Source organism: Sphaerisporangium sp. NPDC088356, from assembly GCF_040685555.1.
Taxonomy (GTDB): Bacteria; Actinomycetota; Actinomycetes; order Streptosporangiales; family Streptosporangiaceae; genus Sphaerisporangium.
The window spans coordinates 57,218-114,030 of sequence record NZ_JBFBIK010000007.1 but is presented as its reverse complement, the minus strand read 5'-3'; the positions used below and the strand labels follow the sequence as shown (position 1 = coordinate 114,030).

At 69.5% G+C, this 56,813-nt stretch carries 52 protein-coding genes and 1 tRNA gene (1 of these 53 cut by a window edge); 19 read left to right on the top strand and 34 right to left on the bottom strand.

Annotated elements, in window-relative coordinates:
- The first annotated feature begins 381 nt into the window (after positions 1–381).
- Positions 382–1,041, top strand: a complete 660-nt coding sequence (leuE, locus tag AB0O34_RS05210; protein WP_363912812.1) for a leucine efflux protein LeuE — start codon at positions 382–384, stop codon at positions 1,039–1,041.
- 26 nt (positions 1,042–1,067) lie between these two features.
- Here leuE and AB0O34_RS05205 read toward each other — a convergent pair whose 3' ends face one another.
- Positions 1,068–1,406 (bottom strand): luciferase family protein, encoded by a 339-nt coding sequence (locus tag AB0O34_RS05205; protein ID WP_363912810.1) that lies wholly within the window; start codon positions 1,404–1,406, stop codon positions 1,068–1,070.
- Between the two features lie 278 nt (positions 1,407–1,684).
- On the opposite strand from AB0O34_RS05205, the gene AB0O34_RS05200 reads away from it, so the two are divergent.
- The 3 genes from AB0O34_RS05200 (at position 1,685) to AB0O34_RS05190 (ending at position 6,010) form a co-directional block, all read left to right on the top strand.
- Positions 1,685–2,341 carry a VC0807 family protein gene (locus AB0O34_RS05200; RefSeq protein WP_363912808.1) on the top strand — a complete coding sequence of 219 codons (657 nt, stop codon included), beginning with the start codon at positions 1,685–1,687 and terminating at the stop codon, positions 2,339–2,341.
- Positions 2,342–2,462: 121 nt separating this feature from the next.
- Complete coding sequence (locus AB0O34_RS05195; protein WP_363912806.1) at positions 2,463–3,167, top strand: SDR family oxidoreductase; 705 nt, start codon at positions 2,463–2,465, stop codon at positions 3,165–3,167.
- Positions 3,168–3,304: 137 nt separating this feature from the next.
- Complete coding sequence (locus AB0O34_RS05190; protein WP_363912804.1) at positions 3,305–6,010, top strand: PEP/pyruvate-binding domain-containing protein; 2,706 nt, start codon at positions 3,305–3,307, stop codon at positions 6,008–6,010.
- On the opposite strand, the gene AB0O34_RS05185 is transcribed toward AB0O34_RS05190, so the two are convergent.
- The 3 genes from AB0O34_RS05185 to AB0O34_RS05175 all read right to left on the bottom strand — a co-directional run bounded on the left by AB0O34_RS05185 (position 5,970) and on the right by AB0O34_RS05175 (position 8,814).
- Positions 5,970–7,196 carry a cation:proton antiporter gene (locus AB0O34_RS05185; RefSeq protein ID WP_363912802.1) on the bottom strand — a complete coding sequence of 409 codons (1,227 nt, stop codon included), beginning with the start codon at positions 7,194–7,196 and terminating at the stop codon, positions 5,970–5,972. The two genes, AB0O34_RS05190 and AB0O34_RS05185, sit on opposite strands and share 41 nt — an antisense overlap.
- Positions 7,197–7,431: 235 nt before the next feature.
- Complete coding sequence (locus AB0O34_RS05180; protein WP_363912800.1) at positions 7,432–7,743, bottom strand: hypothetical protein; 312 nt, start codon at positions 7,741–7,743, stop codon at positions 7,432–7,434.
- 162 nt (positions 7,744–7,905) lie between these two features.
- Positions 7,906–8,814 carry an LLM class F420-dependent oxidoreductase gene (locus AB0O34_RS05175; protein WP_363912798.1) on the bottom strand — a complete coding sequence of 303 codons (909 nt, stop codon included), beginning with the start codon at positions 8,812–8,814 and terminating at the stop codon, positions 7,906–7,908.
- Between the two features lie 161 nt (positions 8,815–8,975).
- Here AB0O34_RS05175 and AB0O34_RS05170 point away from each other — a divergent pair, with 161 nt between their 5' ends.
- Positions 8,976–11,087 carry a hypothetical protein gene (locus AB0O34_RS05170; RefSeq protein WP_363912796.1) on the top strand — a complete coding sequence of 704 codons (2,112 nt, stop codon included), beginning with the start codon at positions 8,976–8,978 and terminating at the stop codon, positions 11,085–11,087.
- Positions 11,088–11,147: 60 nt separating this feature from the next.
- On the top strand, positions 11,148–11,585 hold the full coding sequence (locus tag AB0O34_RS05165) for a hypothetical protein (protein ID WP_363912794.1): 438 nt from the start codon (positions 11,148–11,150) through the stop codon (positions 11,583–11,585).
- 26 nt (positions 11,586–11,611) lie between these two features.
- On the opposite strand, the gene AB0O34_RS05160 is transcribed toward AB0O34_RS05165, so the two are convergent.
- The 3 genes from AB0O34_RS05160 to AB0O34_RS05150 all read right to left on the bottom strand — a co-directional run bounded on the left by AB0O34_RS05160 (position 11,612) and on the right by AB0O34_RS05150 (position 14,889).
- Entirely contained in the window at positions 11,612–12,523 is a 912-nt protein-coding gene (locus AB0O34_RS05160) for a sugar phosphate isomerase/epimerase family protein (RefSeq protein ID WP_363912792.1), read from the bottom strand.
- Positions 12,520–13,668 (bottom strand): dihydrodipicolinate synthase family protein, encoded by a 1,149-nt coding sequence (locus tag AB0O34_RS05155; protein WP_363912790.1) that lies wholly within the window; start codon positions 13,666–13,668, stop codon positions 12,520–12,522. The genes AB0O34_RS05160 and AB0O34_RS05155 overlap by 4 nt, the downstream gene beginning before the upstream one ends.
- A 69-nt stretch (positions 13,669–13,737) precedes the next feature.
- Positions 13,738–14,889 carry a Gfo/Idh/MocA family oxidoreductase gene (locus AB0O34_RS05150; RefSeq protein WP_363912788.1) on the bottom strand — a complete coding sequence of 384 codons (1,152 nt, stop codon included), beginning with the start codon at positions 14,887–14,889 and terminating at the stop codon, positions 13,738–13,740.
- 308 nt (positions 14,890–15,197) lie between these two features.
- On the opposite strand from AB0O34_RS05150, the gene AB0O34_RS05145 reads away from it, so the two are divergent.
- Both AB0O34_RS05145 and AB0O34_RS05140 read left to right on the top strand, forming a co-directional pair.
- Positions 15,198–16,355, top strand: coding sequence for a LacI family DNA-binding transcriptional regulator (locus AB0O34_RS05145; RefSeq protein WP_363912786.1), 1,158 nt, complete (start codon positions 15,198–15,200; stop codon positions 16,353–16,355).
- Between the two features lie 153 nt (positions 16,356–16,508).
- A tRNA-Met gene (locus AB0O34_RS05140) sits at positions 16,509–16,582 on the top strand.
- Between the two features lie 140 nt (positions 16,583–16,722).
- Here AB0O34_RS05140 and AB0O34_RS05135 read toward each other — a convergent pair.
- The 12 genes from AB0O34_RS05135 to AB0O34_RS05080 all read right to left on the bottom strand — a co-directional run bounded on the left by AB0O34_RS05135 (position 16,723) and on the right by AB0O34_RS05080 (position 32,333).
- Positions 16,723–17,040, bottom strand: coding sequence for a hypothetical protein (locus tag AB0O34_RS05135; RefSeq protein ID WP_363912784.1), 318 nt, complete (start codon positions 17,038–17,040; stop codon positions 16,723–16,725).
- A 250-nt stretch (positions 17,041–17,290) separates the two neighbouring features.
- Entirely contained in the window at positions 17,291–18,178 is an 888-nt protein-coding gene (locus tag AB0O34_RS05130) for an alpha/beta hydrolase (RefSeq protein ID WP_363912782.1), read from the bottom strand.
- Positions 18,179–18,198: 20 nt separating this feature from the next.
- On the bottom strand, positions 18,199–20,049 hold the full coding sequence (locus AB0O34_RS05125; RefSeq protein ID WP_363912780.1) for an alpha/beta fold hydrolase: 1,851 nt from the start codon (positions 20,047–20,049) through the stop codon (positions 18,199–18,201).
- The gene (locus AB0O34_RS05120; RefSeq protein ID WP_363912778.1) at positions 20,025–21,857 is read right to left on the bottom strand and encodes an N-acetylglutaminylglutamine amidotransferase; all 1,833 of its coding nucleotides are present in this window, start codon (positions 21,855–21,857) and stop codon (positions 20,025–20,027) included. Before AB0O34_RS05120 ends, AB0O34_RS05125 begins: the two co-directional genes overlap by 25 nt.
- Entirely contained in the window at positions 21,857–24,415 is a 2,559-nt protein-coding gene (locus tag AB0O34_RS05115; RefSeq protein ID WP_363912776.1) for a carboxylate--amine ligase/circularly permuted type 2 ATP-grasp protein, read from the bottom strand. The genes AB0O34_RS05120 and AB0O34_RS05115 overlap by 1 nt, the downstream gene beginning before the upstream one ends.
- 160 nt (positions 24,416–24,575) lie before the next feature.
- Positions 24,576–25,169, bottom strand: a complete 594-nt coding sequence (locus tag AB0O34_RS05110; protein ID WP_363912774.1) for a YetF domain-containing protein — start codon at positions 25,167–25,169, stop codon at positions 24,576–24,578.
- 47 nt (positions 25,170–25,216) lie between these two features.
- A complete protein-coding gene (locus tag AB0O34_RS05105) occupies positions 25,217–26,611 on the bottom strand; it encodes an FAD-dependent oxidoreductase (RefSeq protein WP_363912772.1) in 1,395 nt (464 codons plus the stop codon).
- Positions 26,612–26,690: 79 nt separating this feature from the next.
- Entirely contained in the window at positions 26,691–27,554 is an 864-nt protein-coding gene (locus AB0O34_RS05100; protein ID WP_363912770.1) for an ABC transporter permease, read from the bottom strand.
- A complete protein-coding gene (locus tag AB0O34_RS05095; protein ID WP_363912768.1) occupies positions 27,551–28,405 on the bottom strand; it encodes an ABC transporter permease in 855 nt (284 codons plus the stop codon). The genes AB0O34_RS05100 and AB0O34_RS05095 overlap by 4 nt, the downstream gene beginning before the upstream one ends.
- A 4-nt stretch (positions 28,406–28,409) precedes the next feature.
- A complete protein-coding gene (locus AB0O34_RS05090) occupies positions 28,410–29,672 on the bottom strand; it encodes a spermidine/putrescine ABC transporter substrate-binding protein (RefSeq protein ID WP_363912766.1) in 1,263 nt (420 codons plus the stop codon).
- An 8-nt stretch (positions 29,673–29,680) separates the two neighbouring features.
- Complete coding sequence (locus tag AB0O34_RS05085) at positions 29,681–30,832, bottom strand: ABC transporter ATP-binding protein (protein WP_363912764.1); 1,152 nt, start codon at positions 30,830–30,832, stop codon at positions 29,681–29,683.
- Between the two features lie 67 nt (positions 30,833–30,899).
- Positions 30,900–32,333 (bottom strand): gamma-aminobutyraldehyde dehydrogenase, encoded by a 1,434-nt coding sequence (locus AB0O34_RS05080; protein ID WP_363912762.1) that lies wholly within the window; start codon positions 32,331–32,333, stop codon positions 30,900–30,902.
- A 265-nt stretch (positions 32,334–32,598) separates the two neighbouring features.
- Here AB0O34_RS05080 and AB0O34_RS05075 point away from each other — a divergent pair, with 265 nt between their 5' ends.
- Entirely contained in the window at positions 32,599–33,099 is a 501-nt protein-coding gene (locus AB0O34_RS05075; RefSeq protein WP_363912760.1) for an Lrp/AsnC family transcriptional regulator, read from the top strand.
- 49 nt (positions 33,100–33,148) lie between these two features.
- Here the strand turns inward: AB0O34_RS05075 and AB0O34_RS05070 are convergent, their stop codons facing one another.
- A complete protein-coding gene (locus AB0O34_RS05070) occupies positions 33,149–33,988 on the bottom strand; it encodes a DivIVA domain-containing protein (protein ID WP_363912758.1) in 840 nt (279 codons plus the stop codon).
- Positions 33,989–34,100: 112 nt separating this feature from the next.
- Between AB0O34_RS05070 and AB0O34_RS05065 the strand changes: the two genes are divergently transcribed.
- Together AB0O34_RS05065 and AB0O34_RS05060 are read left to right on the top strand one after the other, a co-directional pair.
- A complete protein-coding gene (locus AB0O34_RS05065; RefSeq protein WP_363912756.1) occupies positions 34,101–34,859 on the top strand; it encodes an ATP-binding cassette domain-containing protein in 759 nt (252 codons plus the stop codon).
- The gene (locus AB0O34_RS05060; RefSeq protein WP_363912754.1) at positions 34,856–35,539 is read left to right on the top strand and encodes a hypothetical protein; all 684 of its coding nucleotides are present in this window, start codon (positions 34,856–34,858) and stop codon (positions 35,537–35,539) included. The genes AB0O34_RS05065 and AB0O34_RS05060 overlap by 4 nt, the downstream gene beginning before the upstream one ends.
- A 24-nt stretch (positions 35,540–35,563) precedes the next feature.
- Here AB0O34_RS05060 and rnhA read toward each other — a convergent pair whose 3' ends face one another.
- Positions 35,564–36,037, bottom strand: coding sequence for a ribonuclease HI (gene rnhA, locus AB0O34_RS05055; RefSeq protein WP_363912752.1), 474 nt, complete (start codon positions 36,035–36,037; stop codon positions 35,564–35,566).
- 510 nt (positions 36,038–36,547) lie between these two features.
- Here rnhA and AB0O34_RS05050 point away from each other — a divergent pair.
- Positions 36,548–38,329 (top strand): hypothetical protein, encoded by a 1,782-nt coding sequence (locus AB0O34_RS05050; RefSeq protein WP_363912750.1) that lies wholly within the window; start codon positions 36,548–36,550, stop codon positions 38,327–38,329.
- Positions 38,330–38,341: 12 nt separating this feature from the next.
- On the opposite strand, the gene AB0O34_RS05045 is transcribed toward AB0O34_RS05050, so the two are convergent.
- The 4 genes from AB0O34_RS05045 to AB0O34_RS05030 all read right to left on the bottom strand — a co-directional run bounded on the left by AB0O34_RS05045 (position 38,342) and on the right by AB0O34_RS05030 (position 41,842).
- Positions 38,342–38,605, bottom strand: a complete 264-nt coding sequence (locus AB0O34_RS05045) for a hypothetical protein (RefSeq protein ID WP_363912748.1) — start codon at positions 38,603–38,605, stop codon at positions 38,342–38,344.
- Between the two features lie 28 nt (positions 38,606–38,633).
- Positions 38,634–38,975: a hypothetical protein gene (locus AB0O34_RS05040; protein ID WP_363912746.1), complete on the bottom strand. Its 342-nt coding sequence runs from the start codon at positions 38,973–38,975 to the stop codon at positions 38,634–38,636.
- Positions 38,976–39,295: 320 nt separating this feature from the next.
- Positions 39,296–39,790, bottom strand: coding sequence for a hypothetical protein (locus tag AB0O34_RS05035; RefSeq protein WP_363912744.1), 495 nt, complete (start codon positions 39,788–39,790; stop codon positions 39,296–39,298).
- 456 nt (positions 39,791–40,246) lie between these two features.
- Positions 40,247–41,842 (bottom strand): hypothetical protein, encoded by a 1,596-nt coding sequence (locus AB0O34_RS05030; RefSeq protein ID WP_363912743.1) that lies wholly within the window; start codon positions 41,840–41,842, stop codon positions 40,247–40,249.
- Between the two features lie 449 nt (positions 41,843–42,291).
- On the opposite strand from AB0O34_RS05030, the gene AB0O34_RS05025 reads away from it, so the two are divergent.
- The 3 genes from AB0O34_RS05025 (at position 42,292) to AB0O34_RS05015 (ending at position 43,510) form a co-directional block, all read left to right on the top strand.
- Complete coding sequence (locus tag AB0O34_RS05025) at positions 42,292–42,903, top strand: ATP-binding protein (RefSeq protein ID WP_363912741.1); 612 nt, start codon at positions 42,292–42,294, stop codon at positions 42,901–42,903.
- Positions 42,900–43,121 (top strand): hypothetical protein, encoded by a 222-nt coding sequence (locus tag AB0O34_RS05020; protein WP_363912739.1) that lies wholly within the window; start codon positions 42,900–42,902, stop codon positions 43,119–43,121. Before AB0O34_RS05025 ends, AB0O34_RS05020 begins: the two co-directional genes overlap by 4 nt.
- Positions 43,122–43,255: 134 nt before the next feature.
- Entirely contained in the window at positions 43,256–43,510 is a 255-nt protein-coding gene (locus AB0O34_RS05015) for a hypothetical protein (protein WP_363912737.1), read from the top strand.
- An 83-nt stretch (positions 43,511–43,593) separates the two neighbouring features.
- On the opposite strand, the gene rlmN is transcribed toward AB0O34_RS05015, so the two are convergent.
- On the bottom strand, positions 43,594–44,694 hold the full coding sequence (gene rlmN / locus AB0O34_RS05010) for a 23S rRNA (adenine(2503)-C(2))-methyltransferase RlmN (protein WP_363912736.1): 1,101 nt from the start codon (positions 44,692–44,694) through the stop codon (positions 43,594–43,596).
- A gap of 108 nt (positions 44,695–44,802) precedes the next feature.
- Between rlmN and AB0O34_RS05005 the strand changes: the two genes are divergently transcribed.
- Positions 44,803–45,834: a suppressor of fused domain protein gene (locus AB0O34_RS05005; protein WP_363912734.1), complete on the top strand. Its 1,032-nt coding sequence runs from the start codon at positions 44,803–44,805 to the stop codon at positions 45,832–45,834.
- Between the two features lie 15 nt (positions 45,835–45,849).
- Here the strand turns inward: AB0O34_RS05005 and AB0O34_RS05000 are convergent, their stop codons facing one another.
- The 5 genes from AB0O34_RS05000 to rpsB all read right to left on the bottom strand — a co-directional run bounded on the left by AB0O34_RS05000 (position 45,850) and on the right by rpsB (position 50,339).
- Positions 45,850–46,842, bottom strand: a complete 993-nt coding sequence (locus AB0O34_RS05000; RefSeq protein ID WP_363912732.1) for a phosphatidate cytidylyltransferase — start codon at positions 46,840–46,842, stop codon at positions 45,850–45,852.
- 167 nt (positions 46,843–47,009) lie between these two features.
- Entirely contained in the window at positions 47,010–47,567 is a 558-nt protein-coding gene (gene frr / locus AB0O34_RS04995) for a ribosome recycling factor (RefSeq protein ID WP_363912730.1), read from the bottom strand.
- Positions 47,568–47,576: 9 nt separating this feature from the next.
- The gene (gene pyrH / locus AB0O34_RS04990; protein ID WP_358547549.1) at positions 47,577–48,275 is read right to left on the bottom strand and encodes a UMP kinase; all 699 of its coding nucleotides are present in this window, start codon (positions 48,273–48,275) and stop codon (positions 47,577–47,579) included.
- A gap of 131 nt (positions 48,276–48,406) precedes the next feature.
- Positions 48,407–49,240, bottom strand: a complete 834-nt coding sequence (gene tsf, locus AB0O34_RS04985) for a translation elongation factor Ts (protein WP_363912728.1) — start codon at positions 49,238–49,240, stop codon at positions 48,407–48,409.
- 115 nt (positions 49,241–49,355) lie between these two features.
- A complete protein-coding gene (gene rpsB / locus AB0O34_RS04980; RefSeq protein ID WP_363912726.1) occupies positions 49,356–50,339 on the bottom strand; it encodes a 30S ribosomal protein S2 in 984 nt (327 codons plus the stop codon).
- Positions 50,340–50,706: 367 nt separating this feature from the next.
- Here rpsB and AB0O34_RS04975 point away from each other — a divergent pair, with 367 nt between their 5' ends.
- Entirely contained in the window at positions 50,707–51,288 is a 582-nt protein-coding gene (locus AB0O34_RS04975; protein WP_363912724.1) for an MFS transporter, read from the top strand.
- Here the strand turns inward: AB0O34_RS04975 and AB0O34_RS04970 are convergent.
- Entirely contained in the window at positions 51,241–52,260 is a 1,020-nt protein-coding gene (locus tag AB0O34_RS04970; protein ID WP_363912829.1) for a CoA transferase, read from the bottom strand. The two genes, AB0O34_RS04975 and AB0O34_RS04970, sit on opposite strands and share 48 nt — an antisense overlap.
- On the opposite strand from AB0O34_RS04970, the gene AB0O34_RS04965 reads away from it, so the two are divergent.
- Together AB0O34_RS04965 and AB0O34_RS04960 are read left to right on the top strand one after the other, a co-directional pair.
- Positions 52,174–52,680 carry a hypothetical protein gene (locus tag AB0O34_RS04965; RefSeq protein WP_363912831.1) on the top strand — a complete coding sequence of 169 codons (507 nt, stop codon included), beginning with the start codon at positions 52,174–52,176 and terminating at the stop codon, positions 52,678–52,680. The two genes, AB0O34_RS04970 and AB0O34_RS04965, sit on opposite strands and share 87 nt — an antisense overlap.
- A gap of 1,010 nt (positions 52,681–53,690) precedes the next feature.
- Positions 53,691–54,065, top strand: a complete 375-nt coding sequence (locus AB0O34_RS04960) for a M23 family metallopeptidase (protein ID WP_363912722.1) — start codon at positions 53,691–53,693, stop codon at positions 54,063–54,065.
- Positions 54,066–54,108: 43 nt separating this feature from the next.
- Here AB0O34_RS04960 and dprA read toward each other — a convergent pair whose 3' ends face one another.
- Complete coding sequence (gene dprA, locus AB0O34_RS04955; RefSeq protein ID WP_363912720.1) at positions 54,109–55,335, bottom strand: DNA-processing protein DprA; 1,227 nt, start codon at positions 55,333–55,335, stop codon at positions 54,109–54,111.
- Positions 55,332–56,813, bottom strand: partial view of a YifB family Mg chelatase-like AAA ATPase gene (locus AB0O34_RS04950; protein ID WP_363912717.1) — the 3' portion only. It continues 60 nt past the right edge of the window; 1,482 of the gene's 1,542 nt are visible here — the last part of the coding sequence; the start codon falls outside the window, past its right edge; the stop codon is at positions 55,332–55,334. Before AB0O34_RS04950 ends, dprA begins: the two co-directional genes overlap by 4 nt.

Below are 56,813 nucleotides of genomic sequence, written 5' to 3'. Positions count from 1 at the left end.
TCGGGAGGGGGGCGGGGCACGGCCGACTCCGTTGGTCATTTCTTTTAGGAAAGTTTCCTAAGAGTTGCCGCGATCGTAGCCCCGCGTCAGCGCGCCCACAAGACCCAAACTCCCGGGTTTTCCCGCAGGCAGAGACCACCTGACAGGGCGGCCCCGCTGGTCTACCCCTCTGCCTGGAGACGTATGGTCCGCGCCGCGCGAGAGCCCCGCGCATCGGCCCGCTGCCGGCGGGCCGGCAGGAGGCTGCCGGCGCGGGCGGGCGGGAGGTCGCCTCGCGGGACGGCGAGGTAGGTCTCCCGCAGTTCCACCGGGACCAGGGGGGGTAAGCGGTTCGTCCAGGTATAACGTGATGTATCCCCACGGACTATGGAGCTTGGCGGCATGTTCTTCGGCATCACGAATATCTGGGCGTACGTGATCGGGGCGTTCCTGATCATCCTTCTTCCCGGCCCGAATTCGCTGTACGTCCTGTCGGTCGGGGCGCGGCGGGGCGTGCGTACCGGTTACCGGGCGGCGACCGGGGTCTTCGTCGGCGACACGGTGCTGATGGTGCTGTCGGCGGCCGGGGTCGCGTCACTGCTCCAGTCCACGCCGCTGCTGTTCAACGTCGTGAAGTACGCCGGTGCGGGGTACCTCGCGTGGATCGGGATCGGCATGATCCGGGCCGCGCGGAAGTCCTGGCGGAGCGAGAAGGGTGAGAAGGGGGCAGAGGAGCCGGTCGAGGCCGCCGCGGACCTCTCCGACCCGTTCAGGAAGGCCCTCACGGTCAGCCTGCTCAACCCGAAGGCGATCCTTTTCTTCATCTCGTTCTTCGTGCAGTTCGTCGATCCGCACTATGGCGCCCCGGCACTGTCGTTCCTGATCCTCGGCGCCATCTGTCAGCTCTTCAGCGCGATATATCTCTCTACGTTGATTTTCGGCGGCGTCTACCTGGCGAGCCAGTTCCGCCGGCGGAGGAAGCTCTCGGCGGGTCTCACCTCGGGAGTAGGCGCGGTCTTCCTGGGCTTCGGCGCCAAACTGGCCACCACCAGCCTCGGCTGACCTTTTCCGGGAACGCGTGAGACGCGCTAGTCCTGGTTGACCTTCAGCGCCACGCTCACCAGGGACAGGAACATCTCGGCGCCGGCGCGGTCCTCGATCTGGACCCTGATCCAGCCGGAGTTGTGGCCGGGGGTCACACGGTGGGAGTCGGCCAGCACCCTGGCCCACCGGTCGATGACGGGGGCGGTGAGCAGCAGTTCGGCGGTGTGGTCGCCGGACATGCGGATGATTTCACGCCCCCGGGTGCGGAACTTTATGGCCCGGCGGGTACGACTGACGGCGAGGTCGGGCCAGCGCGTGAGCTGGACGGCGACATCGGCCACGCAGCCAGCGGACCGAGCATGCGTGCGTGTGAGCACTGCCATGACTTCATGCTCGCGGGCCGCTCGCCCGGAGGAAACCCTCTGTTCCCGAACCGTTATCCGATGTTCAACCGGTCCAGGAAGGTGCGGCATATTCGCAGCTCGGGTGGTTGATCCATTTAAACGATCTTTTTCGCCATATGTACTGTTTAATCAGACATTGGGTACGGTGGGCAACCAATGACCGCAATCCGGTGTTTCAGGCGAGTTTCGTCGTTCCGATCTCGGGGTAGTCGCGGAAGCCATAGCGTCGGTCTTCCGCCTTCCTCCCTGGGAGAAGCATGAGCGCCCCGCCCTTCACGCTCCCGAGGATCACCGCGCTGCTCAGGCAGGCCGTGCCCAAACTCCTCGAAGGCGTCGTGGCCCCGCTCGCGGTCTTCTACAGCGCCCTCGCGGTGCTCGGCCTGGACGGGGCACTGATCGCCGCCGTCACGTGGGTGTACGCCGGAGTGCTGTGGCGGGTGGTCCGCCGGAAGCCGGTGCCGGGCACGATGGTGCTGGCGGCGATCGCCATCACCGCCCGGGCGGCGCTCGGCTGGTGGACGGGCAGCGCCGTCGTCTACTTCCTCCAGCCCGAGCTCGGCACCATCTGCATCAGCATGGCCTTCCTCGCCTCGGTGCGGCTGAACCGGCCGCTGGTCCAGAAGCTCACCCTCGACTACATCCATCTGCCGACGACCGTACTGCGGCACGAGCGGGTCAGGCGGTTCTTCGCGCGGATCACGCTGCTGTGGGCTTTCGTGCTGATGGCCAACTCCACGGTCAGCATCTGGCTGCTGCTGCACCAGTCGATCGGCACGTACCTGCTGGTCCGCACCTCGGTGGTCGCCGCCATCAGCGGCGTGGCGGTCGGGTTCTCGATCTACGCGTTCCGCCGGGTGCTGCACCGCCTGCACGCCGACGCCCCCGCCCCGGTCCTGGCCATCACCGCCGGATAAGAGCCCTCGCCGCGACGGCCGGCGGCGCCTTTCCCTGACGTATTCCAGCCGACTGCGTGACATGCACGAGGATGGGGGCGTTTCTACTGCGGGAGAGGACAGACATATGGGATGCGCACTCGTGACCGGGGCGTCTCGGGGGCTCGGCGCGGTCATCGCCGAGCGGCTGGCGGCCGACGGCTGGAAGGTCGTCGTCAACTACGCCCACGACACCGCCGGGGCGACCGCCGTGGCCGAGCGGATCGGCGTCGCGGCCCACGTCTCGCGCTTCGACGTGACCGACGAGGAGTCGGTGCGGCGGGGCGTCGCCGAGATCCGCGAGAGCGCCGGTCCGATCAGCGTCGTGGTCAACAACGCGACCGGGCCCCAGCCGATGATGCCGATCGAGAAGCAGACCTGGGACGACCATCTCGACCAGCTCCGGTTCTTCGTGAAGGCGCCGCTGCTGCTCCTGCACGCCGTCCTGCCCGACCTGCGGGCCGCCGGAGGAGGGCGCGTCATCAACATCGGCAGCGAGGTGGCCGACCTGGGTAACACCGACTTCGGGCACTACGTGTCGGCCAAGGCGGCCATGCACGGGCTCACCCGTTCCTGGGCGCGCGAGCTGGGGCCGCTCGGCATCACGGTCAACACCGTCGAGCCCGGCTGGATCCCGGTGGAGCGTCACGAGGGCTCCGATGTGACCGGCTACCGCGAGGCGCTGCCGCTCCGCCACATGGGGGTGCCCGCCGACGTCGCCGAGGCCGTCGCGTTCCTGGCGTCCCCGGGCGCCGCGTTCATCACCGGCCAGCGCCTCGCCGTCAACGGCGGCAACACCATGAGCTAGGCCTTCCGGCAGGGCCCGGACGCCCTTTATTCATCACTTGTTGATTTCATCATGTGATGAGTTATCGTGGTGTTCACATCGAACGCGGAAGCCGCGCCGAGTCGGATCGGCTCCCGGCGACGCCACGGGAGGGCGCCATGCTCGAATCCCAGCGGGACCGCCACGCCGGACTCGACCCCACCGGTGACCCGCTCATCATGAAATTTCAGGACATCACGGCTGAGATGCTGCCCCTGGTCGGGGGCAAGGCGGCCAACCTGGGCGTGCTCACGCGCGCCGGGCTCCCCGTCCCCCCAGGGGTGTGCCTGACGACGGAGGCGTACCGCCGCGTCGCCGGAGACGCGGGCCTCGACGACGTGCTCGCCGCCCTCGCGCGCACCGCCCCCGGCGCGACCGCCGCCCTTGCCGAGCTCGCCGGTCGCGCCCGCGATCTCGTGCTCGCCGCTCCCGTGCCCGCTGACATCGAGCGAGCCGTGCGGCGCAGCGCCGAGGGGCCCGTGGCCGTACGGTCGTCCGCCACCGCGGAGGACCTCCCGGACGCCAGCTTCGCGGGCCAGCAGGACACCTACCTCAACGTGATCGGGCCGGACGCGGTGCTCGACGCCGTCCGCCGGTGCTGGGCCTCGCTGTGGACCGACCGCGCCGTCGCCTACCGTGCCGCCAACGGCGTCGACCACGGCGCCGTCCACCTGGCCGTCGTCATCCAGCGGATGGTGCGGGCCGAGGTCGCCGGGGTGATGTTCACCGCCAACCCGGTCACCGGCCGCCGCCACGAGATCGTGATCGACGCGGCTCCCGGGCTGGGCGAGGCCGTGGTCTCCGGCGCCGTCAACCCCGACCAGTTCGTGGTGAGCCCGTCCATGGAGATCACCGAGCGGCGCCTCGGCGACAAGCTGGTGACCGTCCTGCCGATCCCCGGCGGCGGCACGGAGCAGGTCAGGCACGACGAGCCGCTGGCGGACGCCGCGCGGGAGGCGTGCGTCACCGATCGGCAGATCATCGCGCTGGCCAGGCTGGGCGCGCGGGTCGAGGCCCACTACGGCACCCCGCAGGACACCGAGTGGGCGATCGACCGGTCCGGCACGCTCTGGCTGACCCAGGCGCGGCCGATCACCACCCTGTATCCCCTGCCCGAGGGCCAGGAAGGCCTCCGGGTGTACATCTGCCTCAGCCTGGCCCAGGGCCTGCACCGGCCGATCACCCCGATGGGCTCCTCCGCCTTCCGGGCGCTGGCCTCCTCCATCACCACGCTGTTCGGCGTGCCACCCGGCCGCCCCTCCCCCGTGGCAGAGCCAGGCATGCGGCTCTTCGCGGACATGACCGGCATCCTGCGCAGCCGCGTGGGCCGGGCCGTCTTCCCCCGGGTGCTCGACATCATGGAGGCGCGGTCGGCGGTCGTGATCCGCGGGCTGTTCGACGACCCCCGGCTGAGCGTCAACCGCCGGTCGCCCCTGCCCGCCGTCCGCCGGGTGCTGCGTATCGCCACGAGATACCGCATACCGGTGAGGGTCGTGCAGGCGCTCGTACGGCCGGAGACCTGGCACCGGCGGATCGATCAGGTCGGCGACCAGCTGCGCGCGCGGCCCGCTCCGCCCTCGGACGCGACCGCCGCGCAGCGGCTCGACCACGTCGAGCGCGTGCTGGGCTCGCAGATCTTCCCCATGCTGCCCCACGTCATCCCGGGGCCGGTGGCCGGTTTCCTGATGCTCGGCCTCGCCGCGCGCCTCCTGCGCGGCCGTACGAGGCCGGGCGAGCTGCAGACCGTGCTACGCGGCCTGCCCAACAACGTGACCACCGAGATGGACCTCGCCCTGTGGGCCGCCGCCACCCGCATCCGCGCCGACGAGGCCTCCGCCCGCGCCCTGAGCGGTACGGCCCTGCCCGAGGGCCCTCTCCCGCCGGTGCTCCAGCGGGAGCTCACCGGGTTCCTCGCCCGGTACGGCCACCGCGCTGTGGCGGAGATCGACCTCGGCATGCCCCGGTGGTCGGACGACCCCTCCCACGTGCTCGGCGTGCTCGCCAACTACCTCCGGCTGGACGATCCTGCGCTGGCACCGGACACACAGTTCGCGAAGGGGGCCCGCGAAGCGGAGGCCATGGCGGACGAGCTGGCCCGCCGGGCCGGCGGATGGCGCCGGCCGATCGTCCGCTTCGCCCTGCGGCGGACCCGGGAGCTGGCGGGCTACCGGGAGATGCCCAAGTACTTCGTGATCCTCACCCTGGCCGAGATGCGCGGGCAGCTATCGGCGGTGGGCGACGAGCTCGTGGCACGAGGGCTCCTGGAGGCCACCGACGACGTCTTCATGCTGAGCCTGGCCGAGGCCCGGGCGGCGCTCGGCGGGAGCGGCGACCCTGCCCCCGTCGCCCCCGTCGCCCCCGTCGCCCTCGTCGAGCGCCGGCGCGCCGCCTACGGGCGGGAGCTGCGGCGCGGGCACGTCCCCAGGGTCCTGCTGTCCGACGGCACCGAGCCCGAGGCCGTGGGGGCGGCGCCGCCCACGGAGGGCGCCCTCACCGGCACACCCGCCTCCCCAGGCACCGTCACCGGCACGGCACGGGTCGTGCTCGACCCGGTGGGAGCGCATCTGGAGCCCGGGGAGATCCTGGTCGCGCCGTCCACCGACCCCGGCTGGACGCCGCTGTTCCTGACGGCGGGCGGCCTGGTCATGGAGATGGGCGGCGCGAACTCCCACGGCGCGGTGGTGGCCCGCGAGTACGGCATCCCGTCCGTGGTCGGCGTCGCCCACGCCACCTCCCGGATCACCACCGGGCAGACGATCACGGTGGACGGCACTACCGGGGCCGTCACCCTCGATGAACCGTCCCAGGACCATCGCTCGCCGTGACCTCGCCGCCCCGGGAGGGGAACAGCGGGGCCGGGATCAGGCGGACCAGCCGCCCGGAGCGTCCCGCGAGCAGCGGGCCGAGGATGGCCAGCACGAACACGTAGCCCGCGATGAAGGGCGCCAGCCTGCCGTCCAGCCCCGCGGCCAGCGCCAGCGTGGCCAGGATCAGCGCGAACTCCCCTCGCGAGAGCACGGTCAGCCCGATGTTGACCGCCGCCTGCCTGTCGTAGGAGTGCAGGCGGGCCGCGATCGCCCCGGCGGCGATGTTCAGCACGAACGTCAGGACCACGGCGATGACGACGGGGATCACGACGGGCCCGAAGTCGCCGGGGGCGATCGACAGACCGAACGCGAAGAAGAACAGCGCCGCGAACGCGTCGCGCAGCGGGTGGACCAGGGTGCGGATCCGCCCGGCCGCCTTCGTGGTCGCGAGGATGAGACCGATCATGAAGGCGCCGATGGCGTCGGAGACGCCGAACTCCTCCGCGAGTCCCGCCGTGAGCACGGCGAGGCCGGTGAACATCACCACGAGCAACTCGTCGTCCTTGGTCTCCACCAGCTTGCCGACCACGCGGCCGCCCCACCGGGCCACGGCGGTCAGCGTGATGAGGAACGCGAAGGCCTTGCCGAACGCGACCGCCGCCTCGCCGATGTCGTGCGCGCCGCCCAGCACCGGCTGGAGCAGGGCGAGGTAGAGGGCGAGGAAGACGTCCTCCACGACGATGATGCCGAGGATCAGGCGGCTCTCGGGATTGCCCAGGCGCTTCAGGTCGACGAGCAGCTTGGTGACGATCGCCGACGACGAGATGCCGATGACCCCGGCCAGGATCAGCGCCTCCCTTCCTCCCCAGCCCACCGCGAACCCGAACGCCAGGCCGCCGCCGACGTTCAGCAGCAAGTAGATCCCGCCGGCCGCGAGGAGCCGCCCGCCGCCCTGGACGATGTCGTCGAGCGAGAACTCGAGTCCCAGGTAGAAGAGCAGGAAGATCAGCCCGAGCGCGGCGACGACCTTGAGGTCGGCCGGGTTGTCGACCAGGGCGAGCCCGGGGGTGTGCGGGCCGAAGATGATGCCCGCCAGCATGAAGAGCGGGATGGTCGGCAGCCCGATCTTGGCTCCGAGCCGGGCGACGATCCCCGCGGCCAGAAAGGATCCGCCGAGGGCGACGAGCTCGTCAGCCAGTGCCATGGTGTCTCCCCTCGCGGGTGAAGACGGACAGGGCGGGGACGTGTTCGTGGGTCATCGGAAACCTCCGGCGGGTCGTCGTCGTCAGGGCTTCGAGATCGTGGTCCCCCGAGAACGCGCCGTGGCGGGTCGCGCCTGGCCTGTGGAAGGCTCCGCCGCCGACGATCCGCGGGTTCATCGCACCCGTGCGGGATCGCCGCGGCTCCCCGATGCGCGGGGAGCGCGTGACAGTGACGCGTCAGGGACCCTCGGCCGGAGGTGCGCGGGGGCGGGACGGCTCGTACGTCACGGGCACGGGCACGCGGGTGCCGAGGTCGCCCGGCACGAGCCCGCGCCCCGCCGCCCGCGGGGCGAAGACGGCCGGAGGCGCGTCCGCCCACCCGATCTGCGGTGGGGCGGTCCGGTGCGCCGTACCCGGTATCACCTTGACAAGAAACGGGCCGTCAGCGGCCGTGATGTCGGCCGAGCGGCCGTGGACCTCGGCCGGCAGCGCGCTTCGGAGGCCGTAGGCGGTGACGGCGGCGATCAGGAGCGCTAACGCCGCGAACACGAGATAGGGAACCGCTCTTGGAACGGCGATCGCATCCGATCGTCTCCTCAAGCGCCCGGTCCCCTCTCATCGGCGTGTCCCAATTTTAGCATTTCACCCCAAAGCCACCATCTCCGGCGATCTTCCCCCTGCCCGAGACGGTGGCTCCGGGGCGACCCGCTCCTAGGCGACCAGGGTCTTGAGGAACTTACGGGTGCGCACGGCGTCGTCGCCGGAGATGAACGTGGCGGCGGCGAAGTCGGTCACCCCGATCTTGGCGAGCGCCTCGATCTGACCGGCCACCTCGTCCTCATCGCCCACGATCGCGACGCCGGACGGGCCCGCGGCGCCCTCGCGGTCCAGCATCGCCCGGTAGGAGGGGAGCTGGCCGTAGATGGCGAGGACCTTGTCGGCCTCGGCACGGGCGGCGTCCTTGTCGGCGGTCACGGCCACCGGGAGCGCGCACACGATGCGGGGATCCGGGCGCCCGGCGGCCCGCGCGGCCTCGGTGATCGTGGGGACGACGTGGTCGGCGACGGTCCTCGGGCCGGTCATCCAGAGCACGGTGCCGTCCGCCATCTCCCCGGCCAGGCGCAGCATCCGGGGCGCCAGCGCGGCGATCAGCACGGGGACGGTGCCCGCCCCCGGGGTGCTGAGGGCCAGGTGCGCCTTGAGGGTCTCGCCGTCGAAGTCGGCCTGCTCGCCGCGCACGAGGGGAAGCAGCACCGAGAGGAACTCCCGCATGTGCCGCGCCGGCCTGTCGAAGCTGTACCCGTACATGTTCTCGATGACGATCTGGTGGGACAGGCCGATGCCGAGTGAAAGCCGCCCCCCGGTTGCCGTGCTCGCGGTGAGGGCCTGCTGCGCGAGGACGGCGGGGTGACGCGGGTATGTCGGCACCACGGCCGTGCCGAGCTCGATGCCCGGCACCCGGCTGCCCGCGACCGCCAGCGCGGTCAGCGCGTCGAGCCCGAAGATGTTCGAGGCCCAGACCGAGGCGAAGCCGTCGTCGGCGGCCCTGGCGATGCGCTCGCCCAGCTTGGTGATCGCGTCCGGCCCCGAGGGTTCATTGAGATAAAGCCCGATGCGCATTGTCCTACCCATCTGAACCGAATGAAGTTCTAGTTTTGCTCCGGTCATCGTACGTCGTTCGTTCGGTAAAGGGAGGTACCCGTGAACCCTGGAGATTATTTTGAGGCAAGCTCATATACTGGCCGACTGGTCCCGCTGCGGTGTGGAGGCAAGCACCGATCATGACGGCGAACAAGACGATGACGGGCCGTTCCCGGGCGGGTGGTCAGGAGCGAAACGAAGCGGCCGTCTCGCTCGCGTGGCTGGAGGAGGCCCTCGGTACCGGATCGGCGGTGATCCTCGACCGGTGGACGGAGGCCCGCGACGCGATGCGGCGGTCGCGGCACCGCGTCGTCTCCGCTCCCACGGGCTCCGTGTCCGATCCGTGGCTGGCCAGGGGCGTACGCGGCACCGGCACGGGCGGTGCCGCCCCCTCCTGGAGCCCGCCGGACGGCATCGGCGAATGGCCGGAACACGACGTGGGCCTGCTGGTGAAGGCCGTTCCGTCCACCGCCTCGCGCACGCGCCCCATGTCCCGCCCGCCGGGCGTCCCCCGTGAAACGGGCGATCAGGACGCCGTCGGCCGCTTCCTCCGGATGGACGACGGAGACGTTCGGAGAGGGCACGTCCGCACCTGGCTGAGCTGCGCGGTGGGGCCTCTGCTGCGCGATGTCATGCTCACCCCGGAGGGCGAGCAGGGCGTTCTGACCGAGGACGCCGCCGCCCGCCTCGCGATTCCACGCCGGATCAAGCTCCCCGGTCCGTGGGCGGCGGCCAACGAGCTCGCGGAAAGACCCCTCGACCTGCTCTACAACCTGGAGATGTCACCCGACGGGCGGCTGTCCTTCCTCGACGTGGCCGACATCAGGGCAGGCCAGGGGGAGGCCTGGCGCGATCACTGGGCCTGGCTGAGCGCCGACGTCGGCTTCGGGGAGATGGCGGAGGCGCTACGGCTGGCGGCGCGCCTCATGCGCAGCCGTCCCGTGGTCGAGGGCCTGCTCCAGACGGCGCGCTCGGACGACCCGCAGCTCAGGATGGTCGCTCCGGCGGTCGCGCGGCGGTGGCTCCTCACCCTCAAGGCGATGGCCTGGCTGGAGGACGCCGCCCGCGAACCCTGGGCTCATGTGCGGCCGAAGGATCTCGCCTGCTTCGCCTTCAACGCGGTGAAGCCCGCCTGGCCGCGCCGCGCCGTCGGGATCAGCCACCGGTCACGCGAAGCCAAGCGCGCCCTCCGCCGCCTGGAGCTCTGGTCGTCGAGCCGGTGCGCGATCGACGCCGGGTACGTCCCCTCCTGGGAGACCAACACCGGGATGGTGTGGGCGCTGTTCGGTGCGACGCCCGCGATCGTACGGGTGAGCACCCCCGGCTACGGCGAGTCGCCGTGGTGCCTGCGGGAGGCCGAGCTGACCCGCCATCTCGTGGAGAGGGCCGACTTCCTGCCGGAGCGGTGGGTGCTGGACGTCGAACCGGCCGACCTCGGCTCCCTCGACGCGGCCTACTCGACGTGGGACCGCGCGACCAGGAGCTTCGAGGCCGCTCCCGTGGTGCCCGGGTTCCCGTCCCTGTGCCACGTGTGGACGCCTAGCCCGATGCCGGCCTGGGAGGCGGCGATGCTGCGGGCGGGCGCGGCCCTGCGGGTGATCAACACCATGCTGGCCGGTGCCGACCTCACGAACCGATTCGTCGCCGAGTTCCTGCTCGGCGACGTCGAGTTCCCCGGCCCGGCGCCGACCGCCGGCCCCGGAGGCTGGCAGGCGTACCGGACGATCTTCCGGCGGTTCCAGTCGCTGTGCGCCGCCGACCCTGCCGAGTTGGGACTGCGGCTGCCGCAGGGGTACGCGGCCGGGCAGATGGCCATGGACCTCGACACGCTGCAGCGGATGCCCGATCTGAGCACCGGTACGGCGGATCTCGGTGACCTGCTCGTCGCCTTCGAGTTCCTCCGCACCGAATGGCCGCTGCTGTCCGGCGATCGCCTGGGCCGGGCCCTCGCCGTCGACTGCCGCGGCCTGACCCGCGAGGAGTGGGCGGGCGACGAGCGGCTGTCGCTCCAGCGCGGGCTGCCGGCGATCCGCACGCCCGTACCCGTGTGGATCATCCAGCTCGCCGGGCAGGCCGTGGAGGACTGGGGGATCCCCGGAGACCACCCGATCCTCACCGAGCACTTCCCCGGGCAGTTCTCCTGGATGCTGGAGGGCTCCATCGACCGCCGCGGAGCGCGGTCTCTCTTCCCCGCCCGCTCGGGGCTCGAACTGTCGGCCGACGTACGGCACCGCTGCCGCGAGGGCGGTTGAGCACACTCTCTGACCGGGGAGGCGAGCCGTGCGGGACCATTGATCGGTAAAGTGGCGGGGATGCGACGTGCCGGGGTATGTGCCCTCGTTCTGGTGCTGGGCACCGCGTGCGCGGGCGGGCTGACGCTGGAGGAGACGACCGGCGTCCTGCGTGACGACGCCGCGGTGCTGAGCCGCATGGAGCTCGACCACAAGGCCACGGCCTTCACCGACGACCGTTCCGGCTGCGAGGCGGGCGCCCGGCGGAGCGTCTTCACGATGACGGGCGACCTGCCGCTGGGCGCCGATCCGGCGCGGGCCTCGACGGCGCTGACCTCCACGCTGGCCACCGAGTTCCGCACGATGGGCTACCAGGAGGCCGAGGGCCCGCACGCGCAGTTCGGCGTGAACGTCAGCGTGCTGGAGAAGCAGTCCCTCGGCATCGTCTTCACCGTGGCGATGCGCACCCGCCAGCCGAATGTGGATATATCCGGTAAGACGGGCTGTCTTCCGGAGTGACCACGCGAGGCGCCCAGTGCTGACACCTAGAGGACCTCGGTGACGTAGCGCCGGATGAGGGTGGCGATCACGTCGTGGCCGTCGGCGGCCCACACGTCGGCGTTGAAGATCTCCACCTCGATCGGCCCGGCGTACCCCGCGGCGTCGACGGCCGACCGCAGCGGCCGGAAGTCGATCACGCCGTCGCCCATCATCCCCCGCCCGAGCAGCACGTCCGCCGGAAGCGGCACGAGGAAGTCGCACACCTGGAAGCTCGCGATGCGCTCCGCCGCCCGCGCGATCTGGTCCAGCACCTCGGGGTCCCACCACACGTGGAAGGTGTCGACCACCACCCCGACCGCCTCGACCGGCCAGCGGGATGCGAGGTCCACGGCCTGGCCGAGCGTGGAGAGCACGGCCCGGTCGGCGCAGTACATGGGATGCAGGGGTTCCAGCGCCAGCCGTACCCCGGACGCAAGGGCGTACGGGACGAGCTCGTCCAGCACCTCCCCGACCCGTGCCCGTGCACCGGCCAGGTCGCGCGAGTCGCCGGGCAGTCCGCCGACGACCAGGACCAGGCAGTCCGCCTCCAGCGTGGCGGCCTCGTCGATCGCCCGGCGGTTGTCGTCGAGCGCCGAGGCCGAGGCGGCGGGGTCGCCGGCGGTCAGGAAGCCGCCCCTGCAGAGCGACGAAACGCGCAGGCCCGCGTCCCGGACGAGCTTGGCGCTCGCCGCGAGCCCCTGCTCGGAGACCTGCTGGCGCCACAGCCCGATCGCGGGGATCCCGAACCTGGCGCACCCGTCCACGGCCTCCGCCACCCCGAACCGGCGGGTCGTCCACTGGTTCAGGGAGAGCCTGCTGAGGCGCGGATCACCCGGCGCGGGCGTCTCGATCGAGGCGGGACGGCCGCTCGGCACATCGACGGCCGGACGGCTCCCCTCCAGGCCCGTCCCGCTCACGCGGCCACCCCCGCCGTGGCGAGCAGGGCGCGCATGCGCGACTCCGCCAGATCGGGATCGGGCAACAGGCCGGCCCGGTCGGCCAGGCGGTACACCTCGGCGAGGTGGACGATGGAACGGGCCGACTGCGCCCCGGCGACCATGGCGAACGCGTCCTGGTGCCCGGCGAGCCACGCCAGGAACACGATGCCGGTCTTGTAGTTGTAGGTCGGGGCCTCGAAGATCTTCCGCGACAGCGGCACGGTGGGCTCCAGCAGCTCCCTGTAGCGCCCGGTGTCCTCCGCGTCCAGGGCCTGGAGCGCGGCGGAGGCGGCGGGAGCGATCGCGTCGAAGATGCCGAGCAGCGCGTCACTGCCCGACTCGATGAGCGGTGTGTAGTTGAAGTCGTCCCCGGTGTAGAGCCTGACGCCCGCGGGAAGGGCCGCGCGCAGCCGTACCTCGTGGTCGGCGTCCAGGAGCGAGACCTTGACCCCGTCGATCCGGCCGGCGTTGTCGCGGATCAGCGCGAGCAGCGACTCGGTGGCGGCCGTGACGTCGCGCGAGCCCCAGTAGCCCGCCAGCGACGGGTCGAACATCTCGCCCAGCCAGTGCAGGATCACCGGCCGGTCCACCTCGGCGAGCAGCTTGCCGTAGACCGCGTGGTACTCCTCGGGCGTACGGGCCAGCGCGGCGAGCTGGCGGCTGGCCATGAGGATCACCCCGGCCCCGGCCGACTGGACCAGGTCGATCTGCTCGGCGTAGGCGCGCAGCACGTCGTCCCGCGTACGGGCGTCCGGCGCGTGGTCGGTGCCCGCTCCGCAGGCCACCAGCTCGGCCGGGTCGCCGAACCCCGTCGCCTCTCCTGCCGTACGCCTGATCAGCTCGCGCGTCGCGGCCCAGTCGAGACCCATGTTGCGCTGGGCGGTGTCCATCGCGTCGGCCACGCGGAAGCCGTACGACCACAGGTGCCGCCGGAACCGGAGTGTGGCCGCCCAGTCGACCGCGGCGGACGCGCCCGGCGTGTTGTCGCCGAGCGGGTCGGCGACAACGTGGGCGGCCGCATACGCGACGCGGGAGCGGGGCGGGCCCGACGGCCTGGGCCAGTCGACGGGCTCGCGCGGTTCGTGGGCCGAGAGGCTTCCCCCGGCGGAGGGCAGGACGATCACAGAGGGGTCCCCACATGCTCGCGGACCGAGGTGTGCGCCTCGGCGGTGGACAGGACGGTCACAGAACGGTCACAGAGTGATCTCCGGGAGCTCGACGCGGCGGCCCTCGGCGGACGACCGGAGCCCCGACTCGGCGAGCTGCACGCCCCGCGCCCCGGCGAGGAAGTCGTGCGGGAACGGCGTGCCCTCGACCACGGCCCGGATGAACATCTCCCACTGGGTCTTGAACCCGTTGCCGAAGCTTTCGTTGTCGGGGACCTCCTGCCAGTCATCCCTGAAGGAGTGGGTGACGGGGAGGTCGGGGTTCCAGACGGGCATGGGGGTGGTCCCGCGGTGCTGGATCCGGCAGCCACGCAGGCCGGCGACCGCGCTGCCATGCGTGCCGTCCACCTGGAACTCCACCAGCTCGTCGCGGTTGACCCGGACGCACCAGGAGGAGTTGATCTGGGCGATCGCGCCGCCGGACAGCTCGAAGATGCCGTACGCGGCGTCGTCGGCCGTCGCCTCGTAGGCCCGTCCGGCCTCGTCCACCCGCTCAGGGATGTGGGTGACCACGCGCGCGGTGACCGCCTCGACCCGGCCGAAGAGGTTCTCCAGCACGTACGACCAGTGGCAGAACATGTCGAGCGCGATGCCGCCGCCGTCCTCGACACGGTAGTTCCACGACGGCCGCTGGGCGGGCTGCCAGTCGCCTTCGAACACCCAGTAGCCGAACTCACCGCGCACAGAAAGGACGCGGCCGAAGAAGCCGCCGTCGAGCAGGCGCTTGAGCTTGAGCAGGCCCGGCAGAAACAGCTTGTCCTGCACGACGCCGTTCCTGACGCCGGCGCTCTCGGCGAGGCGCGCGAGGGCCACGGCCTCCTCCAGCGTCTCCGCCAGCGGCTTCTCGGTGTAGACGTGCTTGCCGGCCTCGATGGCCTGCGTGATCGCGCCCACGCGCGCCGGGGTGACCTGCGCGTCGAAGTACAGCGCGTTGTCCGGGTCGCGCAGCGCGCCCGCGAGGTCGGTCGTCCAGTTCTTGAGGTTGTGCCGCTCGCAGAGCTCGCGAAGCTTGTACTCGCTGCGGCCGACCAGGACCGGCTCCAGCAGCACCCGCTCGCCGCCGCCGAGGTCGATGCCGCCCTGCTCGTTGATGGCCAGGACCGACCGAACCAGATGCTGGCGGTAGCCCATGCGGCCGGTGACACCGTTCATCACAACGCCTAGGGTCCGAGTGGTCACCCAGGGCCTCCTTTGCTGGAAAGCGTTTTCTATCTGGCATCGTGCGCCGCCCGGTGGGCCGGTGCTACCTTGCCCACCGGGCGGACGTGGATCTCCCGCTCCGCCGGGGTGCGGGACGCGGTGGGCGCCCGCCGCGGGTCAGAGATCAGACCTCGGGGAAGACATCGGTGAAGGACTGGAGCAGGGCGTTCATCTGACACATGTACGGCCACTTGTCGGCGAGCAGCCGCGCAAGCGCTTTCTCGATGATCGGAAAGCGCTTTCTCGGCGTACCATAAATTCCTCTCACATCACGGTCAAGGGGGTTGGTGAACAACGTGTCCGAACAGCCGCAGGTGACCCTCGACGACGTGGCCCGGTCCGCCCAGGTCTCACCCGCCACGGCCTCCCGCGTGCTCAACGGCGCCACCAAGGTCCGGCCGGACCTCCGTGAGCGCGTCCTCGCCGCCGCCGCGGAGCTGGCGTACACGCCGAACGCCCACGCGCAGGCCCTCGCCCGGGCGTCCAGCCAGACCGTGGGGGTGATCTGCCACGACATCGGCGACCCCTACTTCGCCGGCGTCGCCAGGGGCGTCATGCGCGCCGCCGCCGACGAGGGCCTGAACGTCATCCTGGGCAGCACGTTCCGCGACCCCGATCGTGAGGTCGCCTACGTCTCCATGATGCGCGGCCAGCGGGTTCGGGCGATTCTGCTCATCGGCTCCGGCTTCGAGGACCGCGCCTGGCGGCAGGCCATGCGGCGTGAGATCGCCCCCTACACCGCCGCGGGCGGCCGGGTCGCGGCGGTCAGCCGCCACCAGGACCTCCGCCTCGACACGGTCCTTCCCGAGAACCGCGCGGGCGGCGCCGCGCTCGCCGAGGCGATGCTGGCACTCGGCCACCGGGACTTCGCCGTGCTGACCGGGCCTCCCAGGCTCACCACCGTGGTCGATCGCCTGGCCGGCTTCCAGGACGCGCTCGCCAAGGCCGGCATCACCCTGGACCCCGGCCACGTCGTGGAGGGCGCCTTCACCAGGGACGGCGGGTTCGAGGCCGCCACCGAGCTGCTTCGCAGGGGGCTCCGGGCCACCTGCGTCTTCGCGCTGACCGATGTGATGGCGGTCGGCGCGCTCGCCGCCCTGCGCGGGCACGGGCTCGCCGTGCCCGCGGACGTGTCCCTGGCGGGCTTCGACGACATCCCGATCATCGCCGACCTGACGCCGCCCCTCACCACCGTCCACCTCCCACTGGAAGAGCTCGGCAAGCGCGTCATGGCCATGGCGCTCCGGCCCGCCAGCCCGCGCAGCCGCGTCGAGCGGGTCTCCGGCGAGGTCATCCTGCGCGAGAGCACCGCGCCGCCCGCCCCCAGGTTCCACGATGGCCTCGTACCGGGCGTACGGGCCGTCGGCGCCGTGCCGCTCCACGAGACGTACACCCCGGCACTCCCCGCCGGCCCTCACGAGAACGTTGAAAGGATCTTCGAGTGACCCTGGCCGGGTCAGGCTCATGGGGTCCGGCCTCACCGACGGGGACAGGCCACCGGCCGCCCCCCCCGTCGGGTACGGACGCGACCGTACGGCGGCCTTGGAGTGATCCGGTTTGCGTCCCCCTGGATCGGCGGTATGGTTGTGGAACACCGACGCGGGGTGGAGCAGCTCGGTAGCTCGCTGGGCTCATAACCCAGAGGTCGCAGGTTCAAATCCTGCCCCCGCTACAAAGGAAGGCCCTGGTCACCGGCTCACGGAGACCAGGGCCTTCGTCTTTCAGGGCCTTCGCGGAGCCTTTCAGGGCCTTATCCGAGCCGCGGACCGGCCGGTTGTGAACGCACCGGGCAGCGGTCGCGGATGGGGTTGCCTACCAGCGATGGGACGTCCGTTGCCTCTGGTACACGTTGCAGGCGCGATGTCTGTTCTTGCAAGACGAGTTCTGAATACGGGTGGTTCCGCTCAGGTTCGTGGTCGACAGGTTCTGGACGCCGTGTTGAGTGGTGGTGTTCACGACTCTCAGGTCATTCTTGTTGCGGTTGCCGTTTCCGACCGTCAAGTTGATGGGACCATGATCGTCGCTGCGGACGGTCGCCCCGGAGTTCCCACTGGTCGCCAGGACGCTCGCGTCTGCCTGCGGCGACGCGATGACCACCGGTATCACGACCACGAGCGCGGTCAGCGTCATCCACCGCGCTTTCCCGCCCATGCCGACAAGCGGATTCTCCGCACAATGGCGAGTCATTTAGGTGCACACCTGCCCTTTCATGTCGCTTTGTGGCGGACACTCACGTCAGTCGCATATCAGCGACATTAGCCCCCATACCCTGCGACCAAGCGTCAGTCCCGCTCCGAATGATGCGCGGGCAAGATAGTTACCCGCCCTTTGTCCTCTGTCATCTGCCCTCTGTCATCGCGAGGGCCGCCGATGCGGGCCCTCAGAGGTGCTCGGCGAGGAAGCGACTGGTCTCGGTGACGGCCTGCGTGACGTAGGGCTCGGTGTCGTAGAGGTCGATGTGGAGCCTGGCGTCGAGCCAGACGAGCTTCTTGGGCTCGTCCATGCGCTTGTAGGCCTCCTCGGCGCTCTCCGGGGAGCAGAAGCCGTCGACGATGCCGTGCACGAGCAGGCCGGGCTTGGGCGACAGGAAGTCGGCGCCCATCATGTTGTCCACGGTGATCAACTCGCGGATCGACGCCCGGGTGATCGTGTTCTTCCACGACGGGGACACCGAGCGCTCGGTGCCGTAGTAGGCGAACGGCTCCTCCCCCTGCATCGCCGCCTCGCCGAAGACGGCGACCGCCGGGAAGTACTCCACCGGGCCACCCCGGTCCTGCCGTTCGAACACCTCGGTGAAGGATTCCAGCGCCTCCTGGTAGCCCGCATCGGACATGCCCGACCGCATGGCGTACGGATTGTTGTACGCGCCCGCGATGCCCACGAAGGCCTTCACCCTCGGATCGAACGCCGCGAACCGGAGCGCGTACCCCGCGCCCAGGCAGATGCCGACGGCGCCCACGCGCTCGCCGTCCACCTCGGGAAGGCCGCGCAGGTACGACACGGCGGCCCGCAGGTCGCCGAGCTTTCCCTGCGGGTCCTCGTGGTGGCGCGGCGTGCCACCCGACCCGCCGAAGTTGCGGTGGTCGAAGGCCAGCGTGACGTACCCCGCCTCGGCCAGCCGGGACGCGTACAGGCCGGTGACCTGCTCCTTCACGCCGGTGAGCGGCCCGGTGAACACCAGGGCCGGATGGGGGCCCTCGCCCTCCGGCACCCTGAGGTCGCCGGCGAGCGTGATGCCGTCGGCGGTGAACTCAACTGGATCAGCCATTCGGTCAGCCATGCCGCAAGTCAACCGCCAGAACCGCCGGGCTGTTCCTCGAACCACCGCCCGAGCCACGCGACGACGGCCTCCACGAAGGCGATCTTGTTGGCCGTCCTGACCGTCTCGTGGCCCTCGTCGTCGAAGAGCAGGTAGCGGCACGGGATGCCGTGCGCGATGGCCTCGGCCACGACCTGCTCGGCCTCGTACACCGGCACGTTGGTGTCCTGCGCGCCGTGGACGACGAGCAGCGGCGCGGCCAGCTTGTCGAAGGAGTGGATGGGCGAAAGGGCCCGCAGCAGGTCGCGGTCGGCCACCGGATCGCCGTACTCGGAGACGGCCGCGGCGGCGATCCACGGCTCGGTGCGGGCGTAGAAGGTCGCGAAGTCGGCCATGCCGCACACGTCCACCCCGGCGCGGAACAGTTCGGGGTAGGTCACCAGGGCCGCGAGGGTCAGGTAGCCCCCGTACGAGCGGCCCATGCAGGCCACCCTGCCGGCGTCGGCGACGCCCGTCCGCACGAGGTGGTCCACGCAGTCGGCCACGTCGTCGATGGCGTGGAAGCGCAGCGCGTGGTTGTCGGCGTCGAGGAACGCGCGCCCGAAGCCCGAGGAGCCCCGGACGTTGGGCGCGAGCACGCTGATGCCGGCCGCCAGGAGCCGCTGGAAGAGCGGGTTGAACGTCGGGCGTTCCTGGCTCTCGGGGCCGCCGTGCAGGTAGATCACGCACGGCGTGCGGGACGGCCCGGCGCGGTACAGCCAGCCGCTCAGCTCCAGGCCGTCCCTGGCGTTGAACTGGATCAGCTCGGCCTCGATGTCGTCCGGCAGGGGGTCGTCACCGGCCACCCGGCGGTAGACGCCGGTCGCGAGGTCGCACAGCAGCACGTATGAGGGCGTGGCGGGGCCCTCCCCCGCGATCACGGCCAGGGTGCCGTCCAGGGACAGCCGGGCGGAGCTGATCACGTCGACCGGCGGCGGCGGGAGCGGCCGGGTGCCGCCCTCGATCAGGTCGGCCACCTCCAGCTCGGAGCGGCCCGCGACGTTCCAGACGAGCAGGGCCACCGTGCCGTCCACGCTGACGGAGAACCGGTCGAGCTCCGCGTCGGGACGCTCGGCGATCACCTGGGGAGCCCCGCCCATGGGCATCGCGATCAGCGCCATGCGGTCGCGGCCGGCGTTGGAGCGGATGTAGGCCACCTCGCCGTCGGGGGACAGCGTGCCGAGGTCGGTCGTCGGCGGAAGCAGCGGCCTCTCCTTCCCGAAAGGCAGGTCGGCGACCGACATCTCGCGCATGCCGCGGGGCCCGTGGCGCAGCAGCACCCGGCTGTGGTCGCGGCTCACCGCGCTCGGCCACATCAGCGGGCCGACCGCGATGGTGTCGCGGTGGCCGAGGCCCGCGTCGATGAGCACGGCCTCCGTCGAGCCGGACCCGCCCAGCTCGGCGACGAGCAGCGTCGAGCCCTGCCCGGTCCACCGCACGAACACGGCGGAGCCCCGCGCGGGGGTGTCGGTCGGCCCGGCGAGCAGGCGGCGGTCGGTGCCGTCGGGCCGTACGGCCCACACCTGTGTGTGCTCTCCCCCGCCCGGCGAGACGAGGACGGCCAGCCACTCGCCGTCGGGCGACCAGAGCACGTTGCCGACCGGCTCGGGGCCGGTGTCGATCACCCGTGCCTGCGGCATGCCCGCCGGGGGCACGGACTGGCGGCCGGTGAGCATGGCTTCGCGCCCCTCGGCCAGGTACTCGGGCAGGGGTTGGACCCAGGCGCGGGGCGAGCCGTCGCGGTCGCTGACGAACGCGACGGCCCGGTTGTCGGGCGACAGGGCGGGGAAACGGCAGATCCACGAGACGTCGACGGTCAGACTCCTTGTGCTTGAAGCCACAACTCCAGGAGTCCAAGTTGCCACAACGCGTTGGCTCCTAGTGTGGTTCTGTAGTCATCGGGCGCGGCCAGAAGCTTGTCCACCATCGCGGGACGGAACAGGCCGCGCGAACGGGCGGTCGGCCCGGTGAGGGTGTCCCGCACCATCTCCAGGAACGGCCCGTGGATGTGGCGGATCGCCGGCACGGGGAAGTAGCCCTTCGGGCGGTCGATGACCTCGTCGGGGACGATCCCCCGGGCCGCGGCCTTGAGCACGCCCTTGCCGCCGGAGGCGAGCTTCAGCTCGGGGGGGCACATGGCGGCCAGCTCGACCAGATCGTGGTCGAGGAACGGGGTGCGCGCCTCCAGCCCGAAGGCCATCGTCATGTTGTCGACCCGCTTGACCGGGTCGTCCACGAGCATGACGTTGGTGTCCAGGCGCAGCACGGCGTCGAGCGCGGTGTCGGCGCCGGGCATAGAGAGGTGCTCGCGGACGAACGCCCCGCTGGCGTCGTCGCCGAGCAGGTAGTCGGGCCCGAGGATCTCGGCCAGGCCCTCGTGGGCGCGGTCGAAGAAGACCTTCGCGTACACGTCGGCGGCCTCCCCTCGCGGCACGTTCTCCAGCGGCGGGTACCAGTCGTAGCCGGCGAAGACCTCGTCGGCGCCCTGGCCGGACTGCACGACCTTGACGTGCCGCGACACCTCCTCCGACAGCAGGTGGAAGGCGACGCAGTCATGGCTGACCATGGGCTCGCTCATCGCCGCGACGGCGTTCCGCAGGGACGGCAGCAGCCGCAGGTCGTCGACGAGGATGCGGTGGTGGTCGGTGCCGAAGCGCTGGGCGACCAGGTCGGAGTAGGCGAACTCGTCCCCCGACTCACCGCCCGCCGCGTGGAACCCGACGCTGAACGTCGCGATGTCCCGCTGCCCCTCCTGGGCGAGCAGGGCCACGATCAGGCTGGAGTCCAGACCTCCCGAAAGCAGCACGCCCACCGGCACGTCCGCCACCGTGCGCCGCCGCACGGCCACCCTGAGGGCCTCGAAGACGGCCTCACGCCACTCGCCGGGGCCCATCTCGCCCATGCCGCTCTGGAGGACGTCCAGCTGCACGGCGCCCGGCTGGAGCACCCCCGGCTCCCGGGGACGCTCGAAGGCCGGGTTCCAGTAGTGGTCGTCGTGCGCCGTGCCGTCGGGCTCGATCGTCCGCACGGTGGCGGGCGGCAGCTTCTCCACGCCGGTCAGGATCGTCCGGGGCGAGGGCACCACAGAGTGGAAGGTCATGTAGTGGTGCAGTGCGACGCGGTCGATGTCGGTGCGCACTCCGCCGCCGGCGAGCAGCGCGGGCAGGGTGGAGGCGAACCGCAGCCGCGCCGCGTCCCGGGTGAGGTAGAGCGGCTTGATGCCGAGCCGGTCGCGGCCCAGCACCAGCCGCCCGGTGTCCCGCTCGGCGACGGCGAACGCGAACATGCCCTTGAAGTGGTCCACGCACCTCCGGCCCCAGTGGCGGTATGCCTTCAGCAGCACCTCGGTGTCGGAGGTGGAGAAGAACCGGTAGCCCTCCCCCAGCAGCACCTCGCGCAGTTCCCGGTAGTTGTAGAGGCAGCCGTTGAACACCCCGGCCAGACCGGCCTCGGCGTCGACCATGGGCTGCGCCCCGCGGTCGGACAGGTCGATGATCTTCAACCGCCGGTGGCCGAGGGCCACGGGGCCGAGCGCCCACAGGCCCGTCCCGTCGGGCCCGCGCGCGGCCATGGCCGCGGTCATGCGCTCGACGGCGCCCACGTCGGCCGCGCGGCCGTCGAAACGGATCTCACCGCTGAGGCCGCACATCAGACGACCTCCCTCAGCAGCCAGGTGTCCTTGGCCCCGCCGCCCTGCGAGGAGTTGACGATCATGCTGTCGGGCGGGGCGACGCGGGTCAGCGCCGCCTGCGGCACGACCGGGTCCTTGCCGGTGAACACGAACGCGCGCAGGTCGATCACGTGCGGGCGCAGGCGCTCGCCGTCGAAGGTCGGGTGCGTGGACAGGGCGATCGTCTCCTGCGCCACCCAGCGCTCGGGGGCGGCCAGGATCTCCTCGCGGATCGCCTTCAGCTCGTCCGGCGAGGCGTCCTGGCCGATGGTCACCCCCTGGCCGCCGAATCCGTCGACCGGTTTGACCACCAGCTCCTCCAGGCGGTCGAGCACGTGCTCGCGGTCTTCCGGGTCGCGGCAGAGATAGGTCGTGACGTTGGCGAGCAGGGGACGTTCTCCCAGGTAGTAGTCGATGAGCCGGGGCACGTAGCGGTACAGGCTCTTGTCGTCGGCGACGCCGTTGCCTGGCGCGTTGGCCAGGGTGAGCGTTCCGCGTTCCATCGCGTCGAGCAGGGCGGCTCCGATCGGGCTCGCCAGCAGGTTGTCCTCCTCGATCCTGCGGTAGAGCACGTCCACGCGCCGCCCCGAGGCGTACACGATGCCGTCCCTGACCTCCAGGTCGGCGGGCTCGGCGAGGACCGCGTCCATCTCCTCGGCGAGCGTCCGGTGCTCGTAGTACGCCGGGTCGTCCGGCCCCGAGGTGATCACGCCGAGGGTGGGGTCGCTCGCGGGCGAGGCCGCGAGCAGGGCCTCGCGTAGCAGGGACGCGGTGCCCTCGGGGTCCATGACCGCCGAGCGGTCGAGCTCGGGGAGCACGTGGGCCGCCATCCGGCGGTTGCCCACCGCGTAGCCGATGCCGGAGGGCACCCGCAGGTTGTCCTCCAGCACGACCCACCGCCCGGCGCCGTCGCGGGCCACGTCCAGCCCGGCGACCGAGCATCTGATGGACCCGCCGTGCACCCGCCAGCCCGCGGGCCGGTAGCCCGGCGACTCGTCCACGGCCCACGCGGGGAGCACCCGGTCCTTGATCACCTCGCGCCTGCCGTACACGTCGCGCAGGAAGGCCTCCAGCGCGCGGACCCGCTGCGGCATCCCTTCGCGGATCTTCGCCCAGTCGTCGGCCGCGATCAGCCTCGGCACGAGGTCGACGGGCATCTTGCGGGACAGGTCGGTCGCCTCCTGGTCGGCGGCCTCCCCCTCCAGGCCTTCCGTCCCCTTGACCACGAAGGTCATGCCTGACTCGCGCATGTAGCGGTTGCGCGCGGTCTCCCGCTCGCGCAGTTCCACCGGGCCGAGCCGGTCGAGCGCCTTGAGGACCGGCTGGTACGGCTCGCGGACGGTGCCCGCGATCACGGCCTCGTCCTGCACCGCCTCGTAGCCCTTGAGCAGGCTCGTCTCCAGCCCGGGGTTCGGGCCGCCGAACTCGGTCTGCCAGCCGTCCGAGCGGGTCTCGGCCACGAGGAGGTCGACGACGTCGGACAGCGTCCCGCCGCGTTCCAGCACCCGCCGCTGGCGGGCCGCCGAGCTGCCCCTGCCCAGGGTCTCCTCGGCCAGCGTCGTCACCAGGTCCCAGTCGCCCGTGGCCTCCAGCTGGGGGCGCAGCCCGTCCAGCATCCGCCTGATCACGTCGGCGGCCGGCATCGCCGTGCCCTCGACCGGGTCGACGAGCATGCCCTCGAGCCCCGAGCGCGCCGAGCGCCAGGTCGCCGCCCGGACGAGCTCCATGCGGATCGTCGGCGTCGGGTCGTCGTTCTCGATGGCGTGCAGCTCGCGCAGGACCACGGCGCGGAAGATGCCGGCCAGCAGGACGACCTTGCCCACGCTAGGGCAGGCGTCGCACATGCGCAGCTCGACCGTGGAGACGTGCGCGGACGGGCGCACGTCGAAGTAGATCATGCCCGGGTCCATGATGACGCCGGAGCGCACGAGGTCCGCCACCATCTGGTCGTACTCGGCGGCGGACGCGAAGTGGCGGACCGGACCCGTGGTGGGCCAGCGGTTCCAGACCAGGGTGCGGTAGCTGGCGTACCCGCTGTCGGCTCCGAGCCAGTACGGCGAGCTCGCGCTGAGCGCCAGGAGCGGCGGCAGCCAGGGCGACACGCGGTGCGCGACCTCGACGGCGAGGTCGCGGTTGGCGACGTCCACGTGCACCTGCGCGCCGCAAATCAGCTGCTCACGGGTGAGGAGCTGATAGTCCTCCAGCATCTGCTCGTACCGGGCGTCCGGTGAGATCTTCAGTGCCGCCGGGTCGACCAGAGGCACCGCCCCGGCCGCCACGATCCCGAGCCCGAGCCCGTCCGCCGCCTCGATCACCGTGCGGCGCAGGGCGGTCAGGTCGTGCCCGAGATCTTCCAGGCGCACGTACGGGCGGCTGTTCGACTCGACCACCGACCGCTGCAACTCCTGCGTGAACCGCTCGCCCGGCAGCCGCTGGAGGAGATGATCGGCGCGTGGAACGAGGTGGCGCGTCTCGAGGTCCACTACGTGGAACTCCTCCTCAACGCCAACGGCGACCGACTCCGCGAGAACCGTCATTCCACCATCCTTCAGTAAGTCCATCGACCAGGGGCGTTTGATGGGCTTCTGCCCAGAAACCACCTAAATGCACGTCACGATGGGACTCTTCGGATTGTGATTTCCCCAGCACCGGGCGATGGCGGCGCGCGGGAAAGACCGGCGCTCGATCGCGCGCGCCTCACGCGCCGCCACGGGGACGGCCACCGCCGGTGGCCATGAGGGTCGCGAGCATGGAGTCGATGGCGTCGAGCCGGCGGTTCAGGTCGGCGATGTCCGCCTTGTTGGCGCTCTGCTCCTCGGGCCTCAGCGTGAGCACGAGCTGGCCGGTGGAGGCGAGCTCGCCGATCGCGACCTCGCTCATGTCGTCGCCGTTCTGCACCCGGACCGCGTGTTCCAGCTCCTGGGGATGTAGCGCGAGGCGGCGCAGGTTCTCGGTCACCGGCCGGCCGTCCTCGATCACGATGGTGGACGTTCCCTGCAGCAGGCGCGAGACCCGTTCATAGCGCACCGACAGGTGGTTCAGCAGCTCGTTGGTGCCGACCAGCGTGATCGCGCCGACCGCGCCGCCGACCAGGCTGTTGTCGTTCCCGATCACGGCGTTCTGCACGACGTTGGAGAGCAGGAAGATCACCACGAAGTCGAAGGTGTTCAGCCCCGCCAGGTTGCGCTTGCCGACCAGCCGGAAGATGAGCACGATCAGCGCGTAGATCAGCACGGTGCGGAGAAGCTTCTCGACCACGGGGATCTGGAGCGTCAGCATGTCATGCCACACGGAAGGCCTCCTCGTCAGGCTGATCGTGCCACCCTACGCACCCGCCCCTAGGAGTCGAACCCCAGCCCGAGCCTGTCGAGCGTGCGGAGCCACAGGTTGCGGCGGCCCTGGTGGGCATCCGCCCTGGCGATCGACCAGCGGGTGAGCTGGATGACCCCCGACCTGATCGGCTCGGGCGGGAACGGCACGGGCTTCTCGCGAACCATCTGCAGCTCGGTGCGCTCGGTCGGCTCCCCGGAGAGCAGGTCGAGCATCACGTTGGCGCCGAACCGCGTCGCGCCGACGCCCAGCCCCGTGTAGCCGACGGCGTACGCCAGCCGGCCCCGGTGGGCCATGCCGAAGAACGCGCTGAAGCGGCTGCACGTGTCGATCACGCCGCCCCAGCGATGGGTGAACCGCACGTCGGCGAGCTGCGGGAACGTCGTCGCGAAGTGGCCGGCCAGGGTCGCGAAGGTCGCGTCGCGCTGCTCGTACTCCTGCCTGACCATGCCGCCGTTGTAGTACACGGCGTCGTACCCGCCCCACAGGATGCGGTTCTCCTCGGTGAGCCGGTAGTAGTGGAACTGGTTGGCGCCGTCGCCGATGCCCTGCCGGTTGCGCCAGCCGACCGACTCCAGCTGAGCCGGGGTCAGCGGCTCGGTCATCAGCGCGTAGTCGTACACCGGCACCAGGAAGTTCTTCAGCCGTCCGAGCAGCGGCGGGAACACGCCCGTCCCGAGGGCGACCTTGCCCGCGCGCACCTTGCCGTGCGGGGTCATGAGCTCGATGGCGACCCCGTCGTCCTTGAGCGAGCGCACCGGGCTGTGCTCGTAGATGCGCACGCCCAGCGACAGGCACGCCTCCCGCAGACCCCACGCGAGCCGGGCGGGATCGACCATCGCGCAGCCGTCGCGGTCCCACTGCCCGCCCACGTAGGTCGGGGAGCTCACCTCGGCGCGCACCTGATCGGCGTCGAGGACGCTCACGTCCATGCCCAGCTCGCGGGCGATGCCGGTGTCCTCGGCCAGGCCGTCGAGCTGCCACGGCTCGGTGGCCACGTGCAGCTCGCCGGTCCGCTCGAAGGAGCAGCGGATGCCGTACTTCGCGACGGTCCGCTCGATCTCGTCGAGGTTCTCCTTGCCCAGCCGTACGAGCGTGGAGATCTCCTGGGGCCAGCGGGTGAGGCCGTTGCCCAGCCCGTGGGTGAGGCTGGCGACACAGAAGCCGCCGTTGCGCCCCGAGGCGGCCCAGCCGACGCGCCTGCCTTCGAGCAGGACGACGTCGAGCGAGGGGTCGCGTTCCTTGGCCATGAGGGCGGTCCACAGGCCGGAGAACCCGCCGCCGACCACTGCCAGGTCGGCGGCCGTGTCCCCGAAGAGCCGCCGCAACGGCTCGGGTTTGTCCGGACTGTCCAACCAGTACGGCTTACGCTCCGCGTCAGCCAGTGCTTTCAGCGGATCCACGATTCCACGTCCTAACGAACCACATCGGTGTTGCCTGCCCCGCGGGACCGGTGTCCCGTACCGGGGGTCGTCTGCCGCGTCAGCTTCGACGCCGGGAGGTCACCGTGTTGACCACGGCGATGGCCACGCCGACCGCGAAGATCAGCGTGCCGAGGATGTTGACCTGCGGAGGAACGCCGATGCGGACGGCTCCGTAGATCCACAGCGGGAACGTGATGGTCGCGCCGCTGGTGAACTGGGTGATGACGAAGTCGTCGATCGACAGCGCGAAGGCGAGCAGCGCGCCGGAGACCACACCCGGGAGGATCATCGGGAACGTGACCCGCCAGAACGTGATCCACGTCGAGGCGCCGAGGTCGCGCGCCGCCTCCTCGATCGACCCGTCCAGACCCACCACGCGCGCCCGTACGGTCACCGCGACGAACGAGACCGAGAACAGCACGTGCGCGAGCACGATCGTCATGAACCCGGTCTGCACGCCGAGGCTGATGAACAGTGACAGCAGCGAGGCGCCCATGACCAGCTCGGGCGAGGAGATGGCCGCGAACATCACCAGGTTGGTGGCCGCCTGGCCGCGGAAACGGTAACGGCCGAGGGCGATGCCCATCAGCGTGCCGAGCACGGTGGTGACCACGGTGGCGAGCAGGGCGATGCTGATCGAGTTCGTCACGGCGGTCGTGAGGTCGGGGTAGTCCCCGAGCCGTCCCCACCACTTGAACGTGAAACCCTGCCAGCTGACGTTGGACTTGCTCTTGGTGTCGTTGAAGCCGAACGCGATCATCACCGCGATCGGGGCGAACAGCCACAGCAGGACCAGCCAGGTGTAGCCGAACAGCAGGCGGTCGGCCCACCGGACGCGCCTGCGGCGCGGCGGGCCGATGGAGGGCTCCACCCCCTCGGCCACGGCCTCGGGCGGGAGCGCTGGGCTGAGTGGTCCGCTCATCGCGCCGCCGCCTCAAGGACGTTCTCGGTGCCGAGCGCCTTGGCGTAGACGAAGATGCCGATCAGCATCGCCGCCATCAGCGTGAAGGACAGGGCCGCGCCAGCCGGATAGTCGTTGTTCACGAGGTACTCCGTCTGGATGATGTTGCCGATCATCGTGTTGGCCGGGCCGCCGAGGATGGAGGCGTTGACGTAGTCCGAGGTCATCGGCACGAAGGTCATCAGCACCCCGGCGAACACGCCCGGCAGCGAGAGCGGGAGCACGATCTTGGTGAACGAGTCGCGCCAGGTGGAGTAGAGGTCGTACGAGGCCTCCACCACGCGGGGGTCGACCCGCTCCAGCGCGACGTAGATCGGCAGGATCATGAACGGCAGGTAGTTGTAGGTCAGGCCGCCGACCACCGCGACCGTCGTCTGCAGGACGTGGAAGTCGGCCGGCACCAGCCCCATGTCCTTCAGGGGCTGGAGCAGGATGCCGTCGTCGGCGAGCAGGAACTTCCACGACACCGTGCGCAGCACGAACGACACGAAGAAGGGCAGCAGGACGAGCAGCAGGTACGTCGACTTGCGGGCGCCGCCCTTGAACGCGATCCAGTAGGCCACCGGATACGCCAGCGCGATCGTCAGCAGCGTCCCGGCCAGGCCGTAGCCGGCGGAGCGCAGAAACTGCGTCTTGTACTCCACCAGCGCGTCGGCGAAGTTGGCGAAGTGGAACGTCTGGACGAAGCCGCTGACGACGTCGCCCTCCTGGGTGGAGACCGAGGCCATGAACACCAGCGGCACCACCAGGAAGATCACCAGCCACAGCCCGCCTGGCAGGATGAGAAGGTACGGCGCGATCTTGCGTCTCATGGTCCTAGCCTTGTGTGATCGGCTGGAAGATTCCCTCGAAGACCTTCTCCTCGGCGGACGTCAGGGTCTTGTAGGAGCGCAGCCTCGCCATGTCGGATTCGGAGGGGTAGATCAGAGGGCTGGTCGCCATGAGCTCCAGCGACTTCTTCTCGTCGCCGGTCGCCTTGTCGGCCTCGGCCTTGATGAGCTGCTGGGTGGAGGGCACCGGGGTGATGTAGGTGATGTACTTCGCCAGCGCGGCGGCGATGTCGGGCTGGTAGACGTAGTCCATCAGGGCGAGCGCGTCGACCGGGTTCTGCGCGGACTTCGGGATGCACATGTTGTCGGTCCAGATGTTGCCGCCCTCGTCGGGGACGACGAACTTCAGGTTCTGTCCCTCGGCGACCTGCTGGTAGATATCGCCGGACCAGGCCATGCAGATCCAGATGTCCCCGCGGACCAGCGCGTCCACATAATCGTTTTCATAGTATTTCCGGACAATTCCGGCGTCGCGCTGCTCCTGGAGCTTCTGGGCGGCCTTCTCCCAGTCGGCCTGCACCGACTTGTCCGGGTCGATGCCCAGCAGGAACATCCCGAAGTTCGCGATCTCCTGGCTGTCGAGGAACATCCCGACCTTGCCCTTGTACTTCGGGTTCCAGAGCTCCTTGATGCTCGTGATGTCCCCGTCGACGTACTTTGGGTTGTACGCGATGCCCGTCAGGCCCGACTGCCACGGAACCGTGTAGGTGTTGTTCGGGTCGTACGACGGGTTCTTGTACTTCGCCCCCGCGTTGGCGGCGAAGTTCGGCAGCTTGGAGTGGTCGAGCGGCACCAGATACCCGAGCGCGATCGCCCGGCCGAGCTGGATGCCGTTGGTCATGACCATCACGTCGTAACCGATGTCCTGCCCGGCGGCGAGCTGCGGCTGGATCTTGCCGAACCAGGTGGAGTTGTCCTGGATGGCCTCCTGGTAGGTCACCTTGATGCCGGTGTCCTTGGTGAACTTCTCCAGGCTCGGGTACCGCTTGCCCTCTTTGTCGATGTAGAGGGGCCAGTTGGCGAAGCGGACGGTGCCGTTCTTCTTCTTGTCGGCCCAGTAGCCGGCGGCGGCGCTCGCCTTCGGGGGCGCGACCTTCTTCCCCTGGACGCCGCAGGCGGCGAGGCCGAGGGCCGCGGCGGACAGGCCCGCCACGCGGAAGGCGTCGCGGCGGGTGATGGCGGAGCCGCCACCGACGCGGCTCTGGGTCAGGCCGCGCAGGAACGCGAGGTCACGAGGAGGGTTGGTCATGAGGTGGTTCAACTTCCAATCGCGTACGAGTGTTGCGGCTGCCACGACAGCCAGACGGAGTCACCGCGCTCCGCCGTGATGCTGCTGTCCCTGGCGTTCTGCTCGAAGACCGTGAACTCGGCGCCACCCGCGAGGTTCACGGCGTAGCTGTTGTAGGTGCCGAGGTAGACGACCTCGGCCACGGTGCCGCGTACGGCACTGAGGTCCCCGCCCGGCTCCTCGTGCGAGATCCTGATCTTCTCCGGCCGTACGGTCACCTCGACCGCACCGCCCTCGAGCGTGCCGTCCGCCACCGGCACCAGCACCCGGTCGCGATCCCCGACCCTGATCGTGGCCGTGCCGCCGCTGACCGCCTCGGCCGTGCCGCTCAGCAGGTTGGAGGTGCCGATGAACCCCGCCACGAACTTGGTCGCGGGACGCTCGTAGATCTCCCTGGGCCCGGCGAGCTGCTCGACCAGGCCGTCGTTCATGACGGCGATGCGGTCGCTCATGGTGAGCGCCTCGTTCTGGTCGTGGGTGACGTAGACGAACGTGATGCCGACCTCGCGCTGGATCCTCTTGAGCTCAATCTGCATCGCCTGCCGGAGCTTGAGGTCCAGCGCGCCGAGCGGCTCGTCCAGGAGCAGCGCCCGGGGGTTGTTGACCAGGGCGCGCGCGAGGGCGACCCGCTGCTGCTGGCCGCCCGACATCTCGCGCGGGCGCCGCTTCTCGCGGCCGGTGAGGTCGACGATCTCCAGCATCTCGCCGACCCGGCGCTTGATCTCCTGGTCGGGTACGCGCTTGCGCCGCAGCCCGAACGCCACGTTCTCCCAGACGTTCATGTGCGGGAAGAGCGCGTAGGACTGGAAGACCATGTTCACGTCGCGCTTGTTCGGCGGTACGTCGGTGACGTCCTGCCCGTGCAGCCGTACGGTGCCCCGTGTGGGGTCCTCGAACCCCGCGATCATCCGCATGGTGGTGGTCTTGCCACAGCCCGACGGGCCGAGCATGGAGAAGAACTCGCCTTCGGCGATCGCCAGGCTGACGCCCTTGACGGCCTGTACGACCTCACCGTGCGCTTGGTATTCCTTGACGACCCCGTCGAGTTCGATGGCGGGCACCGGGGAGATGTCGGAGGCGACCGCGGAGGTCGCCTCCTTGCCCGCCTGGATTTCGGTCATTCCAGGCTATCCCTCTTCTATGTCGGCAGCCGCGCGCCGTTTTCGTGCGTAGGTGCTGCCGCGATGATCATTCACCGATGTAGTGCATGACGTGCTTGACCCGGGTGTAGTCGTGCAGGCCGAAGACCGACAGGTCCTTGCCGTAGCCCGAGTGCTTGAATCCGCCGTGCGGCATCTCCGAGACGAACGGGATGTGGGTGTTCACCCAGACCACGCCGAAGTCGAGCCGCCGGGACATGCGCATCGCACGGCCGTGGTCGGAGGTCCACACCGAGGCCGACAGGCCGTACTTGACGTCGTTGGCCTTGGTGACGGCCTCGGCCTCGTCGGAGAAGGTCTGGACCGTGATGACCGGCCCGAAGACCTCGGTCTGGATCATCTCGTCGTCCTGCTTGAGGCCGTCGACGACGGTCGGCTCGAACAGGTAGCCCTTCTCGCCGACGCGCTTGCCGCCGGTGACGACCTTCGCGTGGCCGGGCACTCTTTCGAGGAAGCCCTCGACCCGGGCGAGCTGGTTCTCGTTGTTGAGCGGGCCGTAGTAGGCGTCCTCGGTGTCCAGGCCACCGGTCTTGGTCGCCGCCGCCGCCTCGGCCAGCGCCGCCACGAAGGGCTCGTGGATGCTCTCGTGCACGAGGACCCTGCAGGCGGCGGTGCAGTCCTGCCCCGCGTTGTACAGGCCGGCTCCCGCGATCGCCTCGGCGACGGCGCCGATGTTCTTGACGTCGTCGAACACGACGACCGGCGCCTTGCCTCCGAGCTCCAGGTGGACCCGCTTGAGGTCCTCGGCCGCGGACTTGGCGACCTGCACGCCCGCGCCCACCGAGCCGGTGATCGCGACCATGGACGCGGACGGGTGGCCGACGACCCTGGCGCCGGTCTCCCGGTCGCCGACGACGACGTTGAACACGCCCGCCGGAAGGATCTCCCCCATGATCTCGGCCAGCTTGACCGTGGAGACCGGGGTGGTGTCGGACGGCTTGAGCACGACCGTGTTGCCGGCGGCCAGCGCCGGGGCGATCTTCCAGACCGCCATCATCATGGGGTAGTTCCAGGGAGTGACCTGGCCCACGACGCCGATCGGCTCGTGCCGGATCACCGAGGTGTGGTCGGCGAGGAACTCACCGGAGGTGGGGCCCTCCAGCGTGCGCGCGGCGCCCGCGAAGAAGCGGAAGTGGTCGGCGGCGGGCGGGATCTCGTCCTCCGCCATGCGCGCACGGGGCTTGCCCGTATTGAGGCACTCCGCCTCGACAAGCTCCTCGCCGCGTGCTTCGATGGCGTCAGCGATCTTCAACAGGTAACCGGCACGTTCGCCCGGCGTAGTCTGCCCCCACGACTCGAAGGCGGCGACCGCCGCGGCGTAGGCTGCGTCGACGTCCTCTTGGCCGGAGACAGGCGCCTGGAGGTAGACCTCCCCGGTGCTCGGATCGATCACATCGGAGAACTGGCCGCTCCTGGCGTCCGCAAGCTCACCGTTGATGAAGTTCTGCAGACGGGTGGTCAACGTTGACCTCCTCGTGAGGTGGCTGAGTTGTCGCGACTCTGACAGAGGTCAGGCGGGACGACAAGGGATTTCGTCGCGAATATATCAAATTGCTACGAAATCGCTTGACAGAGGATGATGAACTGACAACATGTCGCACCAGGACGGCAACACGGCGGGAACGCCTCCGTAATCAGTTTGCGGTAGGCGACGGAGTGCCTGGTCCGCCGGCCTGGACGGGGTGCGCCCGCCGAGGCCGGCAGGGTGTTAGGGAGGACGCACGGAGATGACGACGCCGCCGAAGGCCCGACGGGACAACAACCACGACGCCAGGCCGGGTCCGGTGGTTCTGGACGAGATCTCCAAGCAGATCATCGAGCAGCTTCAGGCGGACGGGCGCAAGCCGTACGCCGCCATAGGAAAAGCCGTCGGACTGTCCGAGGCGGCGGTGCGCCAGCGCGTGCAGCGCCTGCTGGACGCCGGCGTGATGCAGATCGTCGCCGTCACCGATCCGCTCACGCTGGGCTTCCCCCGGCAGGCGATGATCGGCATCAAGTGCGAGGGCGACCTCGAGACCGTCGCCGACAAGCTGGCCTCCATCGACGAGATCGACTACGTCGTCCTCACCGCGGGGTCGCTCGACATCATGGTGGAGGTCGTCTGCGAGGGTGACAACCACCTCCTGGAGATCCTCGGCAAGATCCGGGCCATCCCCACCGTCCGGGCGACCGAGACGTTCGTCTACCTCAAACTGCGCAAGCAGACCTACTCATGGGGCACCCGCTGATCGGATGCCCGGCGGCGTTCCCCGCCGCGCGGGCACCGCGGTAGACAGGTCAGACGGGCTGCTCCTGCCCCGCGACCAGGGCGCCTTTGCGGTCGAGGACATCGGCGATCTCGGCGAGGAAGGCGTCCACCTGGGCCACGGCGTAGCCGGTCTTGAACACCACGGTGGAGAAGGTCGCCTTCCCGACCTGGTCGGCGGTGAGCGGGTGATCGGTCGTCCCGCGCAGGGTCGCGACGATCCGGTCGAGGAACACGTCGACCTCGTCCTCGTTGTAGCCGGCCCCGAGCCGCCCGGGGCGGAACAGGACCCGTTCGACCCGCACCGCCTGCGTCTCCAGCCAGGCCGCCATCAGGGCCTCCGCGACGGGCTGCTGCCCATTCGGGGCCTCCGGCGTCTTGGATCCGCCCGGCGACTCGCCGAGCCCCGGCAGCGTGGGCGCCTCGTCGTCCTCCTCCACCGGTTCTTCCGTGGAGTCCTGCGGCGCCACCTGGTGGAGTCCACCCCTCACCGGCTCGCGCACGCCCGCTACCCACTCCCCCGGGACATCTACCGGCAGCGGCTGTGCGGGGTCCCCGAACCCCTCCGCCACCGGGCTTCCCAGAACGCCGCCGGATCGCTCCATCACCGGTGCGGGCTGGGGAAACGCGGAAGCCGTAGCGCCACGGGTCTCGACCGCGACCACAAAGGCGTCCAGCGCGTAGTCGACGGCCACCTCGTTGTAGCCGCCGAGTTTCGTGGCGAAGCGCGCCATTCGGATCTCGTCGGCCGTGACCGGGGCACCCTCCAGCAGCCCTCGCCCCAGCGTCGCCTCGATGCGCACGATCAGCGCGTCGACCTGGTCGGGGTCGTATCCGGTCCGCACCCCCAGCACTCGTGGAAAGCGGTTCACGCCTTATCCTCCCGGTTCACACCCCCGCATTTATTACTCTTCTTTACCATTCTGAGGGGATGACATGGGGAAATCCAGACTGTTACCCATTCCCCGGTAGGCTTCCGAACCTATGCGGCTTGCCAACCTCTCCTACCGCTACGCCCGCCGCGCCCCCTGGGTCCTGCACGAAGTGGACCTGGACCTGCCCCCGGGCACGGTCGCCGAGGTGACGGGGCGCAATGGCGCGGGCAAGTCGACGTTGCTGAGGCTGCTGGCCGGCACCGCGCGTCCGAGCCGGGGATCGGTCTCCGGCCGTCCCGCGGTCGTCGGGTACGCGCCCGAGATCTTCCCGGTGGAGCAGCCGTTCACGGTCTCCGCGTACCTGTCCCACATGGCCGCCGTCCGGGGGACCGAGGCGACCTCGATGGAGCGGTGGGTCGACCGCCTGGGCATGGCCGCGCTCCTCGACGTGCCGCTCGGCGACCTGTCCAAGGGCAGCGCCCACAAGGTCGGGCTCGCCCAGGCCCTGCTCGTCCCGCCCGGCCTGCTGATCCTCGACGAGCCGTTCTCCGGCCTGGACGAGCAGACCCGTGCGGAGCTTCCCCGCGTCATCGACGAGGTCGCGGCGGCCGGCGGCATCGTCGTGGTCAGCGACCACCAGAACGGCCTCACGGCTCACCCCGGCGTCACCCACCTGAGGGTCGAGAACGGCACCGTCCGCGCGGTGGCCTTGGCCGGGATACAGGACCTGGCGCGGGACGGATCCCCCGGCGACGCCCCGGCACGATCGATCATCGAGGTGCTGGTGGACGCCGGCGACGCCGAGGCGGTCGCGCGGAAGCTCCAGGCCGAGGGTTACGAGGCCAGGATCCGAGGAGAGGCGCGATGAGGCCCACGGCGTTGCTCGCAGGGTTCAAGATCTCGGCGTACCTGAGGTCCCACCGCATCGTGCAGCCGTTCGTGGGGCTGCTGGCCGTCATGATCATCCTGTACTCCTCCCGCGTGGCCCCGGGCCAGGAGCTTCCCTCGTACGGCGACTCGGCGGCGCTGCTCGTCCCCGTCTTCGCGTGGGCGACCAGAGGACTGCTCGACACCGAGCCGGACGTGCAGCGACTGATCTCCATCACTGCGGCGGGGCGGCCCGGCCGCGAGGTGGCGGCCGGCCTCGCCGCTTCGGCGCTCGTCAGCGCGGGCCTGGCCTTCCTCGCCCTCGTGCTGCCGCCGGCCATCGGCTTCCAGGCGGTGCCCGGCACGGCGGTGCTGCTCGGCGGTCTGGCCCTGCACGTGCTCTCGGTGCTCACCGGCATCGCCCTCGGTGCGCTCTCCAGCCGTCCCATCCTGCCGGACGCGGCGACCTCGGCGCTGACGATGCTCGGAGGCTACGTCGCCATCTTGCTGCTCAGCCTCGCGCCCATCACCTGGCTCACGGTCCCGATCATCAGCTGGATGCGCGCGGCCGGACAGGACGCCTTCCTGAGCCGGTCGCTTCCGGGCCTCGCGACCGTGACCGTCTTCTGGTGCGCGCTGGCCCTCGTCACCTACATCCGGCTCCGCCGCACACGGCCATAGCCGGTCCTGTCACCCCCGTACGGGCTACTCACCTCGCAAGCTTTCGGCGCCGCGGCGGGCGAGGGCGTCGGCGCGTTCGTTCCCGGGGTGCCCGGCGTGGCCCTTGACCCAGAGCCACTCCACCTCGTGGCCGGCGGTGGCCGCCTCCAGCCGCTGCCACAGGTCGGCGTTCTTGACCGGCTGCCTGGCGGCCGTCTTCCAGCCGTTGCGCTTCCAGCCGTGCACCCACTTGGTGATGCCGTTGCGGACGTACTGGCTGTCGGTGTGCAGGCGTACGGTCACCGGACGCGTCAGGCTTTCCAGCGCCTTGATGGCGGCCATCAGCTCCATACGATTGTTGGTGGTCTGCGCCTCGCCGCCGTAGATCTCTTTCTCCGTGCCGCCATAACGCAGCACGGCACCCCACCCACCCGGGCCCGGATTGCCGCTGCACGCGCCGTCGGTGTAGATGTCCACGGCCTTTCCGGCCGCCTTCTCCTGATCCTGCACAGCCGTCATGCGCTCCTGCCCATCGGTCTCACGGTCGGCATCAGTCCTACCATTCCATCCGCCCGCGCCAGGATTCCCTCCACACCACCGACCGGCCACGCCGCGCCTGGCCCCCCGCCAGCACCTCCACGACGCGGTTCAACCACGACTTGCAGCCTGGACGTGCAGGAGAAATCCAGCCGCTTGCTCCCAACAGGGTGGGCTGCCCGATTGGTGTGATCACTTGCTTCGCGTGGGGTTACGGTACGACTTTCGGCGCCATCGGTGCTGGTCAGAATCCATGAGAGATGGGTGATGCACTCAGCGGACGGGGGATTGAGCTGTTCCGGGGTACAGCGTCATATTGGTCTCCAGCGCCCCTGCCACGCGAACTTTCGCGGGAACGCGGACAGGGGCGCCCCGCCTGGCACGGCTTCACCGTGCTGTACGGCCTGTTGATAACCGCCTGCCGTCCTGCCATGCCGGTTACGATGCAATGGCTTCTGCTCTGGAATCTCTACCCGCGAGGAGACCAGGCAAATGGGGGAATTTGTCGGCATAAATCCGCAAGGCGCCCAAAATCTGCTTTCCGCCATGGGCGAAACTGTCCAGCGCGCCGCGGCATTGAAGCCGTATCTGTCCGCGTCGATTGCCGAAGCGGATGACGACTGGCCCGCCGGCCCCGGAACCGAGGTACTCGACCGGTGCTGGCAGTTTCTCACCGCCGCGATGCGCGATCTGAACTGGCGCACTCAGACGATCCAGCGAGTCGAGACCGCCTCACAGCAGCACGGGGTGAAGGGCGCGGAGTTCGTCTTTCCCAGCGCCGAGTCCGCACATGCCTCCGGAGTCATCGCGGGTGACGCGGTGAAAGCGGCCTGGACTGCTTATCAGACGGATCCCAGCCTGGTGAACTGGCGCGGCCTTCAGTCCGCTCTAGCGGATCGACAAGGCAAGACGACCGATACCGAGTACGCGGCGGGACTGCTCGCGCAGTTGGGCCCCTCAGCGTTCACCGGTATTCTCCGGGCCGAAAGCAGGAAGCACCAGAACAGCCGTTCCGGCTACAGCCCAGCGGACCTGGCAAGGGCGAAGAACGACCTCGGCCCACTGGCGGAGGCGTTCGCCGCAGCCGACTCGACCGGCAAGGCCCCCGCCAATCTGCGGGCTCGACTCCTCGACCACAGCCCGATGGACGACCTGGCCGCCCTGCTCGCGCTGGCTCCCCAGTCACCCGCCTTCGTAGTGGCGGCAGGGACCAAACTCGCCAAGTCGAGCGGGCACAGAAGTCCGGACCCGGACTGGAACACCCACTGGCTCGTCAAGGCACTGAACAAGGACCTCGCTGCCACCCAGCAACTGCTGGCCACCGGCGACAACGCGGCACTGCTCTTACGTCCCGAGGTCGTCAAGGGCACGGGCGCCCCGGGCTTCGAGAACATGCTCGCCGACACCCTGGACAAGGCCCTCGCCCCCGGCGCCGGCGACGACAACCTCCGCCGAGACGCGTGGATCGCCACCATCAAGGTCTTCAGCAATCACTCCGCCTGGCCCTCCTTCGTGCCTTCTCTGCGCGAAGGGAAACTCACCACAGCTTCACCCGTGGGCCAAGTCCTCGCCCGGCACCTACACCAGTATTTTCCCGAGCTCGCGGATGTCTGGATGGACAGGAAGGATGCGACGCAAGGCTCTGGATTGGCCTGGAAGGGACTGACCGCCGATCAGGTGAGCTCATTTCTCGGTGGCCTGCTGCGTGACCCCGCAGCGTTACCGATTTTGGAAAAAAACTACCGGGCCTTCGTTGGCGGTCTGAATCTTGGAAAGGTCAATCCATTTGGTGACGCACCCACCGAAGAAGAGAGGGAAGCACAACGAACCAACTTCCTTAATAGCGCGAAGAAAGCCGGTGGACTCGCGTCACTGTTCATAAGCGGCCTTCATGAGGCCGACCTCAGCGCGGAGGAGGCACGCGGCTTGTACGCGCAAGTCTTGATGTTCCCCCTTGACATGGCAGCGGGCGCGGTCGCAGGTCAGATGGGCGGCAAACTCGTCGTGGAGACCGCTATCGGTAAGGCGTTCGACATCGCCATTAAGGGGCCAGCCCAAGACCTTGTTGAGCAACTCTGGGACCTGGCACCGCCAGGCGAGGCATCCAATCTCTCAGATCAGCTGCTCAAAGTCCAGATGGATGCACTAGACCAGTCTTTGCGAGAACACCACGTGGGCACTTTGAGCGAGAGCGACAAAGAGTACCTTCAGTTCACGTTCAAGGGCATGCTATACGATGCTCTACATCACGCCCTCGAAGAGAGGGACGGGTGAACCATGACGAATTCAGGAGAGTCGCAACGGATAGCCGACGAAAGAGAGCTCCTCGCCCACCGATTCGACAGTTACGCGAGAGACCTCGAGACGTTTTTCGCTCGAATCAAGACGGGCTCGGTCGATGGCGGAGACGTTTGGACGGGGCCGGCAGCCGAGCGCTTCGTTGGCGATCTGGCCCAACGGCAAGCCGACATTGAGCGGCTCATCAGTCAATGTCGCGCCGCTGCCACGAACCTGCGGCGCAGCGCAGACCAGATGAGGCGGCAGGCACAATAGGCGACACTCCTCCACTCTAGAGAGTTTACTTAGGGAAACATTCAGTTTTACCGATGATAACAATGTTAGGTTGGCCGTCCTGGGCGGTGATGGTGAAGAGGATGCCCGGAGGATTCTTGTGCAGCATACGCACACTACGACCGGGCTGGCCGGCGCCGCTCGCCGACGTATCCTGCAGGTACCCCCTCTGGCGTAGCTCCGAGTCCAGCGTCAGAGCTGCGAGATCGGGCAGCATGGCCGGAAACAGTTTGCTGCTGGGGAAGGCACCTACGATCTTGTATACACTTCGCCTGGTGCCCTCCTGACAATCTGAGCTGTCGGCCATATTTGTAATTCTCTTGTCATGGATGTAATCAAGTCGGCTCATAGCACCCCCGTCCTCGTTCAGAACGCGAGAGGCTTCGTCGAAGGTTGAGTCGCTGCTACACGCGGAGAGCAAGAGGACCACCAAGGCGCACACCGCGACAGGTCGCATTCTGACGACTCTACCGACCAGTCGTGCCGTGTGGGGAGTCACACGACCGGAACGTGACCGGCGTCGCTCGAGAGGGAGGGGCTGGGAGTTTGAGTCGCGGCCCGTTCGCATTGTCACAGCCAATGTGGCAGGCGTGCTCATGACGCTTTATGCCGCACATGATCACGCCTGTCTGATGGCCGACGGAGGCACTCGCTGTCGACAATCTTCCGTCATGGCACAGACGGGCTACTCGCTTCATGCGTCGGCACGAGGCAGTCGGTCTTGCCGATGATCTCGACGTTGGGCACCGACGACCGCATGACCAGCGTGACGGTCAGGCCGGGCTTCTTCTTGCGCCACACCCCGACCCTGCGGCCGGATTGGACCGAACTGGTGCTGTGGTCAAGCTCGTATCCCAGGCCCAGGAGCGCGTATCCGAAGGGTAGCCCAGCCAGATCGACCTGTTTCTTCGCACTGATCGCTTTGCTTGTCCCCAGATCGCCGATGAACCGGTAGGAGCGACGAGCTGTGCCCTCCGGGCATGCGATGGGGTCGTCACCATCCTTGCCGGTCTCGTCAGTGACCCTCTTGTTCTCCAGATAGTGGAAGGTCGCCAGCTCGTTGCCGTCCTTGGCGAGTATCCGGGCGGCTTCGTCGAGAGTGGCGGGGCTGTCGCATGCGGCGGTGGGCAGCAGCAGGAGAGCACACACCGCGACACGAGGCACTCTCATAGCCCTGCCGATCGCCCATGCCCGTGGGGAGTCGTACGCCCGGGTGACACTCGGCCAGTATCCGAGCGACAGCGGGGTCCGGCCGGTTTCGCGGCCGACATCGTGGCCGGCACTCTTCCGCATGCGAGCAGAGCCCTTCATCGTGACGGATGGACTTCGGTGATGAGCTGCTCGTGAGCTTTGAAGACGTCCGTTCCACCCGCATCATGCGATCTTTACCTCCGCCGGAGACACTTGTTACCCGGGCAAAGGAAAGCGGTACGGCTTGCGAGTGCCTGCTTTCTGATTTGCCGCCACGAATAGCGGCAATGCTCACATTTCGGATATTTGCCGCAGGGTGCACGGGCAGTCGGCTCATCGGCGTGGCACCGCGCATCGTGCCGTCATTGAGCCACCTGGGCGCGACCTTTCGCCCCATGTCCAGATGGCACGCGAGTAACGGTCAGGCATTTATTGCTTGTCCGTAAATCCCAGAGTGTGGAGTTCCTCGTCCAGGTCGCGGACATGGGTGTAGGTGGACCAGGGCTGGAGTTGGCGGCGAGCGCTGCGGAGGCTATGGATGAGACGGGCCGAGCTGTGCACGGCCATGACCGAGGCGGCCTCACTGAGCTTGGCCGCCGCTTCGGGTATCTCCCGCTTCTGGATAAGGGCGTTGCCGTGATGGATCAGGCCGAATGCCTGTTCCCGGCTGTAGGTTTCGCCGGGAAGGCTGTCGAGCTGGGCGGTGACGGTGGTGATGGTCGCGTCGGGGCGGCGCAGCGCGTTGAAACAGAAGCAGGAGCTTCCTTCTAGGGCGGACGACTCGGTGATCCAGTAGAGGTAGGGAGGGTCGGCCGGGGTCGGCTTCTGTGCTTCGTTACGGGCGGTTTCCAGCAGCCGGAGACTAGGCGTCGGCCGTCCGTCGAGTGCCAGTGCCCAGGACTCGACGATGTTGGTCCTCGCGCGGAGCAGGTGGCTCGGGCTGCGCCTCGCCCAGCCCTGGGCCGCGAACGCGTGGTCGAAGGCCTTGGCGGGCAGGCCCTGGAAGCTCGCCATGTCACTCAGCCAATGGTGGACGTAGGCGAGCAGCGTGGCATTCCCGATCTCCAGAGCGGCTTCCAACGAGTTCTCGAACCGCTTCGTGGCCGCCTGGTAGTCCGCCAGGTCGTAGTGGAGATATCCCGAAAGCTGCGACAGCTCGGCATAGACCCCGATCAGGCGATCACGCAAGGCGGGCAGCAGTGATTCCCGACGCAGGAGTCGTGTGACCAGGTCACGCTGAGCGTCGACCACTGGCAGCACTGTCTTGGGGCCGAGGGCGTCGTCGAGACGGCGGCACTGGGCGGTGAGCTTCTCGATCGTGGCGACGGCGGCGGCATCGACCCGGCCCTCGGCACGGCCAGCCCGTGCGAGCCGTACCTCCTCCTCGGGGGTGAGATGGCGGAGCAACGCCAGTGCTGGCATGCCGCCGAGGGTCAGGGCCAGTTCGATCAGCAGATCGCGGCGCTTCACGTCGGCCTCCTCGGCGCCGAGCGCTCTCAGCAGGTCGGCGCACTCCTCAGGCTGCAGCCCCGTTCGGGCTTCCCGCGACTGGGCTAACCAGGCGGGGGTCTCCTTCATGCTGGCACAAGAAGAGCCCGCTGCCGAGGGGCGATGATAGTGCCTGTCCCAGTGCCGGAAGTCGGCACGGTCGAGGGCTTCCCGGTCGAGCGGGCAGTAGGTGCCGTAGTCGCTGTCGCTGACCAGCTGGCGGGCGCTCGTCTGATAGATGCGGGCCAAGGTGGTGAGGGCTCGCAGCGGAGGTTTGCGCCCGGCCCTCGGGTGGAGCTCGTAGTCGTAGAGACGGGCGTCCCGCAGGCTCGCGGCTCCGGCGGGGTCGAGGTCGTTGAAGGCGTTGACGACCTCGGAAACCGTGCGGCCCTGCGCGAAGCGGTAGAGCCGGAGCGGGCTGACCTGGTGGTCAAGGGCGAGGACGGCGGCGATCTGCTCGTAGGTGAACCCCTTGGCACGCAGAATGTCACTGCGCCGCCGCGCGCTGAGCAGGACGCGGTATCCCTCGCCGGTCATGCTGTCCCCCCTCCTAAGTGATCGCATCCCAGCCGAGACCAGCGACGCGATCAAGCTCCAATCTTTCACTGATTGTAGCCATGTCATTACTTAGCATGGGCAAGCTCTGGTCCGGACGGCAGCTTCCTGACCAGTTCCCTCCCCCGTCTGTTCCTTTAGGTGGTGCCCCTCGAACGCCAGCGAGGAAGACGTCGACCCCGCAGCGGTCCGGCCCTCGTCGCGGGCGCGGCCGGAGCGCGCCACGGCTCCCCGAGCACGGCCAGTTGGTGGATCGCGCCGCACGGGTCCGCAGGGTTCCAGCAGGCCATGGCCGGTTTCCACAGGCCGGAGCCTCAGAGGGAGACCGATCTCTGTTCCGGCACTGGGGGGCGGCAGGCGGGGCTGATCGGGCCACAGTGCTGGACGGTGCGGGATCAGCCCGCCGTTCAACCCACATGGAGGTGGCCTACGTGGCCGATCGAACCATAGACGCCGAGGCCGGCCACGATGCGGTGGCCACTGCCTCCGGGCACCGTGCCCCCGAGTTGGTGGCCGCTGGGCGGGACACCGCTTCGTCAAGCCATCCGGCGCGCAGGCTTCACGAGCATCTGACCGGCAGGATGGTGTGGCGCCGGGTCTTCCCCGGTCTCGTCGAGCAGGCGCCCAGGGCACGAGCCTTGGTGAGGTGCCTGCTGGCGGACACGTGCTGGGCGGACGACGCCGTGTTCGTAACAGCAGAGTTGATCAACAACGCGCTCTTGCACACGCGGTCGGGCCGGCCCGGCGGGTACTTCGTCGTCGAGTTGATCCGTCAGCCGAGCAGTGTGCGCATCGGAGTGTACGACCTGGGCGGGGGCGGCTCTCCGGACGTCGCCGGCGCTGTCGAAAAGGCTGGGCCGGGCGGACACCCAGCTCTCGGAACCGCCCCGGACCCGAACACGGAGATCACCTGGGATCTGCCCGAGGATGGACGAGGGCTGATGACCGTACGGCGGCTCGCCTGGCGCGTCGGCTGCGACGGCGACCCCGCCGCGGGCCATCTTGTGTGGGCGGTGCTCACCGACGCGGAGCCCCTGCCATGAGGACTGGGCGTTTACCGCACGAGGGGACGGCTGAACCGAGCCGTTATGAGCAGTGGGTCCGGGCGGGGCTGAGCCGCCTTCGCGCCGACTTCCCCGATCACGGCTTCCTGGTGATCGGTCACGGGTGGTACGCACTACGAGGGCGCGGCACGATCATCGTGTCGTCGGGACCGGACGAGCTGCGCCGAGCGCTGGCGTCCAGCCGACATTTCGGCTGATGCGGACATGCCACCAATATCTTGACTTCGTCCACGCATAAGCCGGGGTCACAGGAAGTAGCTTCCCGCCGTGCCGCTAGGAGCTTGGAATAAGTTCAAGAGCCGAAACCTGTTCCGTCGGCAGGAGTATGCCCATGGAGAGCTCGGATGGCCGGGTTCTGGTCATTGTTGTCATTGCGACGGTTCTGTTCGTCGTGGGGCGGCGCTTTCAGCGGACGGTAGACACGTGGACGGGTTGGGGGAAGGCGGTGAAGACCGCCGCGGAGGCGTCGGCGAAGATCCCGGACGCAAAGTCCGCGGCGTGGGCGGCGTTACGGCGCATGGTCGTGATCGGCGCCGCGACCCTCGCCCTGCTGGCGTTGATCGCGAACGCGTTCCGTTACATCTGAGACCATCGCCCGACTACGTCCGCGACCGTCGCTCAACGCGGCACACCGCCGGTGCGAAAGTCGTGGCGGCGGCGGCCGGTCGGCTACGCCTCGGGAGCGGCGGCGAGCTGGCCGCAGGCGCCCTCGATCTCGCGGCCCCGGGTGTCGCGTACGGTGACCGCCACCCCGTGGGACTCCAGGCGGCGGACGAAGGCACGCTCGTCCTCGGGTCGTGAGGCCGTCCACTTGGAGCCGGGGGTCGGGTTGAGCGGGATCAGGTTGACGTGCACCAGCTTGCCCTTGATCAGCCGGCCCAGCAGGTCGGCCCGCCACTCCTGGTCGTTGATGTCCTTGATCAGGGCGTACTCGATCGAGACGCGCCGCTTGGTCTTCGCCGAGTAGTTCCAGGCCGCGTCCAGCACCTCGCCGACCTTCCAGCGGGTGTTGACGGGGACCAGCGTGTCGCGCAGCTCGTCGTCGGGCGCGTGCAGGGAGACGGCCAGCGTCACCGGGAGCCCCTCGTTGGACAGCTTCTCGATCGCCGGGACCAGGCCGACCGTGGAGACCGTGACGCCTCTGGCGGAGATGCCGAGACCCTCGGGGGCGGGGTCCACGATGCGGCGAACGGCGCCGATCACGGCCTTGTAGTTGGCCAGCGGCTCGCCCATGCCCATGAAGACGATGTTGCTCACCCGTCCGGGGCCGCCGGGGACCTCGTCACGGGCCAGCGCGCGGGCGCCCGCGACGACCTGCTCGACGATCTCGGCCGTCGACATGTTGCGGGTCAGCCCGGCCTGTCCGGTGGCGCAGAAGGGGCAGTTCATGCCGCATCCGGCCTGGGAGGACACGCACATTGTCACGCGGTCGGGGTAGCGCATCAGCACCGACTCGACCAGCGCGCCGTCGAAGAGCCGCCACAGGTTCTTGCGGGTGGTGCCGTCGTCGCAGGTGATCTCGCGGACCGAGGTCAGCAGGCTGGGCATCAGCTGCGTCACCAGCTGGTCACGCGACGCGGCCGGAAGATCGGTCATGTGCTCGGGCTCGGTGGTCAGCCGCTCGAAGTAGTGCCGGGACAGCTGGTCGGCGCGGAAGGGCTTCTCACCCAGTTCCACGACGGCCGCGCGGCGCTCCGCCATCGACAGGTCGGCCAGGTGACGCGACGGCTTGGCCCGTCGGGGGGCGACAAAGGTTAGCTCGGCGGACATGTCCTTCTCTTAACGGTTTGCCGGAAGCTGCACTGGACAGCCATTCCGTGTGATCTATTGCGATCCTCGGCCGAACGGGGAGACGTCCACCGGAAAGGCGGATGAGCGTTGGGCACCACCGATGTCGTTCTCACCGACACCAGCCCCTACGGCAGTCGCGCGGTAACCGTCGAATACGACGGGGTGTCTTCGGTAGCTTACCTGCGCGACGCCGAAGGCGGGATCCACGGAGCCGTGTGGCTCGCCAACCATGTGCAGGCGCCACCTTCCGTCGATCTTGGCCGGATCGGTACCGGCCAGGCCCCCGTGATGCCCGTCGCGAACACCCGCGCCCCCGAGGGCACGCCGCCGTTCACGGCCGGCGAGCTCGCGGTGCTGTGGTTCGAGGAGGGCGACGGTGCCGCCCTGTACCGGAACGGCGAGCTCCTGGCCGTCATTCCCGGCTGGTCGGATCTTGAGCGCGGGATGCCCGGCTACGCCAAAGACGCCGTCGGGGAGTCCCCGTTCGCCTGGTCCCTCGACGAGGCGCTCGAAGGGCTCGCGCCGAGGATCGCCAAGGCCCGGTCGTACTGGGAGTGGCGGCACGGCGACGGGTCCTGGCCCTCGTTCCAGCAGTTCGTGATGAGCCACCTGGACGCCAGGGTCGGCCCGGCCGCGAGGTACTGGGACATCGGCGGCGACCGGCTGCCGACCGTGGGCATCACCGAGCGCCCCCACAACGGCTACACGATGCTCTCGACCGTCGGGATGAGCTGCCAGCGCATGCCCACGGTGGAGCAGTACATCGAGCGGCCGGACACCTACGCCCGCATTGAGCTGGCCATCGCCACGCGCGGGGAGGCGACGGAGGCGGCGCGGCTGTTCCTCTGGCTGGCACGCTACCCGTGGCACTCGGTCACCTGGCTGGGGCACGGCCACACCGCCCGCTGGTACCGGGAGCCGGCGACCTTCCCGCTCGGCCCGAGCTACCACGGGGCGCTGATGCTCGACTCGGTGCCGGGCTTACCCGATCTTTCCGGCTTCGCCTTGGGCGGCGACGAGGTCCGATGGCTCTGGCTGGTGCCCGTCACCGATCAGGAGCTCCAGATCGCCGCCGACCAGGGCCACCAGGCCCTCTCCCTCTCCGGGCGTATCCCCTGACACCCCCGGCGGAGCTCACATAGGTACGAAGACCGCCAGGAGCAGCCAGACCGGTACGAGAGTGGCCAGCAACGAGTCGAGGCGGTCCATCAGGCCGCCATGGCCCGGGAGCAGGTTGCCCATGTCCTTGATGCCGAGATCACGCTTGATGACCGACTCGACCAGATCGCCGAGGGTGGCGCACATGGCCACCACCACACCGACCACGGCACCCTGCCAGAACTGGCCCTCCAGCAGGTATCGCACGAGCAGCGCGCCGCAGAGGACGCAGGCCAGCACCGACCCGGCGAACCCCTCCCAGGTCTTCTTGGGACTGATGGCCGACATCTGGTGCCTGCCGAACAGGATCCCCGCGAAGTAGCCCCCGATGTCGCTGCACACGGTGACGGCGATGAAGATGACCACCCGGTCGGCCCCGTCGGGCTTGGACAGCATCAGCGGGACGAACCCGGCGATCAACGCGGGATACACCGATGTCAGGACGCTCGCCGCGGCGTCACGGACGTACCCCTCCTGGCCCTGGAACATCCGCTGGGTGAGCAGGGTCAGCACGGTCAGCGTGAAGGCGCCCAGCAGCCAGATCGGGCCGCCCCAGTAAGCGCCGGCGACCATGGCGACGAACCCCGCCAGCACCAGCCGCACCGGCACGCGCATGTCGCGGACGGCGAACGCGCGGACCATCTCGACGACGCCGATGCCGACCGCCGCCACCAGCACCAGGAGGAACAGCGCCTTGACGGTGTAGAGCGACCCGATGACGGCGGCCCCGAGGGCGACGCCGACGCCGATGGCGGCGGGAAGGTTACGGCCCGTACGGATGCGGCCCGGCTTGGAGGAGGCCGACGGAAGATCGCCCGGCGAGTCCGGACGGCCTTCGGAGCCCGTGAAGCCCTGAGGGCCGGCGGCGCTCTCAACGCCCCCGCCCGCATCTCCGGGCCCCTCGGGCGGACGCTCCTCAGACCAATGGCCTCGGGCCGGCCCGGTACCGTCCGCCGCCGTACCTTCCACAGTGATCCCACTCTCGTACCCGTCAACCACGCTCGGCGGCCCACTCTGCCAGTACCGCCGGGCGGCGGGGAGGGAGCGGGGTGGGCCGGAACGCGGCGAAGGCGCTCCCACTCGCGGCTAACACCGGAGTGGAAGCGCCTCGACCTGACCTGCGACTGCTACCGCGCTCAGACTTCGAGCAGCTCGGATTCCTTGTGCTTCAGCAGCTCGTCGATCTTGGCGACGTGCTTCTGGGTGAGGTCGTCGAGCTCCTTCTCGGCCCTGCGGACCTCATCCTCACCGGCTTCGCCATCCTTGATCATCTTGTCAAGGGTCTCCTTGGCGTGACGGCGGATGTTGCGGACCGAGACCTTGCTGCTCTCGGCCTTGTTCCTCGCGACCTTGATGTACTCCTTGCGGCGCTCCTCCGAAAGCTCGGGGAACACCACGCGGATCACCGCGCCGTCGTTGCCGGGGTTGACCCCGAGGTCGCTGTCACGGATCGCCTTCTCGATGGCGGTCATCGAGCCCTTGTCGTAGGGCTGGAGGATGACCATGCGGGCCTCGGGAACATGGAACGAGGCGAGCTGCTGCACCGGTGTCGGCGACCCGTAGTAGTCGACATTGATCTTGTTGAACATGGAAGGGCTGACCCTGCCGGTGCGGATCGCCGCGAAGTCCTCCTTGGCGACTCCGACCGCCTTGTCCATCTTCTCCTCGGCTTCGAAGAGGGTTTCCTCGATCACAGCGGCTCCCTATTTCCCTGCCGGACTCACCAGCGTGCCGATCTTTTCACCGCGGACCGCCCGCAGAATGTTCCCCTCGCCCATCAGGTCGAAGACGACGATGGGCAGGCCGTTGTCCATGCACAGACTGATCGCCGTGGCGTCCATGACCCCGAGGCCCCGCGTGAGGACCTCGCTGTAGTCAAGTTGGTCGAAGCGTACGGCATCGGGGTTCTTGCGGGGGTCTGAGTCATAGACCCCGTCGACCTGGGTGCCCTTGAGCAGCGCCTCCGCGCCGATCTCCAGAGCGCGCTGGGCGGCACAGGTGTCGGTGGAGAAGAACGGCGAGCCGAGCCCGGCGCCGAAGATGACCACGCGGCCCTTCTCCAGGTGGCGGATCGCGCGCCGGGGCAGAAACGGCTCGGCGACCTGCTGCATCGTGATGGACGTCTGGACGCGCGTCTCGATGCCGCGCTTCTCCAGGAAATCTTGCAGGGCGAGGCAGTTGATCACGGTGCCGAGCATGCCCATGTAGTCGGCCCGGGCGCGGTCCATGCCCCGCTCGGAGAGCGCGGCGCCGCGGAACATGTTGCCGCCTCCGACGACGACCGCGACCTGCACTCCCTCACGCACGGCCTCGGCGACCGAGTCGGCGAGCTTGGCGACCACCACGGGGTCGATGCCCAGCGGCTCGGCGCCCGCGAACGCCTCGCCGGACAGCTTCAACATGACGCGCTTCCACCGGAGCGGCCAGTTGTACGACGAAGCCGCCGACGTAGCGGGTGGTTGGTTCTCCTGCACGACGGCGGCCTCCTCGGCGATGTTTACGAAGCTGGTCAGATCCCTCTTTGGGGCTAAGCCTATGCCTGACCGACCTTGTAACGGGCGAAGCCCAGGACCTTCACGCCCGCCTCGGACGCGACCTTGGCGATCGTCTTCTTGGGGTCCTTGACGAAGGACTGCTCCAGAAGGGTGAAGTCCTTGTACCAGCCGTTGACGCGGCCATCGACGATCTTGCCGATGGCGGCCTCCGGCTTGCCCTCCTCGCGGGTCATCTGCTCGAAGACCGTGCGCTCCTTCTCGACCACGTCGGCCGGGACGGAGTTCGGGCTGAGGTACTTCGGGGCCATCGCGGCGGTGTGCTGGGCGATGTCCTTCGCGACCTCGGGGTTCGGGGTGTCGAGCTGGACCAGGACGCCCACGGTCGGGGGAAGCTGGGGGTCGGTCTTGTGCATGTAGGAGGCGACGTAGCCACCCTCCAGCACGACGAAGCGACGGACCTCGATCTTCTCGCCGAGCGCGGCGTTGGCCTCGTCGAGGTGCTCCTTGACGGTCTTGCCGTCGAGGTCGGACTCAAGCAGGCTCGGCACGTCGGAGGGACGGGCGGCGAGGACGTGGTCGACGACCCGGGCGGCCAGCTCCTGGAAGCGCTCACCCTTCGCGACGAAGTCGGTCTCGCAGTTGAGCTCGAGCAGGGCGCCGAGCGCCTCGCCCTCGTGCTTGACGGCGATCAGGCCGTTGGAGGCGGTGCGCGCCTCGCGCTTGCCGACGTCCTTGGCGCCCTTGACGCGAAGGATGTCGATGGCCTTGTCGAAGTCACCCTCGGACTGCTCAAGCGCCTTCTTGCAGTCCATCATGCCGGCGGCGGTCGCCTCACGAAGCCGCTTGACGTCGGCCATGTTCACGGAAGCCATTGTCTTTTCCTCGTCGAGTCGTCGTGGATCGGGTGGGTGCGCCCTGTTCTGGCACACCCACCCGGAAGAGCCTTGCTTGCCGTACGGGTGGTGCCCGTACGGTCTGGCGCGAGTCTCAGGCCTGCTGCTCGGTGCCCTCGGCGGCCTCGGCCTCGGGGGCGGCGGCCTCGGTGGCCTCGGCGGCGGGGGCGGCCTCCTCCGCGGGGGCCTCCTCGGCGGCGGGCGCCTCGTCGGCGGCGGGCGCCTCGTCGGCGACCGTGGCCTCGGCGACAGAAGCCTCAGCCGCCTCGGCGGCGGGGGCCTCCGGAGCGGCCTCCTCGTCACGGGCCAGCAGCTCGCGCTCCCACTCGGCCAGCGGCTCGGCGACGGCGGCACCGGACGGCTTGTCGTCGCCGCGGTTCGCACCGGCGCGGGACATCAGGCCGTCGGCGACCGCGTCGGCGACCACCCGGGTCAGCAGGCTGACGGCGCGGATCGCGTCGTCGTTGCCCGGGATCGGGTAGTCGACCTCGTCGGGGTCGCAGTTGGTGTCGAGGATCGCGACGACCGGGATGTTGAGCTTGCGGGCCTCGCTGATCCCGATGTGCTCCTTCTTGGTGTCGACGATCCAGACCGCGCTGGGCACGCGGGCCATGTCGCGGATACCGCCGAGGGTGCGCTCCAGCTTGTCCTTCTCGCGGCGGCGCATCAGGAGCTCCTTCTTGGTGAGCCCGGAGCCTGCCACGTTGTCGAAGTCGAGCTCCTCGAGCTCCTTCAGGCGCTGAAGCCTCTTGTGCACGGTGGAGAAGTTGGTGAGCATGCCACCCAGCCAGCGCTGGTTGACGTACGGCATGCCGACCCGCGCGGCCTGCTCGGCGATGGCCTCCTGGGCCTGCTTCTTGGTGCCGATGAACAGGATGGTGCCGCCGTGGGCGACGGTCTCCTTGATGAAGTCGTAGGCGCGGTCGATGAAGGCCAGCGACTTCTGCAGGTCGATGATGTAGATGCCGTTGCGCTCGGTGAGGATGAAGCGCTTCATCTTCGGGTTCCAGCGACGGGTCTGGTGCCCGAAGTGAACACCGCTTTCAAGCATCTGTCGCATGGTGACGACGGGGGCCATGAGTATGGTCCTCCTGGGTAGAGCGCCGTGAAGGCGCGTGCCTCGGTTGTATGCGGGAGCCTGCGGCGCCCGCCCTGACGCCCTGAGTCGTCCCATCCGGATCAGGACCCGGACCGAGAGGACGATTCGCCTGTGGGCGTGCGAAGTCGGCCCGTCTGACGAGCCACAAAAAAGTGTACCCGGAACCCGGCAACGCCCAGCCCACCGGGCAAGCTTCCTTACCGCCGCCGCCCGCGGGCCCGCTGGAGACTACGCCGGTGGCGGGGGAAGATCTGGATGATCCCCTGGACCAGGCGGGCGTCCGGCGGCGCGTCCTCCTTTCGATCGCGTCTTGGCCAGGTAGGGCTCCAGGATCTCGGTCACCCGCTTGCCCAGCTTGTACGTCCTGTTCGCCGTTAAGACGCTCGGGCTACCCGTCGGAGTGGTCGGGCTGCTGACGGCCTCCTTCGGTGCCGGCGGCCTCATCGGCGCGACCGTCGCACCCCGGCTCGTCGGCCGCTTCACCGAGAACCGGGTCCTGCTGGGGAGCGTCGTCGTCTTCCCACTGGCATTCGTGGCGCTGGCCTCGGCACACGGGTCGCCCTCGGTGCTGGTCCCGCTGCTGGTGGTCGCCTACGTGATCACCGGCGTCGCCACGGTGATGTTCAGCGTCTGCTACGGGACCATCCAGCTCAGGGAGTCCCCGCCCGAGATGGTCGGCCGGGTCAACGCCATCATAACGGTCGCCACCATGGGGATCATGACGCTCGGCGGCATCGCGGGCGGGGTGCTCGGCGAGGTCATCGGCCTGCGCCCCACCCTGTGGACCTGCACCGCCCTCATCCTGCCCGCGATCCTCCTCGTCTGGTGCTCCCCCCATCCGGTCGTCCGGTTCTGCCTCACTCCGGCGCGGGGTCAGGGTCTAGTAGGTCCACGCCGCCGGGTGCTCTCCCCGGCGCGGCGGCGGTGAGCCCCAGGACGGCCTGACGCCACCGATCTTCCCCGGGACCCTCACGTAGGTCAGCCTCCCGAACGGGCTCTCGATCTCTACCAGTAGATCGTCCACTTCCGGCTCGGACCGAACCGTGCCGTCGACACGGCCAAGCCCGTCCAGCCACAGAGCGGTGCGGGCCAGAGCCACTTCGACCTGCCAGGAACCCCCCTCGGCCTCCCTCCGCAGCAGCCCGGCGATCACTCCCAGGGCGGCGAGCCAGCCGGTGGCGTGGTCGAGAACCTGGGCGGGCAGCGGTACGGGCTTCCCGCCCGCTCCCCCCTCGTGGGCGATACCGCAGGCCATCTGCACCAGGCTGTCGAATCCGCGCCGCCCCGCCCACGGGCCGCGCGAGCCGTACGCGGAGATGTCGACGCAGACGATCCCTGGCCTGATGGCGGCCAGTTCCTCCGGACCGAAGCCCAGCGCCGCCAGCGCTCCCGGGCGGTACGACTGGACGACGACGTCCGCGCCCGCGACCAGCTCCCTGAACGCCGCGGCCCCGTCTTCTGTACGCAGGTCGAGCTCGCACGACCGCTTCCCGAACGCCGTGCTGATCACCAGCCCCGGCACCTCCGGGAGATGAGCGGCTCCCACGCGCAGCACCTCGGCCCCGTAGGCCGCCAATGTGCGGGTCGCCACCGGCCCCGCGATCACCCGAGTGAGGTCGACCACCCGAACCCCCTCCAACCACCGCCCCTCCCTGACGGCCGCACCGTCACGCCCACCAGAGCCGCACTCGGCCCCTGCGGCAACACGGCCACCGGCGCCGGCCCCGGCCCCGGCCGCCGCACCGCCGAGTGGATCGAGGCCGACCCCGGCCCCGGCACGAGCAAGACCTCCCGAACCCACCTCAGCCCCGACATGACCGAGACGGTCGAGACCGATGAGGGGCAGCTCCGCGACGGCCCGGCCCTGCGGGTGGTCCTGCCATTCCGCCCGGCTCCGCATCGCGGCCGCGCAACCCCCCGCGTCCGTCACGGCCTGCTCGATGTCCTGCGCCGTACGGCGGGCACAAGCCTCGGCGACGTCGGCTTTGTCGGCACCGGAAGAAAGATCGAAGACACGAAGCACGGCGTCCCGGTGATGATCGAAGTTGCAGTGCAGCCGGACCCACCCGTCAGCCGTCCGGTAGTCACCGGACAGCGGCGCCCACCCCACGGACAGCTCTCCATCAACGCGGAAGTAGCGCTCATCCCGAAACGCGACGGCGGCCTCCCGAACATCCACCGCAACCTCAACCTCATCACCACTCCCGCATCCACCGCCCCCCGAACGCCCCGCACCACCCTCATCCCGGCCCTCAGCGCCGCCGCCACCGAAACTCCCAGCACCGCGCCCATCCCACGCCTCAGCACCACGACCACCTGAACTCCCAGCGCCGCAGCCACCCCGCCCCTCAGCGCCACGACCATCCGGGCTCCCAGCACCGCCGCCATCCGGTGGTCCGCCCTGCAGTAGCGCGACGGCGGCGGCTACCGCTCCCACGGTCGCCGCAGCGGCCGTTCCCACCCTGAATCGGGATGGAAGGACCGGATCTTCCCCCGTCACCTGGACCGGAGGCAGCGCCAGACCTACCTCGACACCCAGTTCCTCGATGACCTTGCCGACCATCCGGGCACCCCCCAACGCGCCGCCACGTAGACGACCTACCGACCATCCGGGCACCTCACCAGTACGCCACCACGTAGACGACCCTGCCGGTCATCCGGGCGCCTCCCAGCGCGCCCGTGCATATCCGTACGACCAAGCGGGCGAGGCCGTCGACGAGGCGACGGCGACCCATGCACGGAGACTTATGCACAGAACGGCGCTCGGCCGGGCACCCCCCGGTCGCTCAAGGCCAGTGTCCTCCTGTGCGACTTTCCGAGATCCGGCCGCTGATGGTGTTTCTCCTCACCCTTGCCTCCGCGTCCGCGGCTCCTTCACCGTCCAGCGCAGCCGCCACCGCCCACACTCCCGATCTCGTCCCACTTACACCCGTCCCCAACGGCCGCCAGCACTCCGTACGCCCCAGAACGGTCGAACGGAGCCTCTCCTCACACTCAGGCGTGACGGCCGAACGGAGCAGCCTCTCCGCACACCCGACAACGACCATGAAACGGGGCCTCCCGGCACGCTCAGGGATGGTCGATCAGCGCCTCGCGAACAACGAATACCCGGAGCACTCCAGGCAACCCACTGCATACCTGGAGCACTCCGATAAACGGGCTGGATATCCAGATAGCTCCGGTCAACCCACTGGATACGCGGAGCACTTCAGTCAACGGACTGGATATCTAGATGGCTCCGGTCAACGGGCTGGATCTGCGGAGGGATCCCGTCAATCCGCATCGACACGGCCCCGGTGGAGGCTCCCGCTCGACGGGGATCCGATGATCATGCGCCGCTTCGCCCCGCCGGCCCAGGCGTGGCTTCCCGGTCACCGGGGAGTGGATCTCGCGGCCCGGCCGGGGCAGGTGGTCAGGGCCGCCGGCCCGGGCATCGTGGGATACGCCGGACCACTCGCCGGACGCGGTGTGGTCATGATCGTCCATCCCGGAGGTCTGCGCACCACGTACCTGCCCGTTCACGCGTCGGTCCGGCGTGGGCAGGCGGTGGAGCTTGGGGACGTCATCGGCTCCGTCGAGGAGACCACCGGCCACTGCCCGTCATCGTGCCTGCACTGGGGCCTGATCAACGAGAGCCGCTACCTCGACGCCCTCCTCCTCATCGGCCTCGGGCAGGTACGCCTCCTCCCCAAATGGCCCGGCTGACCAGGCACGCGGGGCCTTCATGAATGATGTGCCGTGGAGGGTGCTACTTGCCTCGGCGGAGGCGCCAGCCTCGGTCGACCCGCTCGATGTATCCGGCGGCGGCGAGGGCTCCGAGGCAACGCAGCACCGTCAGGAGATCTACGCCGGCCGTGACCGCGATCGTCGCCGGACCGGTACCGATGCGCGCCGGCACCGCCTCAAGGACGCTGCGGGTCTCGTCGTCGAGAGCGTCCCGTGGCAGCACCGGGCCCCTCGGCTCCGGCGCGAGATCGTCGCCCAGCGCTCCGACCAGCTCGATCACCTCGCGGGCCGAGGTCACGCACACGGCCTCCGCCCTTCGGATCAGCCGGTGGCACCCAGCGGAGTTCTCCGAGGTCACGGGGCCGGGCACGGCCGCCAGATGGCGCCTCAGGCTGATGGCATGGCCTGCGGTGTTGAGCGCTCCGCTGCGCAGGGCCGCCTCCACCACCACGGTGCCCCGCGAGAGCGCCGCGATGACCCGGTTGCGGACGAGAAAGCGCAGCCGTGTGGGCCGGACGCCGAGAGGGCACTCGCTCACGACGACCCCTCTCCCCCGGATGGCGCTGAAGAGATCCTGGTTGGCAGCGGGATAGGCGATGTCGGTGCCACACGCCAGCACCGCGACGGTCTGCGCGGCACCGGCCAGAGCCCCTCGGTGTGCCGCGGCGTCCACTCCGTAGGCGCCCCCGGAGATCACCGTCCAGCCCGCCTCACCAAGGCCCGCACCCAGCTCGGCCGCGACGTGGGCGCCGTAGGGCGTGGCCGCCCTGGACCCCACCACGGCCACGGAGCGAAGGCAGGAGAAGCGCAGATCGGCGTTTCCATGGAGCCAGAGGCCCAAGGGCCGTTCGTGACCCAGATCGTCGAGCTGAGTCGGCCACTCGAGATCGCCTGGCACGATCAGGCGGGCGCCCAGCTGATCTCCCTCGGTGAGGTCCGCGATGGGATCGGCCGCCGGAAGGCGTGCCCGCCACGCCGCGAGGATGCGATCGATATCGGGCGCACGCCCCTTCTTGGCCATGAGCTCCTCGACGAACCCGGGATCGAGCCGTCCCAACCGCACCTGCCCAAGGGCTCCCTCGGGGCCGTACGCGGCGACCAGCCTGCCCATCACGCCGTCTCCCGCGTCGGCCACCCGCATGAGCGTGACCCTGGCCAGCCGCCCGGCATCCCTGCCAGTGCCGGTGGTCGCGCTGGGGTCGGTGTCTGAGGTGGGGTTTCGGCCGGCGTTGGGGTGGGTGCCGTTCATTCGGCACCCAGCCAGAGGCTGAGGGCGGTGTTGGTCTCCGCCATGTCGGGCCTTTCCTTGCCGAGGAGGTCCGCGAGGGTCCACGAGACTCGTATGACGCGGTCGAGCCCCCGGGCGCTCAGCTCTCCGGTGTCCAGGCACCGGTAGAGGGGCGACATCGCGGATGGGGGCAGGCGGTAGTCCCCATGCAGCACCGCGGTGGGGATCTCGGCGTTGCACCTCCACGGCGTGCCCGCCAGCCGCTTGAGCGCGCGCTCACGCGCCATCGACACGCGCTGGGCCACGACCGCGCTGGGCTCGATGAACTGGCGGTCGGACAGCAGCTCGCGCCGGGTCGAACGTGCGAGCCTCACCTTGACGTCGATGCGATCGATCAGCGGCCCCGACAGGCGGGCGAGGTAGCGTCGGCGCTGGTTGGGCGTGCACCGGCAAGGACTCTCCGGAGTGGACGGCTGGGCACAGGGGCAGGGGTTCGCGGCCAGGACCAGCATGAATCGAGCGGGAAACGACACCGTGCCCGCCGCACGCGCAACGGTCACCTGCCCCGACTCCAGCGGTTGCCTGAGCGAGTCGAGAACCCGGGAGGGGAACTCCGGCGCCTCGTCGAGGAAGAGCACCCCTCTGTGGGCCAGGGAGACGGCGCCGGGCCGGATCACGCCGCTGCCCCCGCCCACGATGGCGGCGATGGTCGCCGTGTGATGTGGTGCCATGAACGGCGGGTGCCTCAGCAGCGGGCGCCCGGGAGGCAGGACGCCGGCGATCGAGTGGATGGCGGTGACCTCCAGCGCCTGGTCACGGTCGAGCGACGGCAGCAGGGTGGGCAGCCGTTCGGCGAGCATGGTCTTCCCGGTGCCGGGCTGTCCCATCATCCAGAGGTTGTGGCCGCCTGCCGCGCACACTTCGAGGGCACGGCGTGCCATGGCCTGACCGGCGACGTCCGACAGGTCGGGTGAAGGGCCCATGTGCGGATCGGCCGGCGGCGAGGGCTCGGCGGTGTCGGGCAGCGTGGGCATGTGGGCCGGATCGCCACTGCGCAGCCACTCGACCACCTCGGCGAGGGTGGGCACCGGCACCACGGTCACACCGGGCACGAGGCCGGCCTCGGCGGCGTTCGCCACCGGGACCACCACGCAGTCGGCCCCCGCCTCGACGGCCGCCACCACTGCGGGCAGGACACCGCGCACGGCCTTGACGCTGCCGTCGAGCCCGAGCTCCCCCAGAAAGAACGGGAGCGAGATGCGCTGCCTCGGGACCAGGCCGGCCGCCCCGAGCAAGGCGATCGCGATGGCCAGATCGAACAGGCTTCCGCGTTTCGGCAGGCTGGCGGGGAAGAGACTGACGGTGACCCGCGCGTCCGGCCAGGCGTACCTGCTGTTGATCACCGCCGAGCGGACGCGGTCACGGGCCTCGCTCAGAGCCGTGTCGAGCATGCCGATCAGGGTGACCCCCGCGATGCCGTGGCCCACGTCGGCTTCCAC

Coding starts and splice junctions, on each gene's coding strand:
- leuE (WP_363912812.1), top strand. CDS start 382: ATGTTCTTCGGCATCACGAATATCTGGGCGTACGTGATCGGGGCGTTC.
- AB0O34_RS05205 (WP_363912810.1), bottom strand. CDS start 1,406: ATGGCAGTGCTCACACGCACGCATGCTCGGTCCGCTGGCTGCGTGGCC.
- AB0O34_RS05200 (WP_363912808.1), top strand. CDS start 1,685: ATGAGCGCCCCGCCCTTCACGCTCCCGAGGATCACCGCGCTGCTCAGG.
- AB0O34_RS05190 (WP_363912804.1), top strand. CDS start 3,305: ATGCTCGAATCCCAGCGGGACCGCCACGCCGGACTCGACCCCACCGGT.
- AB0O34_RS05185 (WP_363912802.1), bottom strand. CDS start 7,196: ATGGCACTGGCTGACGAGCTCGTCGCCCTCGGCGGATCCTTTCTGGCC.
- AB0O34_RS05175 (WP_363912798.1), bottom strand. CDS start 8,814: ATGCGCATCGGGCTTTATCTCAATGAACCCTCGGGGCCGGACGCGATC.
- AB0O34_RS05170 (WP_363912796.1), top strand. CDS start 8,976: ATGACGGCGAACAAGACGATGACGGGCCGTTCCCGGGCGGGTGGTCAG.
- AB0O34_RS05165 (WP_363912794.1), top strand. CDS start 11,148: ATGCGACGTGCCGGGGTATGTGCCCTCGTTCTGGTGCTGGGCACCGCG.
- AB0O34_RS05135 (WP_363912784.1), bottom strand. CDS start 17,040: ATGACGCTGACCGCGCTCGTGGTCGTGATACCGGTGGTCATCGCGTCG.
- AB0O34_RS05130 (WP_363912782.1), bottom strand. CDS start 18,178: ATGGCTGATCCAGTTGAGTTCACCGCCGACGGCATCACGCTCGCCGGC.
- AB0O34_RS05120 (WP_363912778.1), bottom strand. CDS start 21,857: ATGTGCGGCCTCAGCGGTGAGATCCGTTTCGACGGCCGCGCGGCCGAC.
- AB0O34_RS05115 (WP_363912776.1), bottom strand. CDS start 24,415: ATGACGGTTCTCGCGGAGTCGGTCGCCGTTGGCGTTGAGGAGGAGTTC.
- AB0O34_RS05100 (WP_363912770.1), bottom strand. CDS start 27,554: ATGAGCGGACCACTCAGCCCAGCGCTCCCGCCCGAGGCCGTGGCCGAG.
- AB0O34_RS05095 (WP_363912768.1), bottom strand. CDS start 28,405: ATGAGACGCAAGATCGCGCCGTACCTTCTCATCCTGCCAGGCGGGCTG.
- AB0O34_RS05090 (WP_363912766.1), bottom strand. CDS start 29,672: ATGACCAACCCTCCTCGTGACCTCGCGTTCCTGCGCGGCCTGACCCAG.
- AB0O34_RS05085 (WP_363912764.1), bottom strand. CDS start 30,832: ATGACCGAAATCCAGGCGGGCAAGGAGGCGACCTCCGCGGTCGCCTCC.
- AB0O34_RS05075 (WP_363912760.1), top strand. CDS start 32,599: ATGACGACGCCGCCGAAGGCCCGACGGGACAACAACCACGACGCCAGG.
- AB0O34_RS05065 (WP_363912756.1), top strand. CDS start 34,101: ATGCGGCTTGCCAACCTCTCCTACCGCTACGCCCGCCGCGCCCCCTGG.
- AB0O34_RS05060 (WP_363912754.1), top strand. CDS start 34,856: ATGAGGCCCACGGCGTTGCTCGCAGGGTTCAAGATCTCGGCGTACCTG.
- rnhA (WP_363912752.1), bottom strand. CDS start 36,037: ATGACGGCTGTGCAGGATCAGGAGAAGGCGGCCGGAAAGGCCGTGGAC.
- AB0O34_RS05050 (WP_363912750.1), top strand. CDS start 36,548: ATGGGGGAATTTGTCGGCATAAATCCGCAAGGCGCCCAAAATCTGCTT.
- AB0O34_RS05040 (WP_363912746.1), bottom strand. CDS start 38,975: ATGAGCCGACTTGATTACATCCATGACAAGAGAATTACAAATATGGCC.
- AB0O34_RS05030 (WP_363912743.1), bottom strand. CDS start 41,842: ATGACCGGCGAGGGATACCGCGTCCTGCTCAGCGCGCGGCGGCGCAGT.
- AB0O34_RS05020 (WP_363912739.1), top strand. CDS start 42,900: ATGAGGACTGGGCGTTTACCGCACGAGGGGACGGCTGAACCGAGCCGT.
- AB0O34_RS05015 (WP_363912737.1), top strand. CDS start 43,256: ATGGAGAGCTCGGATGGCCGGGTTCTGGTCATTGTTGTCATTGCGACG.
- rlmN (WP_363912736.1), bottom strand. CDS start 44,694: ATGTCCGCCGAGCTAACCTTTGTCGCCCCCCGACGGGCCAAGCCGTCG.
- pyrH (WP_358547549.1), bottom strand. CDS start 48,275: ATGTTGAAGCTGTCCGGCGAGGCGTTCGCGGGCGCCGAGCCGCTGGGC.
- tsf (WP_363912728.1), bottom strand. CDS start 49,240: ATGGCTTCCGTGAACATGGCCGACGTCAAGCGGCTTCGTGAGGCGACC.
- rpsB (WP_363912726.1), bottom strand. CDS start 50,339: ATGGCCCCCGTCGTCACCATGCGACAGATGCTTGAAAGCGGTGTTCAC.
- AB0O34_RS04965 (WP_363912831.1), top strand. CDS start 52,174: ATGACCGAGACGGTCGAGACCGATGAGGGGCAGCTCCGCGACGGCCCG.
- AB0O34_RS04970 (WP_363912829.1), bottom strand. CDS start 52,260: ATGCGGAGCCGGGCGGAATGGCAGGACCACCCGCAGGGCCGGGCCGTC.
- AB0O34_RS04960 (WP_363912722.1), top strand. CDS start 53,691: ATGCGCCGCTTCGCCCCGCCGGCCCAGGCGTGGCTTCCCGGTCACCGG.
- dprA (WP_363912720.1), bottom strand. CDS start 55,335: ATGAACGGCACCCACCCCAACGCCGGCCGAAACCCCACCTCAGACACC.